Source organism: Nocardia gipuzkoensis (assembly GCF_021183645.1).
GTDB lineage: Bacteria > Actinomycetota > Actinomycetes > Mycobacteriales > Mycobacteriaceae > Nocardia > Nocardia abscessus.
Window position 1 is genome coordinate 6,059,569 of the sequence record NZ_CP089225.1, and the last position, 56,324, is coordinate 6,115,892.

General features: G+C 69.3%; 55 protein-coding genes (2 of these 55 only partly in view). 25 read left to right on the top strand and 30 right to left on the bottom strand.

The genetic code is table 11. The features are described 5' to 3' along the window. The 8 genes from LTT66_RS27695 to LTT66_RS27730 form a co-directional block, all read right to left on the bottom strand. Positions 1 to 453, bottom strand: partial view of a hypothetical protein gene (locus LTT66_RS27695; protein WP_233061432.1) — the beginning only. Its footprint begins 879 nt before the window's first position; 453 of the gene's 1,332 nt are visible here — the first part of the coding sequence; the start codon lies at positions 451 to 453; its stop codon lies off the left edge, out of view. A 143-nt stretch (positions 454 to 596) separates the two neighbouring features. Beyond that, the gene (locus LTT66_RS27700; protein ID WP_233061433.1) at positions 597 to 920 is read right to left on the bottom strand and encodes a WXG100 family type VII secretion target; all 324 of its coding nucleotides are present in this window, start codon (positions 918 to 920) and stop codon (positions 597 to 599) included. A gap of 15 nt (positions 921 to 935) precedes the next feature. Continuing rightward, positions 936 to 1,157, bottom strand: coding sequence for a WXG100 family type VII secretion target (locus tag LTT66_RS27705; protein WP_233061434.1), 222 nt, complete (start codon positions 1,155 to 1,157; stop codon positions 936 to 938). Between the two features lie 1,349 nt (positions 1,158 to 2,506). Next, on the bottom strand, positions 2,507 to 4,219 hold the full coding sequence (locus tag LTT66_RS27710) for a class I adenylate-forming enzyme family protein (protein WP_233061435.1): 1,713 nt from the start codon (positions 4,217 to 4,219) through the stop codon (positions 2,507 to 2,509). Between the two features lie 6 nt (positions 4,220 to 4,225). Next, the gene (locus tag LTT66_RS27715; protein WP_233061436.1) at positions 4,226 to 5,419 is read right to left on the bottom strand and encodes an FAS1-like dehydratase domain-containing protein; all 1,194 of its coding nucleotides are present in this window, start codon (positions 5,417 to 5,419) and stop codon (positions 4,226 to 4,228) included. 13 nt (positions 5,420 to 5,432) lie between these two features. Continuing rightward, a complete protein-coding gene (gene acuI / locus LTT66_RS27720) occupies positions 5,433 to 6,416 on the bottom strand; it encodes an acrylyl-CoA reductase (NADPH) (protein WP_233061437.1) in 984 nt (327 codons plus the stop codon). A gap of 147 nt (positions 6,417 to 6,563) precedes the next feature. Continuing rightward, positions 6,564 to 7,340, bottom strand: a complete 777-nt coding sequence (locus tag LTT66_RS27725) for an SDR family NAD(P)-dependent oxidoreductase (RefSeq protein ID WP_332909641.1) — start codon at positions 7,338 to 7,340, stop codon at positions 6,564 to 6,566. Further along, positions 7,337 to 8,875 (bottom strand): class I adenylate-forming enzyme family protein, encoded by a 1,539-nt coding sequence (locus tag LTT66_RS27730; RefSeq protein WP_233061438.1) that lies wholly within the window; start codon positions 8,873 to 8,875, stop codon positions 7,337 to 7,339. Before LTT66_RS27730 ends, LTT66_RS27725 begins: the two co-directional genes overlap by 4 nt. Positions 8,876 to 8,979: 104 nt before the next feature. On the opposite strand from LTT66_RS27730, the gene LTT66_RS27735 reads away from it, so the two are divergent. The 4 genes from LTT66_RS27735 (at position 8,980) to LTT66_RS27750 (ending at position 12,678) form a co-directional block, all read left to right on the top strand. Next, positions 8,980 to 10,155, top strand: a complete 1,176-nt coding sequence (locus LTT66_RS27735) for a CaiB/BaiF CoA transferase family protein (RefSeq protein ID WP_233061439.1) — start codon at positions 8,980 to 8,982, stop codon at positions 10,153 to 10,155. Next, the gene (locus tag LTT66_RS27740) at positions 10,152 to 11,423 is read left to right on the top strand and encodes an acetyl-CoA hydrolase/transferase family protein (RefSeq protein WP_233061440.1); all 1,272 of its coding nucleotides are present in this window, start codon (positions 10,152 to 10,154) and stop codon (positions 11,421 to 11,423) included. The genes LTT66_RS27735 and LTT66_RS27740 overlap by 4 nt, the downstream gene beginning before the upstream one ends. After that, on the top strand, positions 11,423 to 12,190 hold the full coding sequence (locus tag LTT66_RS27745; protein WP_233061441.1) for an enoyl-CoA hydratase/isomerase family protein: 768 nt from the start codon (positions 11,423 to 11,425) through the stop codon (positions 12,188 to 12,190). Before LTT66_RS27740 ends, LTT66_RS27745 begins: the two co-directional genes overlap by 1 nt. Positions 12,191 to 12,363: 173 nt before the next feature. Beyond that, on the top strand, positions 12,364 to 12,678 hold the full coding sequence (locus LTT66_RS27750; RefSeq protein WP_181725073.1) for a 2Fe-2S iron-sulfur cluster-binding protein: 315 nt from the start codon (positions 12,364 to 12,366) through the stop codon (positions 12,676 to 12,678). Here LTT66_RS27750 and LTT66_RS37255 read toward each other — a convergent pair. The 5 genes from LTT66_RS37255 to LTT66_RS27775 all read right to left on the bottom strand — a co-directional run bounded on the left by LTT66_RS37255 (position 12,669) and on the right by LTT66_RS27775 (position 17,370). Continuing rightward, a complete protein-coding gene (locus LTT66_RS37255; RefSeq protein ID WP_332909642.1) occupies positions 12,669 to 13,043 on the bottom strand; it encodes a zinc-binding dehydrogenase in 375 nt (124 codons plus the stop codon). The two genes, LTT66_RS27750 and LTT66_RS37255, sit on opposite strands and share 10 nt — an antisense overlap. 121 nt (positions 13,044 to 13,164) lie before the next feature. Next, the gene (locus LTT66_RS27760; protein ID WP_233061442.1) at positions 13,165 to 14,019 is read right to left on the bottom strand and encodes an SDR family NAD(P)-dependent oxidoreductase; all 855 of its coding nucleotides are present in this window, start codon (positions 14,017 to 14,019) and stop codon (positions 13,165 to 13,167) included. Further along, positions 14,016 to 14,930: an LLM class F420-dependent oxidoreductase gene (locus LTT66_RS27765; RefSeq protein WP_233061443.1), complete on the bottom strand. Its 915-nt coding sequence runs from the start codon at positions 14,928 to 14,930 to the stop codon at positions 14,016 to 14,018. The genes LTT66_RS27760 and LTT66_RS27765 overlap by 4 nt, the downstream gene beginning before the upstream one ends. A 24-nt stretch (positions 14,931 to 14,954) precedes the next feature. Next, positions 14,955 to 16,184 carry an acyl-CoA dehydrogenase family protein gene (locus LTT66_RS27770; protein WP_233061444.1) on the bottom strand — a complete coding sequence of 410 codons (1,230 nt, stop codon included), beginning with the start codon at positions 16,182 to 16,184 and terminating at the stop codon, positions 14,955 to 14,957. Positions 16,185 to 16,218: 34 nt separating this feature from the next. Next, positions 16,219 to 17,370 carry an acyl-CoA dehydrogenase family protein gene (locus LTT66_RS27775; protein ID WP_233061445.1) on the bottom strand — a complete coding sequence of 384 codons (1,152 nt, stop codon included), beginning with the start codon at positions 17,368 to 17,370 and terminating at the stop codon, positions 16,219 to 16,221. Between the two features lie 142 nt (positions 17,371 to 17,512). Between LTT66_RS27775 and LTT66_RS27780 the strand changes: the two genes are divergently transcribed. Together LTT66_RS27780 and LTT66_RS27785 are read left to right on the top strand one after the other, a co-directional pair. Next, on the top strand, positions 17,513 to 18,814 hold the full coding sequence (locus tag LTT66_RS27780; protein WP_233061447.1) for a cytochrome P450: 1,302 nt from the start codon (positions 17,513 to 17,515) through the stop codon (positions 18,812 to 18,814). Beyond that, positions 18,811 to 18,999: a ferredoxin gene (locus LTT66_RS27785; protein WP_233061449.1), complete on the top strand. Its 189-nt coding sequence runs from the start codon at positions 18,811 to 18,813 to the stop codon at positions 18,997 to 18,999. The genes LTT66_RS27780 and LTT66_RS27785 overlap by 4 nt, the downstream gene beginning before the upstream one ends. A 33-nt stretch (positions 19,000 to 19,032) precedes the next feature. Here the strand turns inward: LTT66_RS27785 and LTT66_RS27790 are convergent, their stop codons facing one another. From LTT66_RS27790 to LTT66_RS27830, 9 genes are all read right to left on the bottom strand, one after another. Beyond that, positions 19,033 to 19,836, bottom strand: a complete 804-nt coding sequence (locus LTT66_RS27790; RefSeq protein WP_233061451.1) for an NAD(P)-dependent oxidoreductase — start codon at positions 19,834 to 19,836, stop codon at positions 19,033 to 19,035. A gap of 14 nt (positions 19,837 to 19,850) precedes the next feature. Then, positions 19,851 to 20,669, bottom strand: a complete 819-nt coding sequence (locus tag LTT66_RS27795) for an NAD(P)-dependent oxidoreductase (protein WP_233061453.1) — start codon at positions 20,667 to 20,669, stop codon at positions 19,851 to 19,853. Next, positions 20,669 to 21,190 carry a DoxX family protein gene (locus tag LTT66_RS27800; RefSeq protein WP_181725058.1) on the bottom strand — a complete coding sequence of 174 codons (522 nt, stop codon included), beginning with the start codon at positions 21,188 to 21,190 and terminating at the stop codon, positions 20,669 to 20,671. Before LTT66_RS27800 ends, LTT66_RS27795 begins: the two co-directional genes overlap by 1 nt. 4 nt (positions 21,191 to 21,194) lie before the next feature. After that, positions 21,195 to 22,154: an alpha/beta hydrolase gene (locus LTT66_RS27805; RefSeq protein ID WP_233061454.1), complete on the bottom strand. Its 960-nt coding sequence runs from the start codon at positions 22,152 to 22,154 to the stop codon at positions 21,195 to 21,197. A gap of 25 nt (positions 22,155 to 22,179) precedes the next feature. Then, positions 22,180 to 23,871 (bottom strand): thiolase C-terminal domain-containing protein, encoded by a 1,692-nt coding sequence (locus LTT66_RS27810; protein WP_233061456.1) that lies wholly within the window; start codon positions 23,869 to 23,871, stop codon positions 22,180 to 22,182. A gap of 98 nt (positions 23,872 to 23,969) precedes the next feature. Continuing rightward, a complete protein-coding gene (locus LTT66_RS27815) occupies positions 23,970 to 25,322 on the bottom strand; it encodes a cytochrome P450 (RefSeq protein ID WP_233061458.1) in 1,353 nt (450 codons plus the stop codon). Positions 25,323 to 25,332: 10 nt separating this feature from the next. Next, positions 25,333 to 25,527: a ferredoxin gene (locus LTT66_RS27820; protein WP_181725050.1), complete on the bottom strand. Its 195-nt coding sequence runs from the start codon at positions 25,525 to 25,527 to the stop codon at positions 25,333 to 25,335. Between the two features lie 14 nt (positions 25,528 to 25,541). Beyond that, the gene (locus tag LTT66_RS27825; protein ID WP_233061460.1) at positions 25,542 to 26,402 is read right to left on the bottom strand and encodes a mycofactocin-coupled SDR family oxidoreductase; all 861 of its coding nucleotides are present in this window, start codon (positions 26,400 to 26,402) and stop codon (positions 25,542 to 25,544) included. Positions 26,403 to 26,469: 67 nt separating this feature from the next. Continuing rightward, positions 26,470 to 27,177, bottom strand: coding sequence for an SDR family NAD(P)-dependent oxidoreductase (locus LTT66_RS27830; RefSeq protein ID WP_233061462.1), 708 nt, complete (start codon positions 27,175 to 27,177; stop codon positions 26,470 to 26,472). A 298-nt stretch (positions 27,178 to 27,475) separates the two neighbouring features. On the opposite strand from LTT66_RS27830, the gene LTT66_RS27835 reads away from it, so the two are divergent. The 4 genes from LTT66_RS27835 (at position 27,476) to LTT66_RS27850 (ending at position 32,580) form a co-directional block, all read left to right on the top strand. Then, positions 27,476 to 28,942, top strand: coding sequence for an aldehyde dehydrogenase family protein (locus LTT66_RS27835; protein ID WP_233061464.1), 1,467 nt, complete (start codon positions 27,476 to 27,478; stop codon positions 28,940 to 28,942). A 118-nt stretch (positions 28,943 to 29,060) separates the two neighbouring features. Next, a complete protein-coding gene (locus LTT66_RS27840; RefSeq protein WP_233069420.1) occupies positions 29,061 to 30,227 on the top strand; it encodes a CaiB/BaiF CoA transferase family protein in 1,167 nt (388 codons plus the stop codon). A 20-nt stretch (positions 30,228 to 30,247) separates the two neighbouring features. Continuing rightward, positions 30,248 to 31,426, top strand: coding sequence for an OB-fold domain-containing protein (locus LTT66_RS27845; protein WP_233061465.1), 1,179 nt, complete (start codon positions 30,248 to 30,250; stop codon positions 31,424 to 31,426). Next, the gene (locus LTT66_RS27850; RefSeq protein ID WP_233061467.1) at positions 31,423 to 32,580 is read left to right on the top strand and encodes a thiolase C-terminal domain-containing protein; all 1,158 of its coding nucleotides are present in this window, start codon (positions 31,423 to 31,425) and stop codon (positions 32,578 to 32,580) included. Before LTT66_RS27845 ends, LTT66_RS27850 begins: the two co-directional genes overlap by 4 nt. 70 nt (positions 32,581 to 32,650) lie before the next feature. On the opposite strand, the gene LTT66_RS27855 is transcribed toward LTT66_RS27850, so the two are convergent. Continuing rightward, on the bottom strand, positions 32,651 to 32,947 hold the full coding sequence (locus LTT66_RS27855) for a DUF4286 family protein (RefSeq protein ID WP_233061469.1): 297 nt from the start codon (positions 32,945 to 32,947) through the stop codon (positions 32,651 to 32,653). Positions 32,948 to 32,956: 9 nt separating this feature from the next. Further along, a complete protein-coding gene (locus tag LTT66_RS27860) occupies positions 32,957 to 34,213 on the bottom strand; it encodes an amidohydrolase family protein (protein WP_233061471.1) in 1,257 nt (418 codons plus the stop codon). A gap of 361 nt (positions 34,214 to 34,574) precedes the next feature. Here LTT66_RS27860 and LTT66_RS27865 point away from each other — a divergent pair, with 361 nt between their 5' ends. Further along, positions 34,575 to 35,450 (top strand): radical SAM protein, encoded by an 876-nt coding sequence (locus LTT66_RS27865; RefSeq protein WP_233061472.1) that lies wholly within the window; start codon positions 34,575 to 34,577, stop codon positions 35,448 to 35,450. A gap of 302 nt (positions 35,451 to 35,752) precedes the next feature. Continuing rightward, the gene (locus tag LTT66_RS27870; RefSeq protein WP_233061474.1) at positions 35,753 to 36,004 is read left to right on the top strand and encodes a hypothetical protein; all 252 of its coding nucleotides are present in this window, start codon (positions 35,753 to 35,755) and stop codon (positions 36,002 to 36,004) included. Here the strand turns inward: LTT66_RS27870 and LTT66_RS27875 are convergent. The 5 genes from LTT66_RS27875 to LTT66_RS27895 all read right to left on the bottom strand — a co-directional run bounded on the left by LTT66_RS27875 (position 36,001) and on the right by LTT66_RS27895 (position 42,128). After that, positions 36,001 to 37,377 (bottom strand): amidohydrolase family protein, encoded by a 1,377-nt coding sequence (locus LTT66_RS27875; protein WP_233061475.1) that lies wholly within the window; start codon positions 37,375 to 37,377, stop codon positions 36,001 to 36,003. The genes LTT66_RS27870 and LTT66_RS27875 overlap by 4 nt on opposite strands. Before the next feature lie 7 nt (positions 37,378 to 37,384). Further along, a complete protein-coding gene (locus LTT66_RS27880) occupies positions 37,385 to 37,837 on the bottom strand; it encodes a MaoC family dehydratase (protein WP_233061477.1) in 453 nt (150 codons plus the stop codon). Positions 37,838 to 37,903: 66 nt separating this feature from the next. Further along, positions 37,904 to 39,331, bottom strand: coding sequence for a FadD3 family acyl-CoA ligase (locus LTT66_RS27885; RefSeq protein ID WP_233061479.1), 1,428 nt, complete (start codon positions 39,329 to 39,331; stop codon positions 37,904 to 37,906). After that, a complete protein-coding gene (locus LTT66_RS27890; protein WP_233061480.1) occupies positions 39,328 to 40,524 on the bottom strand; it encodes an amidohydrolase family protein in 1,197 nt (398 codons plus the stop codon). Before LTT66_RS27890 ends, LTT66_RS27885 begins: the two co-directional genes overlap by 4 nt. A gap of 38 nt (positions 40,525 to 40,562) precedes the next feature. After that, entirely contained in the window at positions 40,563 to 42,128 is a 1,566-nt protein-coding gene (locus tag LTT66_RS27895; RefSeq protein ID WP_233061482.1) for an AMP-binding protein, read from the bottom strand. A gap of 93 nt (positions 42,129 to 42,221) precedes the next feature. On the opposite strand from LTT66_RS27895, the gene LTT66_RS27900 reads away from it, so the two are divergent. Together LTT66_RS27900 and LTT66_RS27905 are read left to right on the top strand one after the other, a co-directional pair. Continuing rightward, positions 42,222 to 42,938 (top strand): enoyl-CoA hydratase/isomerase family protein, encoded by a 717-nt coding sequence (locus LTT66_RS27900; protein ID WP_233069421.1) that lies wholly within the window; start codon positions 42,222 to 42,224, stop codon positions 42,936 to 42,938. A 428-nt stretch (positions 42,939 to 43,366) separates the two neighbouring features. Continuing rightward, a complete protein-coding gene (locus tag LTT66_RS27905) occupies positions 43,367 to 43,876 on the top strand; it encodes a hypothetical protein (protein WP_233069422.1) in 510 nt (169 codons plus the stop codon). A gap of 21 nt (positions 43,877 to 43,897) precedes the next feature. Here the strand turns inward: LTT66_RS27905 and LTT66_RS27910 are convergent, their stop codons facing one another. After that, positions 43,898 to 44,506 (bottom strand): TetR/AcrR family transcriptional regulator, encoded by a 609-nt coding sequence (locus LTT66_RS27910; protein WP_043691356.1) that lies wholly within the window; start codon positions 44,504 to 44,506, stop codon positions 43,898 to 43,900. A gap of 735 nt (positions 44,507 to 45,241) precedes the next feature. Here LTT66_RS27910 and LTT66_RS27915 point away from each other — a divergent pair. From LTT66_RS27915 to LTT66_RS27965, 11 genes are all read left to right on the top strand, one after another. Further along, positions 45,242 to 46,138, top strand: a complete 897-nt coding sequence (locus LTT66_RS27915; protein ID WP_233061484.1) for an MlaE family ABC transporter permease — start codon at positions 45,242 to 45,244, stop codon at positions 46,136 to 46,138. After that, on the top strand, positions 46,138 to 46,992 hold the full coding sequence (locus LTT66_RS27920; RefSeq protein ID WP_233061485.1) for an ABC transporter permease: 855 nt from the start codon (positions 46,138 to 46,140) through the stop codon (positions 46,990 to 46,992). Before LTT66_RS27915 ends, LTT66_RS27920 begins: the two co-directional genes overlap by 1 nt. Then, positions 46,989 to 48,257, top strand: a complete 1,269-nt coding sequence (locus tag LTT66_RS27925; protein ID WP_233061487.1) for an MlaD family protein — start codon at positions 46,989 to 46,991, stop codon at positions 48,255 to 48,257. Before LTT66_RS27920 ends, LTT66_RS27925 begins: the two co-directional genes overlap by 4 nt. Further along, positions 48,254 to 49,291, top strand: a complete 1,038-nt coding sequence (locus tag LTT66_RS27930; RefSeq protein WP_233061489.1) for an MlaD family protein — start codon at positions 48,254 to 48,256, stop codon at positions 49,289 to 49,291. Before LTT66_RS27925 ends, LTT66_RS27930 begins: the two co-directional genes overlap by 4 nt. Positions 49,292 to 49,326: 35 nt before the next feature. Further along, positions 49,327 to 50,349, top strand: a complete 1,023-nt coding sequence (locus LTT66_RS27935; protein ID WP_233061491.1) for an MCE family protein — start codon at positions 49,327 to 49,329, stop codon at positions 50,347 to 50,349. Beyond that, complete coding sequence (locus LTT66_RS27940) at positions 50,346 to 51,452, top strand: MCE family protein (RefSeq protein ID WP_233061493.1); 1,107 nt, start codon at positions 50,346 to 50,348, stop codon at positions 51,450 to 51,452. Before LTT66_RS27935 ends, LTT66_RS27940 begins: the two co-directional genes overlap by 4 nt. After that, positions 51,449 to 52,558, top strand: coding sequence for an MlaD family protein (locus LTT66_RS27945; RefSeq protein ID WP_233061494.1), 1,110 nt, complete (start codon positions 51,449 to 51,451; stop codon positions 52,556 to 52,558). The genes LTT66_RS27940 and LTT66_RS27945 overlap by 4 nt, the downstream gene beginning before the upstream one ends. After that, complete coding sequence (locus LTT66_RS27950) at positions 52,555 to 53,862, top strand: MlaD family protein (RefSeq protein ID WP_233061496.1); 1,308 nt, start codon at positions 52,555 to 52,557, stop codon at positions 53,860 to 53,862. The genes LTT66_RS27945 and LTT66_RS27950 overlap by 4 nt, the downstream gene beginning before the upstream one ends. A gap of 22 nt (positions 53,863 to 53,884) precedes the next feature. After that, positions 53,885 to 54,547, top strand: a complete 663-nt coding sequence (locus tag LTT66_RS27955; protein WP_233061498.1) for a hypothetical protein — start codon at positions 53,885 to 53,887, stop codon at positions 54,545 to 54,547. A gap of 109 nt (positions 54,548 to 54,656) precedes the next feature. After that, positions 54,657 to 55,934, top strand: a complete 1,278-nt coding sequence (locus tag LTT66_RS27960; RefSeq protein ID WP_233061500.1) for a cytochrome P450 — start codon at positions 54,657 to 54,659, stop codon at positions 55,932 to 55,934. Between the two features lie 79 nt (positions 55,935 to 56,013). Beyond that, on the top strand, positions 56,014 to 56,324 hold the start of the coding sequence (locus tag LTT66_RS27965; protein WP_233061502.1) for a mycofactocin-coupled SDR family oxidoreductase. Its footprint extends 526 nt past the window's final position; the window shows 311 of its 837 coding nt (coding positions 1-311); its start codon is at positions 56,014 to 56,016; the stop codon falls past the right edge of the window.

Sequence of the window (56,324 nt, forward strand, 5' to 3'; positions counted from 1 at the left end):
GCGCAGGTCCTCGTCCACATGATCGAGTTCAGGGGCGGTGATCGGCGCGAACAGGCCTGCGATGCGCTCCAGTTCAGCGACGAACCCCGTGACCTCCGGGGCTGCGGCCAACTGCGTCCACGCATCCGCGGCCGTTTTCAGCTTGCTGGTGTCGCCGTCGGGGATGACGATGCCGACCTTTTCCACCAGCCCGATTGCGCCGTCGACCAGCCCCTGCCCCGGCCCGCCCGCCGCCGGAAGGGGTGCTTTGCACACGAATATCGCCGGGTCAGGCATGGTCGGGGCTGTCGGCGGTTGCCCACCGGCGCCTATCGTGGCGAAATAGTCGCCGATCGCGTGATTGTGCCCCAGTTCGATCAGGATGCGGGCGTAGTTGTCGGCGGCCTCGGCGACCTGCCGGGTGCCTCTGATCAGCTCATCGGCGCGGGTGTCGTAGGACTGCGCCCAGGACACCGCCTCCGAATACGACCCGCACATCTGCCCGCACCCAGCCAGAGTGGACCATTTCGCGTCCACGGCGCGGAACCAGGCCTCGGCGGCCGTGACGAGCGCACGCCCGGAGTTGGTGTAGACGTCGGTATCGACATCGATTACGGTCACCGCGCCGGCCCTCCCTGATGCCCAGGCGAGCCACCACGCCCCAGCACCGACAGATTCGCGGCCACGGTCGCGCTGTAGGCGTCATGCGCGGCCTGTGCGGCGGCTCTCATCTTCTCGATGCCGCAGGCCGCCTTCTGCGCTCCGGCGACCCAGTCGGCGTGCGCTTCGGCGTAGGCGTCGGCCGCCGCACCGTTCCAGGTCTGCTGCACCGTCACGATCCGCTCGTCGATCTCGATCAAGCTTTGTTCCAGAAATCCCCGCAATGCATCGATCCGCACCGTGGTCGCGTCCAACTGCCCCAAATTCACCTTGTACTCCACAGTGTCCCCTTCTCGTCAGACGGCGGGCAAATCGAGCGAGAAGCCTTCGGCGCGCACCTGATCGACCGCGTCGAGCCGGGTGCTCACCATCCCGAGCGCCTCGGCCATCTCCGACAGCGCCTCGAGCACCTCCACCACGCCTTGCCGGGCCTCGCTCCAGCCCGCCGCGTACGCATCCGACGCAGGGCCACGCCAGGTCACCAGCAGAGTTTCGACTTCGACGTCGGTCGACCGCACCCCACTGATCAGCGTTTGCGCCGTGTCGTAGACATACCGGCCCGCGTCCGATCGACGGCCGGACAGCGCGGCGAAGCCATGGGCGACACGGGAGTTCCCGCTCGATGTGGCACCACCGAAAAGTGATGGAACCGATCGCGACCGCGCTGCGTCAATACGAGTGACAGAACAAGTCTCGGATCGGAGATACGCGGATTACCGACACGCCTCAACACACCTACATCGAGGCTCTGACGTGGGACAAGCAGGCCAATGCCGCCTACCTCGCCATCCGAGCCGAGGAAGCCGGACAACGGCACGCCGCTCTGACGCTCCGGGTCGAGACCGAGGATGGCGCGGTTGTGGCCGCACTCGATTTCGGAGCTGACGGCACACTGATGGGAGTGGAACTCCTCGACGCCGACACCCAATTGACCGCCGCCATGAAGGCGGACGCGACCGACATCACCTGAAAACCGCCAAGGTTGCGGTTCGACCGATCCCGTTCGGCACGCGAAAGGCGCGGATGCTTCCGGAGCGCTGGGAGCGATCGGACGAGAATCCATCAAGCACGTAGTGGCAGAACGACATTTTCAGACGGCGATCTCGTCCTGACGGGGTCCGTCCTCGCACGTGGCCCCTCGGGGCGTTTGGTTCGTGCTCCCCGCGCCCGCGGGGATGATCCGCCGCCGACCATGTCCGCAACGCTTCTCGGTCAGTTGGTTCGGTGGTTAGCGGCCAGAAAATCATCGAGACTCACTGAGCCCGGATCTACACGTCGCCACCCTCGTCGAACAAGTCCTGCGGCTGCCAACTTGGTGAGGGCCTTGTAGCCGGCGGCAGTTCCGATTCCAACCACGGCGAAGATTTCGACAGGTGCTGTCCTCCCGTGCTCAACGATCTCCTCGTACACGCGCCAGCAGTTTCGTCCGAGTATTCGCCATGCTTCATGAACTGGCTCAAACGGATCGGTTCGCCCGCCAGTTCTCTCAGCAAAATCATCGAGACTGAGAGGTCCCAGTTCCACGTGACAATGTGATCGGTTGATCAAACCGCGGCGGTCAACCGTGCGAGGGCTTCATAACCGCGGCTGCTTGACATCCCCGCCGCTTCGATGACATCGAGGGGGATGGTCAACCCGTTCTCGGCGATCTGCTCGTAAGCGGCCTCGCAACGGGGCCCTAGGGTCTTCCATGCCTCATGCGTTCCCGCGGCGGGCAAGCGCATCGGGCGTCCCTGAGTGAAGTAGCGCGGAAGCGGCCAAGTGACCCCGATCCGGAGTGACAACCCCCCTGTTTTGGCTGGTCGCCATCACTGCAGTTCTGTTGCCCTTGCCGTCGGAAGCGGGCAGGTAGGAGCCTGCCCCAGCGCTAGCCGTGGGCCAGGCGTTTCGCGGCGAGCTGCCGCAGGTCACTGGATTTGATCTTGGCGCTGCCGGTGAGCGCGATGTCCTCCTCGGCGAACAACAGCACGTGCCGCGGCACCTTGTAGCTGGCCAGCCGCTCGCGCAGGAACGCGCGCAGCTGCGCGCCGTCGACCGTCGCACCGGTGTGGGGCACCACGCAGGCCACCACGACCTCGCCGAGCGTCTCGTGCGGAACGCCGACGGTGCGCGCGACCTTGACGCCCGGGAACCGGATCAACGCTTCGTCGACCTCCAGCGGGGAGACATTCGCGCCGCCGGTCTTGATGATGTCGGTCAGCCGGCCTTCCCAGTACAGCCGGTCCGCGTCGTCGAGGTAGCCCCCGTCGCCGGTGTGGAAGTAGCCGTCGGCGTCGAGCGTCTCGTCCAGCGCGGTGCCGAGGTAGCCGAGCATGAGCGTCGGTCCTTTGACACAGATCTCGCCGCGTTCGCCGCGGGCCAGGACGCCGCCGGTGAGCGGGTCGACGATCTTGACGGTATTTCCCGGCAGCGGTCGGCCGCTGCTGCCCGCGATCTCGTCCTCGGGTGTGCAGGCCGGAAAACACGTGGTGATGGTGAACGTCTCGGTGTTGCCGTATGCGTGCCCCGGCTCGGTCCAGGTGGTCGACACACTTGGGTGGCGTGCCGCGGGCGTCTGCACGTCCACGAATCGCAGGCTGCTCAGGTCCGTGGTGGGCCAGTTGGGCGCGCCTTCGAGCTGGGCCCACTGATGTGGCCACGCGACCGGGAAGTTCACCCGCTCGGCCCGCATCAAGTCCACAGCGGCGGCGGCATCGAAGGTCGACTGCAGCACCAGGCTGCCGCCCGCGGCCAGGGTGGCGCCGAGCGCCTGGCCGAAGTTGCCGGACCAGAAGAAGCCGTTGGCGGTCCAGCAGCGCACGTCGTCGTCCGGGCCGAACCCGAACATGCGGCGCAACCGCCACATCTGGATGGCGACGCCGCGGTGGGCGCTGCGGATGCCTTTCGGCTTGCTGGTGGTTCCCGACGAGAAGAACAGCACCGCGGTGTCGCTGGGCTGCACCGTGGCCGCTGTCGCCTCGACCAGCGCCGGTGGCTCGGCGTGCCCACGTGCCAGGAAGGCGGGCCAGGAATCGATCGCTCCGCCCGGCACCGGGTCGCCCACCACCGCCAGGTGACGCAGGAACGGGTAGGCCGCCGAGCGCACGGCGCCCGGCGAGGCGGTGCCGATCGCCGGTTCCAGTCCGGTCAGCACGGCGGCGAAATCCTTGTTCGCCACGGTCCGTTCGAACAGCAGCACCGAAACACCGGACAGCCGCAGCAGGTGGTCGAGCTCCGCGGGGCTGGAGAAGGTGCTGAACGCGACGGCCACCGCGCCGGACAGCGAGGCGCCGAAGACGGCCGAGAGCCACTCCGGCCGATTCGTCATCAGCACGCCGACCCGGCTGTCCTTGCCCACCCCGCATGCGCGCAGGGCGCGCGCCACTTCGGTGGCGCGCTCCCACAGCTCGGCATAGGTCCAGCGGATGACGCCGGTGTCGGTGTGCGCGACGAGCGCTTCCCGGCCGCCGTACCGCTCGGTGACCTCGCGCAGGAAGCCGGGCAGGGTGAGCGGTCCGAGCCCGGGCTCGTCGGACAGCGGCGGGCCGGTGGCGATCGCCACGGCTCGTGCGCGGGCGTCGTTGGTGTCGGTGGTCATCATCGAACCTCAGTACGGGAGTTCGACCTCGGCGGTGCAGTCCACCAGCACGCCGAAGTCCTGATTGGTCAGCCGCAGTTTCACCTGGACCAGCGGCACGCCCCACGCCGATTCCGTTTCCTTGCCGATGATCTCGGCATCGAAATAGGTCACGTCGCCCTCGAAGGCGGGCAGGCGGAAGTCCGCCTTGCTGTGCCGGACCATGCCGTCGTGCCCGGCCCAGTACGAGAGGTAGTCGGTGCACCAAGCGCCCATGGTGGCGCCGTAACCGTAGGCGCGCGCCATCCCGACCTCGCCCGCCTTGTCGGCGTCGATGTGCCCGCGGGACGGGCCGACGTACAGACCGTCGCGTTTGCGCGGATCGATGCGCGCACCCTCTTCGTCGAAAGCGAATCCTTCGGTCCAGCCCGGATCCTGGTAGACCCAGGGGTCCTCGACGCCCTCCGGCGCGGTCCAGTGGAAGGTGCCCCAGATGTTGAACAGGAAAGCGCGGTATTCGGTGGTGAAGCTGGCGATGGTGTGCGGTCCGATCACCCGGCGCGGCAGCCGGTCGCCGACCTTCACCTCGTCGAAATGCGGCGAGACGCCGGCCCGATTGGACAGGATCCACTCATGGCGCAACGACTCGATCTCGGCCAGTTCCGCGGTGGTCCAGGTCCGCACCGCGCCGAGCTGGTTGTCGTACATGCCGCGCTCGGTGGCCTCCGAGGCCAGATAACGGATGGCGGTGGACCTTTCGCGAGCGACCAGCACACCGTTCTGATTGCGGTGGGCGGTGTCGCCGCGGGAGAACATCGTCGGCCCGGCGAACTTCGTCTCCACCACCTTGTAGTCGTGGAATCGCCGGTCCTGGAACAACTTGTCGCCCGGACGCACCGGGCAGCCGTAGAACCACCATTCCTCACCGCCGAAGATGAGGTGGCTGCCCGGGATGTATCCGACACAGGCCGGCTGCGCGCCGTGCCCGTAATCCAGCGCGACCGCGATCGATTGCGGCGCCACGATGCCGCCGTAGCGGGATTCCCGGGCGAATTCCTGGTCCCAGTGCAGCGGATTGGGATAGTCCATCGCCATCACCCAGCGGCGGATGTCGGAAGAACTGCACGGGTCCCACAGCTGTCCGCCGCCCACCGGCTTGCCGACCCGGTGGTCGACGTCGGACAGGTCGAGTTGCACGGTGGATTTCGTCGATTTCCTGGTCACCGGATGCTCCTGATCAACGATTCACGTCGACGACGATCCGGCCGCGCACGGTGCCGTCGATGAGCCGGCCGGCCGCGGTGATCGCCTCGCCGAGGGGGATCTCCTGGGCGATGCTGTCCAGGGCGGCCGGGTCCAGGTCACGGGCGAGCCGTGCCCAGGCGTCCAGCCGCCGCTGCTTGGGCGCCATCACGCTGTCGATGCCCGACAGCGTGACCCCGCGCAGGATGAACGGGGCGACCGTGGCCGGGAAGTCCATCCCCTGGGCCAGGCCGCAGGCGGCGACCGCGCCGCCGTACCGGGTCTGGGCGCACGCGTTGGCCAGCGTGTGGCTGCCGACGGTGTCGACCACGCCTGCCCAGCGCTCCTTCTGCAGCGGTTTGCCGCGCTCGGCCAGTTCGGCGCGATCCACCACGGTGCCCGCGCCCAGGTGCTGGAGGTAGGCGGTCTCGCTGGTCTTGCCGGTGGCGGCGGCCACGGTGAACCCGGCCTTGCTCAGCAGCGCGATCGCGATGCTGCCCACGCCGCCGGTCGCGCCGGTCACCAGGATCTCGCCCTGGTCGGGGCGCAGCCCGTGGCGCAACAGCGCTTCGACGCACAGGCTCGCGGTGTAGCCCGCGGTGCCGACCGCCATCGCCTGACGTGCGGTGAACTCGGTGGGCAGGGGTATCAACCAGTCCCCGTTCACGCGGGCTCGCCGACCGAGGCCACCCCAGTGCGTTTCCCCCACGCCCCAGCCGTTGAGGATCACTTCGTCGCCCACCGACCACTCCGCGTGGCTGCTCTCGGTGACGACACCGGCGAGGTCGATGCCGGGGACCATCGGGAACGCGCGCACGACCGGGGACTTACCGGTGATGGCCAAGGCGTCTTTGTAGTTGAGCGTGGAGTAGGCGACCTCGATGGTGACGTTCCCCTCGGGCAGCGTCGCTTCGTCCACGTCCGTCAGCGTGACCTTCGGTCCCGCCTCGCCCTTCTCGATCAGAACTGCGGCAAACATGCGGCGAGAATTCCCTTCCTAGAACGGGTGAATATCAAGATCTGTCAATACATTTTCATAATCGAGAATCTAATTCTCCTAGTGAAAAAGCATGCTCCCACCGTCCGATTCGGGTGTCAACCGGCGGTTACCGGCGGAGACCTCCGCTCACCGGGCAGTCCAGCCGCCGTCGACGACGATGGTCTGGCCGGTGACGTACCGGGCGGCGTCACCGGCCAGCCAGGTGACGGCGCCGACGATGTCCGCGGCATCCGCCTCGATCGGCAGCGGGGTGTTGCGGCGCAGGTAGGCGGCGCCGCGCTCGTCGTCGTAGAGGCTGTCGGTGATCTCGCTGCGAAAGAAGCCGGGCGCCACCGTATTCACCCGGATCGAATGTCGCGCCCATTGCACGGCCAGTTCGGCGGTGAGGCCCGACAGCCCCGCTTTGCTCGCCGCGTAGGACGCCTGCGGTATGCCGGGCACGCCGACCCGGCCGCTGATGGAGGAGACGTGGACGATCGAGCCGCGGCCCACCGCCCGCATGTGCGGGAACACCGCTCGAGCGAGCAGGAACGGAGCCACCAGATTGAGTTCCAGGGTCCGGTGCACGGCGTCGAGCGGCTCGGATTCGGCGCGTTCGGTGGTGAATCGGCTTCCGGCCGCGTTGATCAGGATCTCCGGCGGTCCCAGGCCGTCGACCACTGCGGCGACCACGGCGCCGATGTCCTGGGGCCGGCTCAGGTCGCACATCACGGGGAGCCCGCCGATGCGCCCGGCGAGTTCGGTCAGCCGGTCCGCGCGACGGGCCACGACAGCGACTCGGGCGCCGAGCGAGGCCAGCGCTTCCGCGACCGCGGCGCCCAAGCCGGACGACGCCCCCGTCACGATCGCCACCCGGCCGTCGAGATCGAACATGTGCGGGGCGCGATCGGGCCGGGAGGTCACGGCTGCTCCTGCGTCGTGGATCGCGCGGAGGTCACCAGTTCGGTCAGGCGTGTGCGCTCGATCTTGCCCATGGCGTTCACCGGCAGCGTATCCACCCGGGTCCAGATCTCCGGCACCTTGTATCCCGCCAGCTCGCGTCGGCACAATCGCGCCACGGCGTCGAGATCCACTGTCGGCCCGGCGCTTTCGATCACCGCCGCGACTTTCTGGCCGAGCCGCTCGTCCGGTACCGGGCACACGGCGACCTTCGCCACGTCGGGGTGTGTCGCGATGACCCGCTCCACCTCGAGCGGGTAGACGTTCGCCCCGCCTCGGATGATGACCATCTTCTTGCGGTCCAGCACCGAAAGCGTGCCCTCGGCGTCGACGGTGCCGACGTCGCCGGTGGGGATCGGGCCCGGCTCCGGCGGCCGCACGCCACCACGCTCCCAGTAGCCCAGCATCGGCGTCCACAATCCGGCCCACGGGCCGGTGGTGGCCGACTGCAGCCGTAACTCGCCGAGCGAGCCGGGCGGCAGCCGATGGCCCTCGTCGTCGTAGGCGGCGACGTCGTAGTGCGGCAGCACCCGGCCGCTGGCGCCGGGGATCCACCCGTCGCCGGGTGGGTCGATCGAGACCACCGTCGGCGCCTCGGTGAGGCCGTAGGTGACGCGAGGCACCGGTCCGTGCGCGGCGGCGAAAGCCGCGCGCACCGAGTCCGGGGTGTCGCTGCCGCCGCTCCAGACCTCGCGCAACGAGCCGAGCTCGAGTCCCGGTTTGCGCGCGAGGTCGTAGAGCTGCGCCGGTGCGCCGTTCCAGACCGTGACGCGACGCTCGGCGATCCACTCGGCGACACCGTCGACATCGCGGCGGTCCATGACGACCGCGCAGCCGCGGGCCTGCGCGGTGAGCAGGGTGGACAGCACCATCAGATTGAGGATCGTCAGCGGGAAGCTGTCGCCTTTGCGCAGTTCGGGCCCCCAGCCGCGGGTCGCCGTCAGCGCGGCGCCGGGCAGCAGCAGGTTGCGCTGACTGTGCACCACGGCCTTGGGCTGCCCGGAGGTGCCGCTGGTGAAGGCGATTCCGGCCGGGGCGTCGATGTCCTGCTCGACCCGTGGCGCGGGCGCCGCACGGTCGAGCAGTGCCGCCCACTGCTCGGGGCCGACCGCCCGCGGCGAGTCCACCCCGCACCGCGGGCCTGCGAGCAGGGCGGCCGGTTCGCACAGATCGTGCAGGTACTGCTGTTCGTTGGCGGTCAGCGCCTCGCCGATGCCCGCCCATACCGCGCCGATGCGCTGCGCGCCGTGGAAGGCCGCCACGATGTCGAGGTCGTTGGGCAGGCAGGCGGCCACGCGGTCGCCGGGACGCACGCCCAGCGACCAGAGCGCGCCCGCCGCGCGGTGGGCGTGGTCATCGAGTTCGACGTAGGTCCAGGCGCCGGAGGCGGCTTCCACGGCTACGGCGTCCGGGTGGGAGCCGAGGGCGGTGTCCAGCACCTGGGCGATCGGGCGAAGGGCGGGCGCGCCGGGCGGGGCGCCGCCGTTGAAACTGTCCACAGCCTCCTTGATATCACTATCCTTGCAAAGATTCATCAGATAGGCTCACGGCGCGGCTTGCGGGGGCAGGGCGGCGGCGGAGGGGTTGCGAAAGAGGCATGGTGATGGCACACAGTGGTCCGCTGTCCGGAGTCCGTGTCGTCGATCTGACGGCGATGGTCATGGGTCCTTATTGCACGCAGATCATGGCCGACATGGGCGCGGACGTGATCAAGATCGAGCCACCGGACGGCGACAACACCCGCTACATCTCGGTAGGGCCGGAACGGGGGATGAGCGGCGTCTTCGTCAATGTCAACCGGGGCAAGCGCAGCGTGGTGCTCGACCTGCGGTCCGAGGAGGGCAAGCGGTCGTTGCGCGAACTCATCGGGCAGGCCGACGTATTCATTCATTCCATGCGCGCCTCGGCGATCGCCCGGCTCGGCTTCGGTTACGACGACGTGGCCGCGCTCAATCCTTCGATCGTCTACACCAATTGCTACGGCTACGGCCGCCGCGGCCGCGACGCCGGTCTCACCGCTTACGACGACACCATCCAAGCCGAGTGCGGTCTGCCCTTCGTTCAGGAGCAGCTCACCGGCACCGCCGGGTACGTCGGCACCATCATGGCCGACAAGGTCGCCGGGTTGACCGCGCTGTACGCGACCACGATGGCGCTGTTCCACCGGGAACGCACCGGGGAGGGGCAAGAAGTCGAGGTGGCGATGTTCGAGACGATGGCCGCGTTCATGCTGGTGGAGCACGCCAACGGGGCCATGTTCGATCCGCCGCTGGGGCCCGCGGCCTATCCGCGCGCGGTGACGCCGAACCGCAGGCCCTATCGCACCGCGGACGGCTACCTGTCCGCGCTGGTCTACAACGACAAGCAATGGACGGCGTTCATCGAGGCGGTACGCCCGCCGTGGGCCGGTCCGGAGTTCGCCACCCTGGAACAGCGCGCGGCCCGCATCGACACCGTCTACGCCCGCCTCGGTGAGACGTTCCGCGAGCGAACCACCCGCGAGTGGCTGGATCTGCTGCGCTCGCTGGACATTCCGGCCGCGCCGGTCCGCTCGCTGGACGAGCTCTTCGACAATCCGCATCTCACCGATGCGACTTTCTTCGAGACTGTGAATTCTCCGTATGGAACAGTCCGCTTTCCCGGGCCACCAACGTGGTTCTCCCGCACGCCGGGGCGCGTCGCGGCGGCCGCGCCCCGGCTCGGCGCCGACACCGCAGAGGTGCTCGGCCGACTGCCATCGGCCGCCCACGGTCGCCCGAACGGCCGGGTGCGGCGGTGACCGCGCTGCTCGAGGCCGCCGACCTCGACCTGACGACGATCCTGCGGGCCGGTGACCGCATCGTGGTCGGGCAGGCCTGTGGCGAGCCCACCACCTTGATCGAGGCGCTCATCGCGCAGGGCGGCGCGATCGGTGGCGTGTCCGCGTTCATCGCGACGAGCTTCTCCGGATTGTTCACCCCGGCCGCGACGGAGGCATTCGCCCTGTCCAGCATGGGAGCGATCGGCGCGCTGCGGTCACTGACCAAAGAGCATCGGCTGAGTATCGTCCCCTGCCACGTCAGCCGGGTGGGACCGATGATCGAAGCCGGAATCCTCGGCTGCGATGTCGCTTTTGTGCAGGTGAGTCCGGCCGACGAGCGCGGTGAGCACAGCTTCGGCCTGGTCAGCGACCACGTGCGCGCGGCGGTGGCGGCGGCGCGCGTCGTGGTCGCCGAGATCAACGACCAAGTGCCCTTCACGCTGGGGGAGCGGCTGCCGGGCGCCGAAATCGACTACGCCGTCCGGGTTTCCCGGCCGCCGGTGCAGGTGCCGCCCGCGCGGATCGGCCCGGTGGACGAAGCGATCGCCGGGCACGCGGCCGCCTATATCGAGGACGGCGCGGTGCTGCAGATCGGGGTCGGCGCCGTGCCCGACGCCGTGTTGCGCCTGCTGCACGACCGCACCGATCTCGGCGTGCATTCGGGGATGATCGGCGACGGGTTGGTCGATCTGGTCGAGTCGGGCGCGGTCACCAACGCGCGCAAGGCCATCGATCGCGGGGTGTCGGTCACCGGCGCGCTCATCGGCACCGAGCGCCTGTACCGGTTCGCCGACCGCAACGCGGCGATCCGGATGTGCGCCACCGACTACACCCACGACGCGGGCGTGCTCGCACGGCTGGAGCGGCTGGTCACCATCAATTCCGCCATGGAGGTCGATCTGACCGGGCAGGTGAACGCCGAACAGAGCGGTGCGGCCTACCTCGGCGGCACCGGTGGGCAGGTGGACTTCGTCCGGGCGGGCGCCCGTTCGCGGGGCGGTCACGCGATCGTCGCGCTGCCGTCGACCGCCAAAGGCGGCACGGTCAGCCGGATCACCGCCACGTTGTCCGGGCCGGTCACCACGGCGCGCAGTGATGTCGACGTGATCGTCACCGAGTTCGGCGCCGCCGAGCTCGCCGGGCGGACGCTGGCCGAACGCACCCGCATGCTGATCGCCGTGGCGCACCCCGATTTTCGCGAAGAGCTGGAACGCGCGGCCCACGTCGTCCAGCGGAGAGGTTTCTGATGTCCGACGCCGTTGTCTTCGAGGCCCGCCCCGACGGGATCGCGATCATCACCCTCAATCGGCCGCGACGGCGCAACTGCCTGGCTCGGGACGTGCGGGAAGGCCTGTTCGACGCCTGGGACCGGTTCGAGCGCGATCCCGCGCTGCGCGTCGCGATCCTCACCGGCGCGGGGTCGGAAGCCTTCTGCGCGGGCGGGGATCTCGAGGAGATGGTCGCGACCGGCATGGCGGTGCCGCCACGGGACATGTACCCGCTGCCCTACGACACCCTGGAGTTGTCCAAGCCCACCATCGCGGCGGTCAACGGCGCGGCCTTCGCCGGGGGCTGGATGATCGCCCAGGCATGCGACCTGTGTGTCGCGAGCACCACCGCGACCTTCGCGGTCACCGAGGTGAAAGTGGGCCGCAGCTCGCCGTGGGCCGCGCCGCTGATCCACATGATCCCGCAGCGGGTGATGATGGAAATCCTGCTGACCGGCAAGCCGATCGATGCGCGGCGGGCCTATGAGATCGGGCTGGTGAACCGGTTGGCCGAACCGGACGATCTGATGGACACCGCGCTCGGGCTGGCAGCCGAGATTCTCGCGGGCGCTCCGCTTTCGGTGCGGGCCGCCCGGGAGACGGTCATGCTCGCGACCGAGATGGGACGCTCGGCCGCGCTGCAAGCCGCGCGGCACGCCTCGGTGCGCTGCTACACCAGCGAGGACGCGCAGGAGGGTCCGCGCGCGTTCGCCGAGAAGCGCAACCCGCGCTGGACCGGCCGCTGATCCGGTCCTGCCGTCTGCCGTGCTTCTCCCTATTGACCACTCTGGAAGAACCATGCTAAGCATGTGCACAGCACAGCATGCTGGGCGAGTGCTCAGTCTGCGCCGGAACGGCGACCGCGACGCCGGCGCGACGTCGGGCGCTGTGCGTCCCCACCGATCAGGAGTGTGCCGTCATGGCCGTATCCCCGTTGTCCGAGTCGCCGCAGTCGGTCACCTGCGGGGTGGTGACCGTGCTGTTGGACGGCACGAAATCCACCATCGAGGTGCGCCCCGGCGAGACCGTGCTGGAGGCCGCGAAGCGAGCCGGGCTCAACCCGCCGTTCGCCTGTGAGGAGGGCAACTGCGGCACCTGCATGGCGCGGCTTGTCGAGGGTCGCGTCGAGATGCGGGTGAACGATGCCCTCACCGACGAGGACGTGGCCGAGGGTTATGTGCTCACCTGTCAGTCCGTCCCGCAGACCCCGTCGGTGGGCGTCGATTACGTGTGATCCGATCGCGCGACCTCCACCACAACTTTGCCGATCGCGCGGCCGTCGGCGACGTGCCGCAGCGCGGCGGCCACCTGTTCGAGCGGGTAGTGCGCGCCGATGTGCGGCCGGACGTGCCCGCTCGCCGGCAGCGCCGCGAGTTCGTCCTCGTTGCGCCGGTATTCGGCCGGATCGAGATCCTGGCGCAGGCCAGAGAGCGGACGGCGGCCGCGACGCCGGCTGTCCTGTGGAACGCCGCTGGGCCGGGTCTCGGGCTGGCGGCGGGACCGGGCGGGGTGGACAGCGCGCCGACCGCGCTGCTGCGCGATACGCTCGCGGAATTGGGCAGCGCCGCACCGGATTCCGACGCGGCGCTGATCGCCCATGCCACGATCGGCACGCTGGCCGAGCGGTTGCGGCAGCGCAGAGCCCGCGCCGGACGATGTCGAGCGCATCACCGCCTTCTGCCTGCGCGCCCTGATTCCGGCGGGCCCGGAGTGAGAGCGCTCAGGCGTCGTCGCGCAGCAGCCGCAGTGGCGCGTGGTCGGCCCAGCCCTCCTGTGGCCAGTTGAACCACCCTGCCGACGCCGAGGTCCCGCCGTCGGGATGCAGGGTCGCCCCCGTGAGGTAGGACGAGAGCCGCGACGCCAGGAAGACCACGCAGTGCGATACGTCGGTGACCCGGCCGAGCCTGCCCATCGGGATGGCGACCCGCACGCCGGCCGGATCGTCGAGTGCGCCGTCGGCGCCCGAGATGCGGGCGAGGTTCGGCGTCGGGACGTAGTCCGGCGCGACGTTGTTCACCCGGATGCCGTCCGGGGCTACTTCCACGGCCAGGGTGCGGGCGAACTGTTCGACCGCCGCCTTCGCGGCCGCGTAGACCGCGAAACCCGGTGCGGCGCGGTGCGCTTCGATGGTGGTGATGTTGACGATGCTGCCGCCGTGCCCGCCCGCGCGCATCCTGGGGACGGCGAGCGAGCAGGCGTGCAGTACGTGCGTCAGATTGGTGCGCAGCAGCGCGTCCCAGCCTTTGGCCGTCGTCTCCGTGAACAGGGCGCGGAACGTGCCGCCGACCACGTTGACGAGGATGTCCAACCGGCCCCACAGCGCGTCCACCGTGTCGAACAGCGCGGCGAGGACCTGGGGGTCACGTGCGTCGCCCACCTCCACCAAGGCCTCGTGGCCCTGCTCGTCGAGCGTGCGCCGCAGCGCGCAGGCCGCCTCCGGATCGAGGTCGAGCACCGCTGGGCGCACTCCGTTCGCGGCCAGATCCGCGACGATCGCTTGCCCGAGACCTCCGGCGCCACCGGTGACGACCGCGACGGCGCCGTCCAAGCCAGCCCGTTGCTCGAACCACGTCATCGCGGCGACCGCTCGAGATACGTCTCGCCGAACGCGGCGAGGAAATCGAGCGTGGCCCGGCGGTCGCCCGTGCGGCCGGACACCACGATCCAATCCACTCCGGCCTGGGCCAGTTCCGCCAGCGCGGCCCGATGGCGCTCGGCGTCGACGGCGGGAGCGGTGATGCCAGGCGGGTTGTAGGAGTACACGAGGTCGATGTGCCCCTCTCTCCCGGCCGCCGCGGCGCCGGCCCGGATCTCGGTGATCTTGCGAGCGAGTTCCGCCACCGTCCCCAGTTCGGGGGTCCTGGCGGTGGCGCTCAGTTCCGCGCCACCCGTCATCGGGATCCAGCCCTGCGCGTGTTCGGTGACACGACGGCGGCTGAGACGGGAGTTGCCGCCGACCCAGATCGGGATGGGCCGCTGCACCGGCCGCGGCCTGGCCACCACGTCACGGGCGCTGAAGTGGCGACCGGTGTAACTGAACGGCTCGCCGCTCCAGTGCAGCGGCAGCACCGCCAGCGCTTCGTCGACCAACGCGTTGCGCTCGTCGAAATCGACGCCGAGGGCGTGGAATTCGCTTTTCTGGTAACCGGCGCCGAGCCCGAGGATCATCCGGCCGCCGGAGAGTTTGTCCAGGGTGGCGGCCGATTTCGCGAGCAGCATCGGGTTCCGGTAGGGCGCCACCGTGAGGTGGGTGATCAGCCGCAGCCGCTCGGTCGCGGCGGCGGCGAAGGCGAGCGCGACGAACGGGTCGAGGGTCTGATGCCCGCCCGCCCCCAGCCAGCGGGCGCCGGGCGCCGGGTGCTCGCTGAGCGAGAACCCGTCGAACCCGTGCCGTTCGGCGGCGGCGGCGAGCTCCGGCAGTGGGCCCGCGTCGAGCAGATCACCGTCGTACCCTGCGGTTTCCGGATAGTGGAAGATGAAACGCATTGTCTGCCTGTCGCTTCGCGCCGGTCAGCGGCCGTGCTTGACCTGATTGAACGGGACGTCGCGATCGGCGGCGAACTCGCGGGGCATGCCGAGCACGCGCTCGCTGATGACATTGCGCGCCATCTCGGTGCTGCCACCCGCCAGGCTCCACGCGGACCGGAACAGGTACTCGAGACCCACCTCGGCCGTGTCGGCCGCGTCCCCCGGGCTGTGGGTCGCCGCGGTGGAACCGGCGATGCGCACGGCCATGTCCGTTTGCAGCCACGCGTTCTCCGCGCTGAGCAGCCGGGGGATGGCGCCGGCCGAGGGCGGCAGGTCGCCGTTGACGATCGCCCGCGAGACGTGCGCGATGAGCTGGTCGCGCACCACGTTCATGGCCCGCGCCTCGCCGATGTCCTCCCGGGTGCGCGGGTCGTTCCATTGCCCGGTGGCGCGGGCGAGCGCGATCAATCGGTCGGCCTCGCCGCCCAGGTGCGGGCGGGCGCCACTGGTGTAGGGCGAGGTGCCGCCCAGCGCGGCCCGCTCGTGGTGCAGCAGCCGGGACGCGGCGTCCCACCCGCCGTCCACCTGGCCGAGCACCGCCTCCTCCGGCAACGCGACGTCGTCGAAGAACTCCTGGCAGAACTCGGTGGAGCCGGTCACCTGCTTGATCCGCTGCACGGTGACGCCTTCGGCGTGTACCGGCACCAGGAACATGGTGAGCCCGCGGTGCTTGGGGACCTCCCAGTTGGTGCGAGCCAGGCACAGGCCGTAGTCGGCGGCGTACGCGCCGGAACTCCAGATCTTGGACCCGTTGAGAATCCAGCGATCGCCGTCGCGTTCGGCCCGGGTGGTGAGCCCGGCCAGATCCGATCCGCCGCGCGGCTCGGACAGGAACTGCGCGAGGATCTCCTCGCCGCGCAGCACGGCGGGCAGGTGGGTGCGTTTCTGCTCTTCGGTGCCGAGATCGAGCAGGCTCGCCGCGCAGATGGCCAGCGTGGGCACATTCAGCAGCAACGGCATCTCGTAGGGGAGTGATTCCTCGGTGAACGCACGCTGGTGGGCGGGGGTGAGGCCGAGCCCGCCGTACTCCGCGGGGAAGCAGATCCCGGCGAATCCGCCCCCGTGGAGGGCCCGTTGCAATTGCCGGGCGCGCTCCCATGCCTCCTCGGTGTCGGACTTGTGGTCCGCGGCGGACGCGGGGCCCAGGTTGTCCCGCAACCAGGTCCGCGCGCGGGCGCGGAAGTCCTCGACGGGCTCCAGATCTGTGGTCATTGCGACGGTGCCTTCCGGTGGGGTTCGATCGGGCTCACGCGGCCGCGGTGTCGAGTAGGTCGGTGATGTGGCGCCGGTGTTCTTCGGGCGTGCCGTAGAGGGCGCGGCCCAGGGTGATCCGGCGCAGATACAGGTGCAGGTCGTGTTCCCAGGTGACGCCGATGCCGCCGTGCAACTGCACGCAGTCCTGGGCGATCACCGGGGCTTTCGCTCCCACATAGGATTTCGCGATGCTGATCGCCTCGCCCGCACCGGCCGGGTCGTCGTCCCACGCGGCCGCGGCGGCGGTGGCGGTGGCTCGGCACGCTTCCAGCCAGGTCTTGTTGTCGGCCATCCGGTGCTTGAGCGCCTGGTAGGAGGCCAGCTGCCGCCCGAAGGTGTAGCGGTCGAACAACCAGGTCAGCGTGGCGGCGAGGGCGGTGTCGGCGGCTCCGGCCATTTCCGCGGCGGTGAGTGCGGCCGCCGCCTGCGCCTGCGCGCGTATCGCGGCCGCGGCATCGTCACCGGCGTGCACCACCGCGTCCGCGGACACCGCGACGTCCTCGAACGACACCCGTGCGGTACGGCGGACCAGATCCAGCGTCCACGTGGGGGTGATCGTCACGCCCGGGGCGTCGGCGCGCACCAGCAGCTGCACCGGGCCGTCCGGGCTCTGGGCGGTCACCAGGAACACGTCGGCCTGATCGCCCGCCTCCACGCGGTCTTTCACGCCGTCGACCCGGTAGCCGTCGCCGTCGCGCCGGGCAAGGGTGCTCGGTTCCATGGCGCCGGCGTAGGGGGCGAGTGCCTCGAAGCCGCGGCCCGGTTCGTACACCGCCCACGTCACGATCGTTTCGCCGGTGCATACGGCGGCGACGAGCTCGGCGAGACGGCCCGCTTCCGCGGCGAGCCCGGCGAGAACGGCGTTGGTCGTGACGAACGGGCCGGGCGCGCAGGCGCGACCCAGTTCCTCGGCCACGAGCGCGAGTTCGGTCATCGCGCTCCCGGAGACCGTTCCGCCGCCGAGTTTCTCGGGCACCAGCATGGCCGTCCACCCCAGTTCGGCCGCTCGCCGCCACCAGCTCCGGTCGAATCCGGTCCCGGACTCGGTGAGGGCTCGCACGGTGCCGACCGGGACGGTGCCCGCGAGGAAATCGCGGGTGGTCGACTGGAAAAACCGCTGATCCGCGGTGGTGTCGAGGGGCATGATTCCGGTCCTTCGGTTGACGCACGGCGCGGGATATGGAAATCTCATACTCACAGATGAGAGTCATATTCTCAATCACGGAAGTCAACTGGCACTGCTCGCCGAAAAGCGGGGCAGGCCGGGGCGTCGAAGGGACCGTCGAGTGGTGAACAACTTCCAGGAGCTGGACTTCTTCCTCGGGCAGGAGCTGGTCGCCGATCCGTACCCGTACTTCGACGCGCTGCGCGAGCAGTGCCCGGTGACGCGCGAGAAGCATCACGACGTGATGATGGTGACCGGCTACGACGAGGCGCTCGAGGTCTACAACGACGTCGAACGGTTCTCCTCCTGTATCTCCGTCACCGGTCCGTTCCCCGGTTTCCCGGTTCCGCTGGAGCCGGGATCCGACGTCGACGCGCTGATCGCCGAGCACCGGGACAAACTGCCGATGAGCGACCAGTTGCCGACCCTGGACCCGCCGGTGCACACCGATCACCGCGCCTTGCTGATGCGGCTGATCACCCCGAAACGCCTCAAGGAGAACGAGCAGGCGATGTGGGCGATCGCCGACCGGATGCTCGACCAGTACCTGGCCAAGGGCAAGGGGGACTGCATGGGTGAATTCGCGGGCCCCTTCACGCTGTATGTGATCGCCGATCTGCTGGGTGTCCCCGAGGACGACCAGGAGGAGTTCCTCCAAGCGCTGCAACGCGATCCGCACCGCGAGGGCGCCAGCGTCGGCAGCACCGCGGGGGAGAACATGTCGCACAACCCCATCGAATTCCTCTACGCCAAGTTCTCCGACTACGTCGAGGACCGCAGAACGAACCCGCGTGGCGACGTGCTGACCAGCATGGCCACCGCGACCTTTCCGGACGGCCGCGAGCCCGAGGTGCTCGATGTGGTGCGGGTGGCGGCGAACCTCTTCTCGGCAGGACAGGAGACCACGGTCCGGCTGCTCAGTTCGGCGCTCAAGATCTTGGCCGAGCGCCGGGACATCCAGCAGTACCTGCGCGAGGACCGCAGCCGCATCCAGAACTTCATCGAGGAGTGCCTCCGGATGGAGAGCCCGGTCAAGGGCGACTTCCGGCTGGCCAAGGTATCCACTACGGTCGGCGGGACCGAGGTGCCCGTGGGCACGGTCCTGATGGTGGTCAACGGCGCCGCGAACCGGGACCCGCGCCGCTTCGAGGATCCGACCACCTTCGCGGCGGAACGCTCGAACGCGCGGTCGCACTTGGCCTTCGGTCGCGGTGTGCACACCTGCCCCGGTGCGCCGCTCGCGCGTGCCGAAGCCCGGGTCGCCATCGAGCGGCTGCTCGAGCGCACCACCGACTTCCGCATCGACGAGAGCGTGCACGGCCCCGAGGGCGCGCGCGACTACCGCTATCTGCCGACGTTCATCTTGCGCGGGCTCACCGCGCTGCACCTGGAGTTCGACGTCGCGGAGGGCGGGGCCCGATGAAGGTCACCGTCGACGCGGATCGCTGCCGGGGCCACGGCGTCTGTCTCGGCCTGTGCCCGGACGTGTTCTCCTTGACCGACGACGGTTACGCCGAAGCCACCGTCGCCGAGGTGCCCGCGCACTTCGAGGCACAGGTGCACGAAGCAGTGCAGTCTTGCCCCGAGCGTGCCATCGTCGTCGAGTGAGTAGGGCGGCGAGCACGCCGCCCGGAGCGCTGATCAGCTCCGGTCGGCGGGCCAGTCCGCGGCGATGGCGGCGTCCAGTATCCCCAGGTCGCCGCCCAATTCGGTGACCAACGCGCGCGCTACCGCCACATCTTTGCGGAGGAACTCGCCCACCGAGGCGCGGAACACCTCGACCGCCCCTTTCGCCGCGACGCTGGTGACGGCACGGCCGCTACTGCTCGCGTGCGGCAGTGCGGCGAGCAGGGTGGCTTCGTCCACCTCCAGTTGGCCACCCAGCCGGATCGCGTCGGCGACCAGGCCGATCTGCGCCGCGAACAGCGCGTTGTTGACCAGTTTGACTCGCTGTCCGGCACCCAGCGGACCCACGTGCAGGACCGGATCGGCATACGCCCGCACCACCGCTCGCGCGCGATCCACCGCGTCTTCGGCGCCGCCGAGGAAGACGGTGAGTTCGCCCGCGGCGATGCTGTGCGGTCCGCCGCTCACCGGCGCGTCCACCACAGCGACGCCGGGGGGCGCCGCCGCGGCGATGTCGGCCACCGTCGCGGGGCTTCCCGTGGTGTGCACGATCAGCACGGCATCGTGCGGCAGAGCGCGCAGCAGGGGTCCGTCGAGGCACACCTCGCGCACCTGGTCATCGGTGAACACGCACACCACAACGGCTTCCGCGGCGCGGGCGGCGGCGGTGACGGAGTCGACCGGTTCGGCTCCGGTCTCGGCGAGCGCCGCACGCGCCTCGGCGGAGCGCCCGACCGCTCGGACGCTGTGCCCGGCTTGCACCAGGCGCCGGATCATCGGGCGGCCCATCCGCCCGGCTCCCACGAATCCGATGCGCACGCGAGGTTCTCCCTTCAGCGCTGCCGGTCCATCAGCGCGAGCGTCGCGTCGGCGGCGCCGAGCACGATTCCCGGGGCGATCCCCGCCGCCTCGGCCAAACCGGCCACCAGTCCGACGTCCTTGCGCAGCAGATCGCCCGCGTGCGCGGCCAGCCGGTCCAACGTGCCGCCCGCGGAGACGATCCGGCCCAGCGCGAAACTGTTCGCGGTGCCGTGTGCGATCACTTCGCCGAGCCGGTCCGGGCTGATGCCCAGCTCCTGGCCGAGCGCCAGGGTGCTGGCGGCGGTGGCGAGATTCGCGGTGAACAACAGGTTGTTCAGCAGTTTGGTGGCCTGCCCGGAGCCCACCTCGCCGAGGTGGACGATCGGGTCGGCGTAGGTCTCGAACACCGGCCGGCTGCGCTCGACGGCCTCGCTCGCGCCGCCGGCCATCACCAGCAGCCTGCCTTCCGCGGCGGCGGGCCCGCCGCCGCTGACCGGCGCGTCGATCACCGCGACCTGCTGGGCCGCAGCCGATTCCGCCAGCTCCCGGCAGGTGTCCGGGTGCACGGTGGAGTGCACGGCGATGATCGACCCCGGTGCGAGTCCGGCCAAGACGCCGTTGTCCCCGGTGACCACCTCGCGCACGTCGGCGTCGCCGACCACGCACAGGCAGACCAGATCGCTGCGCGCGGCCAGGGCGGCGGGTGATGCGGCCGTCACCGCCGCGGTGTCGGCGAACGGCTCCAGCGCAGCGGGGCGGCGCGCCCACAAAGTGGTCGGGTAGCCGCCTTCGACGATGCGGCGCGCCATCGGCGCGCCCTGACTGCCCAGCCCGATGAACCCGACGCGCATCAGCGCACCTCCTCGGTAGTGGTTTCCGGCACGGGGGCGGGCCGGTAGAAGACGGCCAGCAGTCCGGCCGTGGCCAGCACGCCCACACCGAGCGCGATGCCGCCACCGGCCCAGCCGGTGATCTCGATGTCCGCCGCGTGGTCCAGCGATAGCCACCCGGGCCCGAGCACACCTAGCGCCAGCGCGACCACGGCCAGCACGAGTACGTACTCGTAGCCTTCCTTGAAGACGAAGAACCCGTTCGCGCGGTGCGCCAGCAATCCGGCGACGAGCATGACCGAGACGACCGCCGCGGCCGCCAGCGGGGTGAGCAGACCGAGCACCAGCAGTGCGCCCGCGCCGATCTCGGTGATCACGCTCAGCCAGGCCTGCAGCACTCCGTTGCGCAGCCCCAGCCCGCTGAACCACCGCGCCGTCCCGGGGATCCGGCCGCCGCCGATCCAGTGATTGACGCCGTGCGCGATCATGGTGACTCCTACGACCAGCCGCAGCAGCAGCAGCGCGACATCGGTGACCTCCATGGCCTCACCTTCCTGGCCGCGCGTGCGCGCCGCCGTCGAATTGCATAGCGGGACCGGTGAATTCGCCGGTCGTCTCGGCGACGACGCACTCTTCCGCGAAGGCGAGCACCTGCAGGTGGTACGCCGCCGCCGTGTGGCCCAAGCTGACGTTGTGCCCCGTGTTGGGTTGCAGATTGAGCACCACCCGCGGCGCGGCGCGGAACAGTTCGCCGATGCGGGTCAGTTCCTCGATATCGTTGCGCCACACCGTCTCATGATCGCCCGCGGTGAACCGCACCGGGATCCGCACCCGCGCGGCCGAGCGCGGGAATTCCTGATCGGCCCAGTTGGCGATGGTGGCGGCTTCCAGCTTCGGGCCGGGTACGGCAATCGACGCACCGCCCACGAGTTCGGGCGGATACAGCCGCCGCGGCCGCCACAGCAGGTCACCGAGCCCGGCGGGCCGGGTGCCCTCCGGGCGCGGGCCCCACAGCACTTCCTGGGCTTCGGGATGGTGCGTTCGGCCGGTGCCCGCCAGCTCCAGGCCGAGCAGTCCGCGTCCGCGCTCGTCGGCGGCCATGCGCAGCGCGAGTTCGCATCCCGCCGAGTGCGCCAGCAGGAAGACGCCCGCGCCACGCGCCCGGTGGCCGAGGTGGGCTTCGACGGCCCCGTACATGAGATCGACCCGCCGCCGTGGTGATACGAGCTGGTCGGCGAACGGACCCGAAGCGCCGTAGCCGGGCCGGTCCAGCGCCAGCACGGTGTAACCGAGACGCTGTCCTGTCCGCAGCAGCGAGAGCTCGGGATGCCCAGGGCAGTCGAAGTACGCCGAGGTGGTGGCGCCGCCGTGCAGGGCGACCAGCACCGCGCGGGGCGCGGGCGCCTCGGCCAGCAGCCCCGACACGGGGATGCCGTCGACCTCGGCCTCCACGGGCAGCGGTCCGGCGTCGGCGAGGGGGGTGAGGTCGGATTCGGTGAGAGTCATGGCGTGCCTGTCTATGTCGCCGCGATCAAGAATCGGCGCGCAGCAGCATCGCCCCGCCGGGTGTGAGCCCGCCGCTGGAGACGACCGCGACCCGGGCGCCGGCGACCTGCCGCTCCCCGCCCGCGCCGCGCAGCTGCACCACCGCCTCGTGCAGCAGGCCCATGCCGTGTGTGCGGCCGTGGGAGAGCTGGCCGCCGTGCGTGTTGACCGGGATCGTGCCGTCGCGGGCGATGTTCTTGCCTCCGTCGAGGAAATCCTTGCCCTCGCCGATTCCGCAGAAGCCGAGCGCCTCGATCCAGGACAGGCAGTTGAAGCTGAACCCGTCGTAGAGTTCGGCGACGTCGACGTCCTCGGGGCGCAGCGTGGTGCGCGTCCACAGGTGCGCGGCCGGGCCGAGCACCTGTGGTTCGTGGGTGAGCGTGCTCTGGTCCCACTCGACGCGTTCGATGATCTGCGTGCCGACCGCCTCCACCAGCACCGGCGCGGTGGGCAGATCGCGTGCGGCGTCGATCGCCGAGACGATCACCGCCACCGCGCCGTCGCAGGGGACGTCGCAGTCGTAGAGCCCGAACGGGGTGGTGATCGGCCGCGCCGAGAGGTAGTCGTCCATGGTCATCGGGTCGCGGTAGACCGCGGTCGGCTCCAGTTCGGCGTTGGCGCGCTGGTTGAGCGCGATCCAGCCCAGCGTCTCGCGCGTGGTGCCGTAGCGGTGGAAGTGACGCTGCGCGTTCTGGGCGAGCGTGTGCGCGGCGGAGATCGCGCCGAAGGGCGTGAGCCAGCTCGTGGTGCGGCCACCGGAGGACGGGATCCGTCCCGCCTTCGCCAGCTCGTTGAAGGTCGATTCCCAGACGGTGCGGAAGCACAGCACGTGCCGGGCCAGCCCGGCCGCCACCGCGGTCATCGCCGCGACCACCGACCCGCCCGGCCCGAAGGTCTCGATACCGCCGTTGTGCCAGCTGGGGCGCAGACCGAGCGCGGCTTCCAGCGCGGTCACCCCGCCCTCGCCGAAGCCGCCGAGATTGCCGCCGCCGGGATAGGACGCCAGGCCGTCGATGTCGTCGAGCGCCAGGCCCGCGTCGGCTACGGCGCGCTCGCACGCCTCGATCGTCAGCTCCAGCGGCGGCACCATGAGCCTGCGCCCGATCCGGGACATCCCGATTCCGGTGAGCGCGACCTTCTCCTCGAACTTTTCCTGCCGCAGCATCGGCCGCACATATTCGGCGAACCGCTCCGGCTCGATCTCGTCCACCGGCAGCGGTGCGGGCTCGGTGTGCTCGGCGGCGGGCCGGAACAGCGGCAGCCAGACGTCGGCGTCCTGCTGGAAGACCACCTCGACCCGCATGCCCAGGGCGAGGTCGCCGGGATCGGCGTCGATGATGTTGGTGGTCAACCGGACTCGGGGATCCTCCACCAGCGCCACCTGCGCCACCACGTACGGCGGTCGCAGGCCGGGCACGGCGAACCGGTGGTTCACCGTGAAGCTCGCCAGAGTGGCCGCGCCGGAGACCTCCCGCACACCGAGATCGTGCCCGCGGCAGTACCGGCACACCGGCTGCGGCGGATGGATGAGCGCCGTGCAGGATCGGCACTCCTGGATGCGCAGCGTGCCGTCGGCCCCCGAGGTCCAGAAGAACTCGGTGTCCAGGCCGAGCAGCGGCAGCGGCCGGCCCGACGGCTCGGCCGTCGTCGCAGGCGTCTTCTCCTCCGCGTCTGCCACAGCGCCTCCTCGTAGTCGTCGCAGCCGACCGCCGCGTGTGTCCGGCGTCGGCCACACGCGGCGGGTCGTCCGGTTCGGTTGTTGCCGACCGCTTCCGGTCAGATCTGAGCCGTGCCCTTGTGCACGGTCACCGGCTCGGCGAGCCGCTGCTCGTCGCAGACTTTCTGCAGCTTCTCCAGCGTCTCGTCGAGCCCGGGACCGAGCCGGGGACCCGGGGTGAACTCGGTGGGCAGGTGCCGCATGCCCTGGATGACCGCGATCGTGTCGTAGTGCACGGTCTCCTCCGGGATGCAACGGAAGTCCGGCATCCGGTCCAGCACGGCCACCAGCATCCGCTTGAACACCGTGCGGGCCACATTGGAACCGATGCAGCGGTGGATGCCGAGACCAAAGCTGTAGTGCCGGTTGCCTTTCCGATCCAGGATCAGTTCCTCCGGATTGTCGAACACCGCCGGGTCGCGATTGGCCATCGCCCAGGACAACCAGACCCGATCACCTTCTTTGAAGGAGGTTCCCGCCACCTCGCAGTCCTGGGCGATGGTGCGCGCGTCGCCCGGAGCCGGGGTGTAGTAGCGCAGGAATTCCTCGGTGGCCGAGTCCAGCAGCAGATCTCGTTCCCGGCCGAGGGCTTCGCGCTCGCCAGGATGCTCGGACAACCATTCGAGGGCGTGCGCGGTGAGCGCGGTGGTGGTGTCGAAACCGCCGCCGATGAGCAGGCTGAGCATGCCCAGGATCTCCATGTCCGGCAGCGGCTCCCCGTTGACCGGCGCGGAGGCGACCGCGTGGATGAGGCCGGGACGGGGATTCTCCCGGATCTCGGCGAGGTTGGTCAGCAGGTCCAGGCCCATCGTGCGGTGCATCTCCGCGATGCGCGGGTAGTCCGGTGAATCCGGCGGCGTGTACACCGCGGCGTGCACCGGCTCGTTGTAGATGGTCCACTTCCGCAACGGGACGCCCAGCATCCCCAGGGTCAGCACGGCGGGAACGACATTGGCCAGATCGTCGACGAAATCGATACGGCCGCTCTCGATCTTCTCGTCCAGGGCCGCGCGCACCACCTCGTCCACGAACGGAATCCAGCGTTTGACGGCGGCGGGGGAGAGATACGGGTTGAGCGCGGAGCGCAGTTCCCGATGCTCGGGCTCGTCCATCTCCAGGATGCCGCCCCGGATGCCACGCGCCCGGGGCGGCGGCGGAATGGAGATGCCCTTGTAGCCCTTCCGAACTCCCTGCGGGTCGTTGTCGTTGGAAACGTGCGGGCAGCGCGCGAGTTCGAACACCTCCTTGTTGCCCGCCGCCACCCAGTGACCCTCGTAGGTGTCGGTCCAAGCGAGCGGGCACTCGCTCTGCATCTCCTCGGTGATCGACTGGAAGTTCTCCCGGTACTCCGGTGCGTAACGGTCGAAATGGAACCGAGGCTGCTTGCGATCGGTGACGTTTTGCACGGTCATGGCGCTGCCCCTACTCGGCGATCGAGATCGCGCGTTCCGGGCAGGAGTGGACGGCCTCGCGTACCCGATCCTGCTGATCCGCCGGAATCGATTCGCCGACCGGGGAGGAGTGGCCGTCGATCTCGCTGAGTTCGAACGATTGCGGGGCGATCATCGCGCACAGCGTGTGCCCTTGGCAGCGCTGCTGATCGACTCGGACCTTCACGGTGTTTCTTCCTCTCAGATGTGGTAGTCGTACCACTTCAGGTAGCCGCCCGCGTCGACGCGCAACTGCGTGCCGGTGATGTAGCGCGCCTCGTCGGAGGCCAGGAACAACACCGCGTCGCTGATGTCCTCGGGCTCGACGTAGGGGGTCGGCATGGCCTGCTGCACATGGAAGGCGGGTTCGGCGTCCGCGCGGGTGGGATGTTCCAGATCCGGGCGGAAGGATCGGTACATCGGCTCGCTCTGCAGCATCGGGGTGTTGCAGTTGGTGGGATGGATGACGTTGGCCCGGATGTTCTGCGGCGCGATGTGCAGGGCGAGCGCGTGCACGTATTGCGCCAGGCCGCGTTTGGCGACCACGTAGGCGATGCCGCCGGGATCCTTGCCCGGCTGGTCCACTTTCGAGACGTCCATCAACGCCGCCACCGACCCGGTGGCGATGATCGAGCCGCCCGCGCTCAGATGCGGCAGCGCGACCTGGATGGTGTTGATCACGCCGACCAGGTTGGTATCGATGACGTCGGACCAGGCCTGCCACTGCGGCGTGCCCTTCATGCCCGCGATGCCGGCCTGGGCGATCACGATGTCCAGCCGCCCGAACTCCGCGACGCCGCGTTCCAGCACGGCGCGCAATTGCCCGCCCTCGCGCACGTCGGCCGGTTCGGCGACGATGCGGCGACCGGTTTTCTCGACCAGCCGCGCGGTCTCGTCCAGGTCTTCCTGGCGCGACAGCGCGTACCCGATCGTGTCGATGTCGCGGCAGATGTCCACCGCGATGATGTCGGCACCTTCCTGCGCCAGCCGTACCGCATGGCTGCGGCCTTGGCCACGAGCGGCTCCGGTGACGAAGGCGACCTTGCCCTCTACACGTCCCACGGGCCTTCCTTTCGATCTTGCTCTATTCGGGCTGCATCCGTCCCGCACGCTCGGTGCGCGACGGGTCTCAGGTGTTGCGTCCGCCGTTGACGCCGAGGATCTGGCCGGTGATGTAGCCGGCCTCCTCGGAGATGAGGAACGCGCAGGCGGCGGCGATGTCCTCGGGTGTGCCGACCCGGCGGACCGGAGTCCGCTGGATGTGGTCCTCCACGGTGCCGCCGAGGCGGCGAGCCTCCTCGTTCTTGCGCAGCATCGGGGTGTCGATGAACCCGGGCGGCACCGCGTTCACGGTGATGCCGGACGGGCCCAGTTCCAGCGCCAGCGCTTTGGTCAGGCCGTTGACCGCCGACTTGGCCGAGACGTAGTGCGTCATGAACGGCTGGCCCGAATGCGTGCTGGAGGAGGAGATGTTGACGATGCGCCCCCAGCCGGCCGCCAGCATGTCCGGCAGCACCGCTTGGACGCAGTGGAAGACGCCGTTGAGGTTGACATCGATCACTCGCTGCCATTCCTCGAACGCGATGTTCTGGAAGCGTTTGAAACCGTCGACGCCCGCGGCGTTCACCAGCACGGTGACCGGGCCGAGCTTGCCGCGGATGGCGGTCAGCGCCTCGGCGATCTGCTCCGGTTCGGTGACGTCGGCGCGGTAGGCGAAGTCGTCGTCGGCGGGCGGATTGAGGTCCAGCGAGGCGACATGGAAACCGTTGCTGCGCAACCGCCGTGCGATCCCCAGCCCGATTCCGGACGCCCCTCCGGTGACCACTGCCGTCTTCACGCGTGCGACCCCTCTCCGATACTCGAGCCGACCGGCGCCCGGCGCTGGCTCGGCTCGGTCGAGGCCGGGTGGCGTGTTGTGTCGACCACAAGAATCTCCCTTCCGAATGCGAGAACCGTACTCTCGTTCAGATCGGGTGCGCAAGAGCCGCACTCCGAACGGTGGAGTCCGGGCTGGCATGCCCGCGGCGAGGGACGGCACGGGGCGCAGGTTGGCGATAGTGGCTGCATTTCGGTAGGGCGAGTGTTAAATTCTCGAATATAGAGAATGTTATTTCCACATCCGGCGAGGAGACAGGATGTCAACGCAGGAACAAGCGGTAGCGGTGGCGCGGCGGCTGCTGATCGACGGACAGCTGGTCGAGACCGGGCGCACGCTCGCATCGCTCGATCCCGCCACCGGTGCGGTGTACGGCCACGCGCCGGAAGCCGGTGTGGCGGAGGTGGACGCGGCCGTCGCGGCGGCGCGGCGGGCATTCGACACCACCGATTGGGCGACCGATCACGAGTTCCGGGCGCACTGCCTGAACCAGCTGTACCAGGCGCTGCGCGACAACGTGGAGGAACTGCGCGAGCTGACCATCGCGGAGGTCGGCGCGACGCGCACGCTCACCCACGGCAACCAGCTCGAGGTCCCGTTCGAGATCGTGCGCTACTACGCCGGGCTGCTGGCGGACTACGCCTGGAGCGAGGACCTCGGTGTGGTCGAGATCCGTGGTCAGCGGCACCGGCGCTGGGTGGAGCTGGAAGCCGCGGGCGTGGTGGCCGCTATCGCCGCCTACAACTACCCGCATCAGCTGGCGCTGGCCAAACTCGCGCCCTCGCTCGCCGCCGGATGCACCATCGTGCTCAAAGGCGCGCCCGACACTCCGCTGGCCACCTTGGCGCTGGGGGAGATCATCGCGCGGCACACCGACATCCCGGCCGGCGTGGTGAACGTCCTGGCTTCCTCCGATGTCGAGGTCGGCAAGCGGATGACCACCCACCCCGGCGTCGACGTCGTGACCTTCACCGGGTCCACCCCGGTGGGCCGCCAGATCATGGCCGCCGCCAGCGGCACGCTCAAACGGGTGTTCCTGGAGCTGGGCGGCAAGTCCGCGATGATCCTGCTCGACGACGCCGACTACACCAAAGCCGCTCTGTTCGCGGCGTTCAGCGTGGTCACCCATGCCGGGCAGGGTTGCGCGCTGACCACCCGGGTGCTGGTGCCGCGGCAGGACCACGACAAGGTCGCCGAGCTGATCGCGGGCAATTTCGCCCACGTCACCCACGGCGACCCGAGCGATCCCAAGACGTATATGGGCCCGCTGATCAGTGCACGTCAGCGCGAGAAGGTGCACGGCATGGTGCAGCGCGCGGTGGCGGCGGGCGCCACCCTCGTCACCGGCGGCGAGAAGCTGGACCCGGGCTACTTCTACCAGCCCACCCTGCTGGCGAATGTCGACCCGGACAGCGAGATCGCGCAGGAGGAGGTGTTCGGGCCGGTGCTGGCGCTCATTCCCTACACCGATGAGGAAGAGGCGGTCCGCATCGCGAACAACTCCATCTACGGCCTGTCCGGAGCGGTGTTCAGCGCCGACTCGGACCGGGCGAAGGCGGTCGCGCGACGCGTCCGCACCGGCACCCTCAGCATCAACGGCGGCAACTACTTCCATCCCGACGCGCCGTTCGGCGGATACAAGCAGTCGGGCATCGGCCGGGAGATGGGCCGCGTCGGGCTGGAGGAATTCCTGGAGCGCAAGACCCTCGCGGAGGTGGTCGCGTGAGCCGGCACCGGCGAGTGCACCGAGGACACAGCGCGCCCTCGTGCGCGACGGGACCGAGCACGGGCGAGGTGGAGTGGTGAGCAAGCCGCTGGAAGGCATCCGCGTGCTGGAAGTCGCGATGTACGGGTTCGTCCCGTCGGCGGGCGCCGTGCTCTCCGACTGGGGCGCCGACGTCGTCAAGGTCGAGCACGCCGTCACCGGTGACCCGCAGCGCGGCCTGCGGCAGGTCGGGGTGTTCAAGATCGAAGGCGACCCGAATCCCAATGTCGAGCACGCCAATCGGGGCAAGCGCAGCATCGGCGTCGACATGTCGGTGGCCGAGGGTCGTGAGGTGATCTACGACCTGGCCCGCCGTGCCGACGTGTTCCTGACCAGCTTCCTGCCGCAGGCGCGCGCCAAATTCGGCATCGATGTGGACGATATCCGCGCGGTGAACCCGGACATCGTCTACGCGCGGGGTAGCGCGCTGGGACCGCGCGGTGTCGAGTCCGACCGGGGCGGCTACGACATGACCGCGTTCTGGTGCCGCGGCGGCATCGCGGCCACCATTACCCCGCCCGGCACCGAGGGCATGATCCAGCCGCCCGGCCCGGCGTTCGGCGACACCATCTCCGGCACGAATCTCGCCGGGGGGATCGCCGCCGCGCTGCTGAAACGGGAACGGACAGGGCAACCTTCGGTGGTCGATGTCTCGCTGCTCGGCAGCGGGCTGTGGGCGCTGGGCCACACCGTCGCGTTGTCGGCCAGTCAGGACAAACCGCTGGTGGCGCCGGTGCCGGGCGCCCACGGCGCGCCGACCAACCCGCTCTCGGGCCTCTACGCCACCGCCGACGACCGCTATCTGTCGTTCGTCATGCTGCAGCCCGCCAAGTTCTGGGCGGACGTCTGCCGCCACATCGACCGGCCGGAGCTGGCCGACGATCCGCGTTTCGCCGACGCCGGGCAGATCGCCGCGCACACCGCCGATGCGGTGCAGATCCTGCGCGAGGTGATCAAGGGACGCACCCTGGCGGAGTGGACCGAGCGCTTCGCCACCCTGGCCGGACCGTGGGCTCCGGTGCAGGACTCGTGGCAGGTGACGCAGGACGCGCAGATCAGGGCGAACGAATATCTGTTGCCCGCAGGCGAATTGGAGCTGGTGTCGAGCCCGGTGCAGTTCGACGTCGGCGCACCGGAGCTGCGGCCCGGGCCCGAATTCGCCGCCCAGACCGAGGAAGTCCTGCTCGAACTCGGCCTGGATTGGGATCGCATCATCGCGCTGAAGGCCGCGGGCGCGGTCGCCTGAGCGTGGGAAAAGAGGGACCGATGCCGTACGTCGCATCGCTGGGCACGTATCTGCCTTGCTGGGGTAGCCAGCGCAGCCGGATCCCCGGTGACGACGAAGACGCCGTCACCTTGGCGGTGGAGGCGGGGCGTTCGGCTGTCGCCTTCGGCGAGCCGGTGGAACGGGTGGTGCTGGTCAGCCGGGACCTGCCGCTGGTGGAGGGCAGCAACGCCGCGGTGCTGCTGGCCGGTCTCGGCCTGGATCCCGAACTCGAGGTCATCGAGCGGCTCGGCGGCGCACCGGCAGCGCTGGACGCCCTGAGCTCGGCCCGCCCGCGCACCTTGGTGATCGGTGTCGACCTCGAACCGGCGGGTGCGGCGGCGGCCTGGGTCTCCGACCGCGACGGCCTGCAGGTGCGCACCGCGGCGCGGGTCACGCGCAGCCTGCCGGTGCGCACCCGCAACGCGCTCGGCGCGGTACACGACTACGGCGATCCCCGGCTGCTGCACGAACGGGGCCTGGTCGCCTCGCTCTCGGCGGCTTGGCTGGACACCCCGGTCGCGGTGGCCGGCGTCGACTACAAGCAGGCCGCGGCGCTGTGCCTGGCCGCGCCGCCGCAACTGCCGACGCTGGGCGCCAGCGCCGGGCTTTTCGCACTCGCGGCGATGGCCGACTGGGGCGGGGCCGGGTTGCTGGTGGGAGTGGAACAGGCCAACCTGTCCGGGATCATGGTGGTCCCGGGCGCGGCACGGGTGCGGCGCAACGAACCGCCCGCGCGAGCGCTTCCGGAAGTCGTGTCCCTGCCCGGCGCGGACCTGCCGATCTCCCTGGCGGCGTACGAGCGCGCGTTCGAGGCCAAGGTCCGCTGGGAGGCGGGCAGGCACGGCGACAGCGCGGAGCTGGACTTCCCGCCCCGCTACCGGGTGGGCCCGGACGGCACCCTGAGCACCGCTTACACGCTGGTGCCGCTGCCGCGGACCGGCAGCGTCTACGCCGAGACCACCGTGCGGATCCCGGTGCCGGGTCTGAAGAGCCCGTACTCGCTGGTGATCGTGGAACTCGACGACGTCGGGGTCCGCGCGCTGGCCAAGGTCACCGGCGCCGACCCGGGCACGGTGACCATCGGCGACCGCGGGCGCATGGTGCTGCGCCGGGTGGCGGTGCGCTCCGGCGTGCCCGACTACGGATACGCGTTCGAACCGGAACCGGAGGCGGCATGAGGAAAGTGGCCATTGTCGGCGCGGGGATGACGCCCTTCGCCGAACACTTCGCACTCGGCATCCAGGACCTGCTGCTCATGGCGTTCGCCGACTGCGCGGCCTCGGTCGACAAGGGCCTGCGCACGGCCGACCTGCAGGCCGCCTGGTTCGGCGCCATGGGCACCACCGGCGGTTTCCCGGCCGGCGTGCTGGCCGACGCGCTCGATCTACCGGACCTGCCCGTGACGCACATCGACAACTCCTGCGCCACCGGCAACGACGCGGTCCGCAACGCGCTGTTCGCCATCTCCTCCGGCGCGGTCGACGTCGCGCTCGTGATCGGTGCGGACAAGCTGCGCGAGACGGCGCAGAAGGATCTGCTCCGCGCGTGGGAGACGCTGACCAGGGACAACGCCTGGGACTACCAGCTCGGCCTGTTCGCGCCCGCCGGTTTCGCGTTGCACGTCAACCGGTATCTGTACGAGTCGTCGGCGACGCGGGAGCACCTGGCGATGGTGGCGGTGAAGAACCATCGGCACGGCGCGCGCAACCCCAAGGCGCGGTTGCGGTTCGAGATCACGATGGAGCAGGCGCTGGCCGCGCCGATCGTGGCCGACCCGTTCGGTGTGTACGACTGCGTCCCGCAGAGCGACGGCGCGGCGGCCCTTATCCTCGCCGCCGAGGACATGGTGGACCGCTACACCGACAGCCCGGTGTGGATCCGCGGCGTCGGTCTCGGCTTGGATTCGGTGATGCACCAGCACAAGCGGGACCTGACCACCTTCCCCGCGACGGTGCGCGCGGCGCGCGCGGCGTTCGCGATGGCGGGGCTGGGCCCGGCCGACGTCGACGTCGCCGAGGTGCACGATTTCTTCACCGGCATCGAGCTGATCAGTTATGAGGACCTCGGTTTCGCCGAGCGCTTCGAGGCGCACAAGCTGGTCGAGGCCGCGGCCACCGCGGTCGGGGGCGTGTTGCCGGTCAATCCCAGTGGCGGGCTGAAGACCAAGGGGCATCCACCGGGCGCGACCGGCGTCGCGCAGTGCGTGGAGCTGTTCGAGCAGCTGCGCGGTCACGCCGTCAACCAGGTGGACGGCGCGCGAATCGGGTTGGCGCACAACCTCGGCGGGCCCACCGCGGTGTCGGCGGTGACGATTCTCGAAGGGCCGCGCTGAGGCGCGCCCCGGCAGCGGACAGCCCCGCTGCGTAACGGTCTCGGCCGTCGCGCACCGGGGCTGTCGTCGCTCAGATCGGTTCCCAGACGGTGATCCTGGTCCGGGCCGGGTCGGCGGCCGGGGTGACCGCCATGCGTCCGTCGGCGGCCCGGGCGCCGAGTTCCGCGAGCACGGTGCGGACGTCGTCGTCGATGTCGTACACCGCGAGGTAGCGCGCCTCTCCTTCGCCGCCACGGACCAATCGGTGGCGGGCGCACGACAGGACGCCGGGAACGGCGAGCATCTCGGGGATGTGCGTCCCGGCGTACCACTCGTTGTATTCGGCGTCCATTCCGTCACGCGGAGTGGAGAAGATCAGCAGCCGCACTCCGCCGCCTCAGCTCGCGCGCAGGGCGTAGGCCGCCGCGTAGTCCTTGCGCGACCTGGTCGAGGTGTCGACGTCGGTCGCGTTCGCCCGCAGCGCTCCCACGGTCGCCTGCTCCTTCGGGATGTGCGCGAACGGGTCCCAATTGAAGTGGCGGGTGGCGTTCTCCCAGGTGATCTTGTGGATGTCGGTGTCGTCGGCCCCGGCGGCCTGCAGTTCCCCGAGCACGAACTCGGGGGCATCGGGCCAGATCGAGTCCGAGTGCGGGTAGTCGCATTCCCACGCGATGTTGTCGATGCCGATGTCGTGGCGGAACTTCAGCGCGGTCTTGTCGGTGACGTAGCAGGCGAGCACGTGCTCGCGGAAGACCTCGCTGGGCAGCTTGCCGCCGAAGTCGCGGCGCAGCCAGCGCTGATTGGTGTAGTGCCGGTCGGAGCGGTCCAGGAAGAACGGGATCCAGCCGACGCCGCCCTCCGACAGCGCGACCTTCAGTTTCGGGTACCTGCGGAACGCGGGACCCCACAACAGATCCTGGGCCGCGATCAGCGAGATGCTCGGTGCCAGCACCATCAGGTTGTCGATCGGCGCGTCCGGCGCCAGCCGCAGCACACCGAAGCCTTGGCCGATATGCAGGTTCATCACCGTCTCGTTGTCCGAGAGGGCCTGGAAGACCGGCGCCCAGTAGTCGAGATCGTGGTAGCTGGGCAGGCCGTCGATGTGCGGCAGTTCCGGCATCGTCACCGAGTGGCAGCCCCTGGCCGCCAGTCGCTCGATCTCGGCGACCGCCAGCGCCGGATCCCACATCGGCAGGATTCCGATCGGAATGAACCGGCCCGGGTAGGCGCCTGCCCAGTCCTCGATGTGCCAGTCGTTGTACGCCGAGATCATCGCGACGGTGATCTCGTCTCGGCCGCCGCGGCTGAGGTGGCCCGCGCTGAAGCCGGTGAACGTGGGGAAGCACATGGAGGCGAGCACGCCGTTGGCGTCCATGTCGCGGACGCGGTCGTGCACGTCGTAGACCGCGGGCCGCATCTCGGCGTATCCGGCCGGGTCCCTGCCCCATTCCTCGGCGGGCCAGGTGACGACGGCGTTGAGACCGGCCACACCGGTGGGCCGGTCCCGGTACACCCACTGGTCGACGCCCTTGTCGTCCGCGACGACCTTCGGTGCGAGATCGGCCCACTTCTTCGGAACGTGGCCGTCGAACATGTCGAGCGGCTCGACCACATGGTCGTCGATGCTCACCAGGATCATGTCGTCGATGTTCACGTGACTCCTCGCTGTTCGTGCGCTGCGCCGGGTCTGCGCCCGTGCGGTCTGAGACGGCAAATCTTCATTGAAGAGAATGTCACTCTCATAGCTGCAATAGACGATACACCTACGGCGGGGACGGGTCGACACTCGATCGGTGCGGCAGCGCGCGGTCTCCGCGGCCCGTGAGCCTTGTTGCGGTGCAAAAATGGAACTATTCTAAAAGGAGAATGACATTTCCGAATGTGAACGGCCCATGGACCCGCAATATCAGGAGGTCCTGAATGAACGACCACCATCGCACAGCAGCGGCACCACGGGAGCCGCTTGCGCCAGCCGGGCGGGCAGCATCCGGGAACCGTCGGCACGGGATGTCGGCATGAGCGCGCCGCAACCCCTGGTCGAGGACGCGCGGCGCGGACCTGCGCCTGGCATCCGCTTCGCCTGGGAGCTGACCGGTGGCCGCGATCTGCCCGGCGAGCGCGGCCGGACCGGCGGGTTCCCGCGCGACCCGCGCGAACTCGGCGCGTCGGAGTGCCTTGCGCTGATCGACGAGTTCGAGTCGATACGCGTATCGGCCGTCGAGATCGGCGGCGGCGAACCCACCGCACGGGACGACTTCTGGGAGATCGCCGCCTACGCGAGCGCGCGGGGAATCGGTGTCGACTTCACCACGGACGGAATCCGCATCACCCCGGACGCGGCGCGGCGGATCGCACGCGACGGCTCGATCCGGGTGAGGATCCGTTTGGACGGCGCCACCGCGGCGGCCGACGACGCGGTGCGCGGCGCGGGGTCCTACCGCGCGGCGGTGCGCGCCATGGAACTGCTGTCCTCCAGCGGTGTCTACGACTTCGAGCTCTCGGTCACCGTGACCAGGCACACTGTGGCGCGCCTGGACGCCTTCGAGACCATCGCGGCGATCTTCGGTGCGCGACTGCGACTGACCCGCCCGTGGCACGCAAGGTGGGATCCGGACTCGAACCCGACGGCCGAGCAACAGCGCGGGCTCCAGGAATGGTTGCGTGAGCGTGCCGAGCAGGTGCGTGCCGAGCCTTCGGTCTGCCCTGGCGGCGTCGCAACGGTGGTGGGCCGCATCGACGCGATCGGCGAGGTCTACGCGTGCACCGGCCACGCCGAGCTTCCGGCCGGGAACGTCCGCGCTCCGGGCGGATTCGGCGCCATCTGGCGCGACCGGCTGACCTCGGCGGCCGAGCGCGTCACGCCGGTGCCCACCGAGCGCCCACCGGCGTGACGCGCTCGCCGGAATCCCGGCCCCCGCGTTCGCCTTCGGCGCTGGGGTTCGGAGAGACCCGCTGCTTCACCGCGGACGAGGCGGCGAACGCCGCGGGGGCGGGCGCGGCGCTACTGGCGCGCGCTCGGCTACTCGACCGCGGAGGAAGGGGCCGTGGACTTCAGCGCCTCCGACGCAGACCTCGTGCGCCTGCTCACCGGCTATGTGGACGTGAGGATGGTGAACGAGGCCGAGGCGCTGCACCTGAGCGGCGTGCTGGCCCGTGCCATCGGCCGGCTGGCCCGGCTGCAGGTGGAGATATCGTGGCCGGGCAGATGCACCGGGCGCCCGAGACGATCGTCACCGCCTCCGCGCTCGCACGACGGCTACCGGAGGCGCAATGGCTCCTGGCCGGCCGCCGCACCGCCCTGGCGCGGCCGGACACCGCTCTGATCGCGCCGGCAATGGCCGCGGAGCTGGACGGGCATCCCGAATTCCGGCTCACCCCCTCGGGATCGGCGGACATCCGCGGGATCGGCACGTTGACCCCGGTACTGCTGAGCCGTGCGGACTAGCCGATCGCCACATGCACAGGGGCGCCGTCCACGATCGTGGCCGCGACGAGGTCCCGGTCCGGGACGGTGACCTCCTGCGGCGGCACGCGGAGCAGGGTCAGGTCGGCGGCCTCCCCGGCGGCGATGCCGCGTGGCACGGTCGGCCGGGCGGGGTGTCCGGCGAACAAGGCGAGTGCGGCAGCCAGCGATAACCGCTCCGGGCCCGGCTCGCGCTCGATGGCCGCGCGCACCACCCGCCACGGGTCCGGGTCGCCGAACGGAGCGTCGGTTCCCGCCGCGACACCGACTCCGGCGGCCTGCAGGGAGCCGAGCCGCCACAGGTCGCACCGGTCTTCGGCCGCCACCTCGCGGGCGTACTGCTCGGCCCGCTCCACCGGGAAATGCGGTTGGGTGATCACCGGAATACCGTTGCGGCGCAACCATTCCATGCTGTCGGCCGGCACCATCGCGCCGTGCTCGATCCGGTCACCGGCCAGCACACCGGCCTCTTCGATGGCCGCGATGGTCAGGATCAGCTGCACCCGGGTCACGCAGTGCACCGCGACGGGTCTGGCCGCCAGATGTGCTGCCCGGACGAGTGCGACGAATTCCGGCAGCGGGGGAAGCGTGGTGTCGTCGAGCAGGATTTTGGTCGGCCCCAGCGAGAATCGCGGCTGCCCTGGATCGGTTACGCCGGGCGGCGCCATGCAGTGCACCCGCTGCCGGATCGTCCCGGCTGCCACCGCCTCGCCGAGGGCGTGGACGTCGTCCTGGGACAATCCCGGCGTGGCGTCGGTGTATCCGGTGACGCCTGCCGCCGCGGCCCGAGCGCTGATCAGCGCCGGATCCGCCGTGGTGGCCCGCACTCGGGTGCCGAGCCAGGAGTCCAACCGCCACAAGCGCCCGTTCGCCGCACCGTGCGTATCGCGCTCCACGCCTGCAAGCGCGCAGGCATTCGCCCCCGTCTCCTGGCAGCCGCGGGAGTTCAGCACCCACAGCGCACCGGACCGGTGCTGGATCCGCACCGGACGATCCGGGACCAGGTGGTCGAGCACAGTGCGGTCGAGTGGACCCGCGACACTTTCGTGGTAGCCGACGCCGCGAATCCACTGTCCTGCCGGCAGTTCGGCGTCCGCCCGGCGCAGCGCCGCGGCGAACTCGGTGGCGTCCCGCACTCCGGGCGGCCCGACCGGCACCGACCCGGCCTGGGCGGCGAGCGCCCGCAGATGCACGTGGTGGTCGTGCAGTCCGGGCAGCAGCCATCCGCCGCGGGCATCCAGGTCGTCCTCGCCGGGCAGCGGACGCAACCCCGTGGCGCACTCGACGATGCGCCCGCCGCGCCAGCGCACATCGGTGTGCGGGCTACCGGGCAACGAGGCGTTGCGAATCAGCATGCGCCGCTCAGGCCAGGTACCTGACCACGTGCTCGGCGACGCAGGCCGGCTTGTCCGCGCCCTCGGCGGTGATCGTCACGGTGCGTTCGGCCTGGATTCCGCCGGGCACATCGGTGACGGCGGTGAGGGTGACGGTGCCGCGTACCCGGCTGCCGACCAGGACGGGACTGATGAAGCGCACCTTGTTCAGCCCGTAGTTGATCGCCATCCGGGCCGACCGCACGGTCATCAGCTGCTGACTGATCGGGGCGAGCAGCGCGAGGGTGAGGAACCCGTGCGCGATGGTGGCCCCGTACGGGCCGTCGGCGGCGCGGTCCGGATCGACGTGAATCCATTGGTGGTCGCCAGTCGCCTCGGCGAACAGATCGATGCGCCGCTGGTCGATCTCGATCCACTCGCCGGGCCCGAGCACGGTGCCCACCGCGGCGCGCAAAGCGTCGAAATCATGGAACTCGGTCATGCGGCATCCCTTCGAAGATCGACGTGAGCACGATATCCGGCGTGTGAATCCTCGGCCCCGCCGCCGCTACCGCAGGTGGTCCTTCATCACCTTGCCGGTCGCGTTCAGCGGCAGTGCCCGCAGAAAGCACACCGAGCGCGGAACCTTATAGCCCGCCATCCGTTCCCGGCTCCAGGCGATCAGCTCGTCCTCGGTGACCGGGCTCTTGGTCACCACGAAGGCCCGGCCGACCTGTCCGAGCCGTTCGTCCGGGACACCGATGACGGCGGCCTGCGCGATCGCGGGATGTTCCAGCAGAAACCCCTCGATCTCGGCCGGATAGGCGTTGAACCCACCGACGATGAACATGTCCTTCTTGCGGCCGATGATGCGCAGCCTGCCGTCGGAATCGAGACTGCCGAGATCGCCGGTGTGCAGCCAGCCGTCGGCGTCGATCGCCTCGGCCGTCGCCCGCGGGTCGTCCAGGTAGCCCTGCATCACGCTGTAGCCGCGGACGAGAACCTCACCGTCCTCGGCGATGCGGATCTCGACACCGTCGCAAGCCTGTCCGACGGTCGTCGCGATCTGCTCGAAGGTGTCCCCGGGCCGCGACGCGGTGGCGGTGCCCGCCTCGGTCAATCCGTATCCGGTCATGATCGACTGGAACGGAAGTTCCTCGCGCACCCGGCGGATGAGTTCGACGGGGATGTCGGCGGCTCCGGTGACCGCGGCTCGCAACGACGACAGATCGTGCTCGCCCGCGGCCTCCAGCAGCGAGTGATAAAGGGTGGGCGGGCCGGGCAGCATCGTGATCCGCTCCCGCGCCACCAGTTCCAGCACCCGATCGACCTCGAACACCGGCACCGGGAGGATCGTCGCGCCACGGATGAGCGACGCGACGAGACCCGCTTTGTATCCGAAGGTGTGGAAGAACGGGTTGACGATCAGGTAGCGGTCGCCCTCCCGCAGATCCGCCAGATCGCACCACTCCGCGTAGAGCCGCAGCGTCTGCGCGTGGTTCATCATCACGCCCTTGGGACGCCCGGTGGTGCCGGAGGTGTAGACGATGTCGGCGATGTCGGTGCCCGCCACGCTCCGCTCGAACGGCGCGCCGCTGTCCAGGAAATCCGACTTCAGATCGATCACGGGCACCTCGGCGGCGCCGGTGTAGTCGACGCCGAGGAAGCCCTGCTGGACGAGCACCGCTTTGGCGCCGCTGCGGCGGATGACGTCGCCGGCTTCCTCCGCCTTGAACCGGGTGTTCACCGGCACCAGCACGCCGCCCGCGGTGAGCAGGCCGAATGCCGCGACGATCCATTCGGCCGAATTCGGCGCCCAGATCGCCGCCCGGTCACCCCGCTCGATTCCCGCCGCGGCGAACGCCCCCGCGGCCCGGCGGACCCGGTCCGCGAGTTCAGCGAAGCTCCACCGCAGGTCCCCGTCGACGACCGCTTCGGCATCACCGAAGCGGTCTGCCGTCGTCAGGACCATCTCCGGGATGGTCTGCCACGTCATACTTTCAGCAGCCGCGCCAGGTTTCCGCCCATGATCTTGGCCTGGTTCTCCAGCGGCATGTCCTTGATCTCGTGGATGTAGCGCGCCGGCTCGGCCAGGCCCTCCGGATGCGGCCAGTCGGAGCCGAACAGCACGTGATCGGCGCCGATGACGCTGGACAGCCGTGCCAGATCCTCTTCCCAGAACGGGCTGACGTACAGGCTCTGCTTGATGGCCTCGATCGGGTCGCGGAAGCCGAAGCCCTCCGGCGCCTTCTTGTAGACGTCGGACAGCTGCTGCAGCAGCGGCTCCAGCCAGGCGGAGCCGTTCTCGATGACGGCGATCTTCAGCTCCGGGAAGCGGTTGAGCGCGCCGTGGCAGACCCAGGACGCCACCGCGTCGGTGACCGGACGCCACTGGTTGGTCATCGCGAAGGTGTTTGTCTTGAACGGCAGCATCTCGAGCGAGCTGCCCTCCCATTCGGCGTCGAAGCGCGAGTAGCCGCTGTCCGAGGAGTGCATGGTGACCAGCACGTCGAGCTCGACGACCCGCTGCCAGAACGGATCGAACTCCGGCAGTGCGAACGAGCGCATGCCCTTGAAGCCGGGCACCGGAGCCGGGCGCACCAGGATCGCCTTGGCGCCGTGCTCGACGACGCACCAGTTCAGCTCTTCGATCGCCTTCTCGACGATCGGCAGGGTGACCACCGGGACGGTGAAGATCCGGTCGGAGTGCACGAAATTGCCGTCCTGGCCCCAGGTCTCGAGCATCCACTGGTTCAGCGAGTGGATCACCGCGTGGATCAGCTCGGGATGGTTGCGCATGCGCTCCTCGACCAGGCTGGCCAGGGTCGGGAACATCAGCGCGCGCTGCAGCTGCAGCTCGTCCATGACCTTCAGGCGTTCCACCGGGTCGCGGAAGGCCTGGATGGCGCGCATCGGCTCACCGAAGATCTCGCGCCTGCTCTTGCCCTCGGGATTGCCGTGCTTGAAGTACTCCTCCATGGCGCCGGGCCGGGCCACGACGTCGAAGGTGGGGTTGGGGATGTACTCGCTGATCTGGCCGAGCACCGCGATCTTGGTACGCCCGTTGATCTCGACGTACTGGATGGTCCCCGCGTACTCCTTGGGCAGGTACTTGGTGAGCGCGTCCTTGGTCTCGTACAGGTGGTTGTCGGCGTCGAAGAGCTGATAGGGCAGCTCGACTTTGGTCATGGAATCCTCCTTGGCGAATAATGAGAATGTTATTCTCTTCAGGGTTGTACCGCAACGCTCTGGGCGACGGCGCGCGTGGCCGCGAGCTCCTCGCGGACCACGAACTTGCGGATCTTGCCGCTGGCTGTCCGGGGGAAGTCCGCGACGACGTGCACTTCCTCCGGCCATTTCTGCTTGGCCAGTCCGGCGGTGGCGAAGTGTGCGCGTAACTCGTCCAGGCTCGGCGCGGCTCGGCCCTGCTGCAGCCGCAGCACCGCGGCGGTGCGCTCGCCGAGCCGGGCATCGGGCACTGCGACGGCCACCGCCTCGGTCACGCCGGGCAGGGTCAGCAGCACCTCCTCGACTTCCAGCGCGCTGATGTTCTCGCCGCCGCGGATGATCATGTCGGACTTGCGGTCGGTGATCGTCAGGTAACCGTCCGCGTCCACCACGCCGATGTCGCCGGTGTGGTACCAGCCGTCGTCGTCGAAGGCGGCCGCGGTGAGTTCGGGATCGGTGTAGCCGAGACACAGATCCGGTCCGCGGCTGAGGATTTCGCCGTCCTCGCCCAATCGCAATTCCACGCCGGGGAGCGCGGCGCCGTCGGTGAACAGCCGCTTGGCCTCCGGTGCGGTGTGGTGCGATCCGGTGATCGAGGGGTGCTCGGTACTGCCGTAGGAGCGGTACACGGTGATGCCGACCCCGGCCAGCCGGGTGGTGACCACGGCGGGCACGGCCGCGCCACCCAGACCCGCGTAGCGCAGGTGAGGCAGGTGCTCGGGGGTGTAGTCCGGATGGTCGAGCAGGCTGGTGACGTAATAGGGCACGCCGCCGCCCACGGTGAGCCGTTCGGAGAGCATCAACTCGAGCACCTTGCCCGGATCCCAGACGTCGAGGAGGTTGATCGGCATCCGGTCGAGCACCGGGATCAGGAAGGCGTTCACCATGCCGATGAAGTGACCGATCGGCGCGCCGGTCAGCTGGTCTCCTCGATCGGCCGGGTACATGCCGGCGAGTTGCCGGGTCTCGTGGCCGAGCGTCTGGTGGCTGTGCACCACGCCTTTCGGGGCACGGGTGGTGCCGGAGGTGAACGCGATCAGCGCGGGGCCGGTGGGATCGACGGCAAGGGTCCCCGGCATGGGTTCCCGATCGAGCAGGTCCTCGAAATCGTTGCCGACGACGCCGACGATCGGGACGGCTTCGCGCAGGTCGGGGGCGAACTCGGCGTTGCCGAACCGATCGGTCGTCACGAACACCTTCGGGCGGACCGCCGCCAGGATGTGGGCGACCTCCCTGCGGCCGTAGAAGTGCACGATCGGCACCACCGTCGTCCCGAGGAAGGCCGACGCCCAGAACACCGCCGCGGCCTCCATCCAGTTCGGCAGCTGCAAGGCGACCGCGTCGCCCGGGCCCACCCCGCGTCGGCGCAATCCGGCGGCCAACCTGCGGGCGACGTTCTCGACCTCACCGAAAGTGCCCGACCACGGGCGCGCCGCGGAGTGCACGCGGAAGGCGGTATCCGGCGCTGCGGCCAGTCCGCCGGCCAGGAGGTCGCCGATCGTCTCCGAGGTCCACCAACCCTCCTCCTGGTAGCGGTGGACCAGGTCGAGGGGGATCTTGCGCATCGTCGAACTCCCATCCCGTGGCGGTGCGCCGCGCGAGATACGTATACTGTTCTCTTAAACAGAGAATCACATTTCCTCATGGGAGAACAAGACATGGTCGAGCTCGAGCTGGACGCGGGATTGGCGGTCGTCACGATCAATCGCCCGCACGCCCGCAACGCCATCGCCCCGGGCACGATGGACGAACTGGAGAAGGCGATCGATGCCGCCTCCGGAGCCAGGGCCCTGGTCATCACCGGGGCGGGGGACCGTGCCTTCGTTTCCGGCGGGGACCTGAAGGAACTCGCCGCGCTGCGGACCGAGGAGCAGGCGGCGGCCATGGCCCGGCGGATGCGCGGCATCTGCGACCAGCTCGCCGCGTTCCCCGGCCCGGTGGTCGCCGCGCTCAACGGGCACGCCCTCGGCGGTGGCGCGGAGGTGGCGGTGGCCGCGGACATCCGGATCGCGGCCGACGACATCAAGATCGGGTTCAATCAGGTGTCGCTGGCGATCATGCCGGCATGGGGTGGCGCCGAGCGGCTCGCCCGGCTGGTCGGCCCGGGCCGGGCGCTGATGCTGGCGGGCTCGGGGGTCGTCCTCGACGCCGCGTCCGCCGAGCGGGTCGGGTTGGTCGACCAGGTGCTGCCGCGCGCCGAATTCGACAAGGGCTGGCGGGCCGTGGCGCGGTCGCTGGCGAACTCGTCTGCCGCCGCCATCAAGCGGGTGGTCGGCGGTGTGCCTCCGGAAGAGGCCGTCGCGGCGTTCGCCCGGCTCTGGGTGGCCGACGAGCACTGGCGCGCGGCGGATCGAGTGATGAACCGGGCCAAGTGATTTGGTGCAGTCGCAGCCGTTGAGTGGCACGGCTGGACGGAGTGCGGGCTGCATGAAGGGTGATGTAGATCACATACTGCATATTTGTAAGGTAGGTATCACAATTGCGAGAACCAACTTACGGTGTGATCGGTAGGTTCCCGGTGGGGCGAAGCGATGGTCCGTCATCAGCCCTGGCGCACCGTTCGCTCCCCGGATCGACCTCTCGGCTCGGCGTGCGGCCGCCGTCGAGGCGATGGTTTCGCCGATTCCAGTGTCGGCGCGGCCAGCGGCGCCCGGTGCCGGGCCCGCGGTCGGGCCTGCCCGGAACTGCACGTTCGATAGCGGGATGAGTAACCATGGCCAGACGATCCGTCGATTCCGTTGACCGAGGTTTTCGGGAACTCCACTCCGTGTCGCGCTGGCGAGCCCACGCGCGACGGCACCCCCTGCGCTACCGCTTGGCGGTGGTGGCGCCGAGTGCGACCGAGGTGATCCGCCACGCAGGCGGCTGGCTGTTCGACCGGACCACCGCGGGGTGGGAGGTGACAGTGCTGGTCTCCGACCACGCCGATGTGCGTCCGCTGCGGATCCTCGGCGCCACGGTGCTCGACCTGGAGCAGTCGCTGGCCACCCCGCTGCACGACACCTGGCCGATGGCCGTCGCCGTGGCCGCGCAGACCTACCGGTCCGACGCCCGGGTGCGCGACGGCGTGCTCGAGTGCCTAGACCGCGGCCTGACCGAGGTCGCCGTGTGGGGTGCGGACCTGCCCGCCGAACTGGAGCAGCGCGTCGGCCCTGCGCGGCATCGAATGAGCGTGGCGGCACGGGCTTTCAAGTCGTGTGCCCTCACCGCGGCGGGGCTGCCCGCCGAGGTGGTGGGATCGAGCGAGGTGTTCCGGACCGGAGAACGTCGGCCGTCGACCTACCGGTGCGAGGTGGATCTCGTTCCGGCCTGACGGCGGCCGATCGCGCCGCCGTCAGGCCGGGGCCGGTCCGGCGTCGCCGCGTTCGCCTTCGAGCTTCTCGATCTCTCGCTCGACCAACTCGAAGGCTTCGGCGTGCCCGCCGGACATGCCCAGCGCCCGCTCCAGCACGACCACTCGGGAGACGCTGGTCATCAGCACCGCCATCGCGGCGGGTGGAAATCGCGTGGTGTCGAATTCGTATTCGTTCAGAATTCTCTGCAGTACGTCCGTCTGGATGGTGCGGAATCGCTCCGCGTAGTCGGCCACCGCCTCCCGTATGGCTGGCCGATGATTGGACAGTCCGACGAATTCCATGGTGAAGCGCACTGCCGCCGGATCGGTACTGAAATCCCAGAGGGCGCGCAGTGGCTTGTTGGTTTTCATCATCTCGGCCTGGAGTTCGAGCCCTTGCTCGGCGCGGCGCTGGAAGATTTCCAGCAGCAGTTCGTCCATGGAGCGGAAGTAGTAATGCACGAGCTGCGGTTTGAGTCCGGCGCGGTCGGCCACGCGGCGGGAAGTCACCGCTGCCCAGCCCTCCTCCAGCAAAAGCTGTTCAGCGGCGTCGAGCAGGACGCCGCGATTTCTGGCGTCAGGGGCTCCGATCCTGCGGGGCGATGGCATCCGCCGTCCTCCTTCGAGAAAACTGGTCGTGGGATCAATTCGTATCGTAGTACCGGACACCGGTTCTATTGACGCGTTGTCCCGGCACATGCTATGCATGTGCACAGCATCTTGCTGAGCATCCGCTCGGCATCTGGTGCCCGGCCGGTCGATCCGGTCGCTGTGCACCGATGCCGCGCGGTATCCGACACGTGAACATCAGGTAGTCAGGAGGCCTGTGCGGGCTCACGGTGATACGGCGCGCAATCCGCGGCACCTGTTTCGTGGTGCGCGCGCTATTTTTCGCACGGCGGCTCGGTCGCCGAAATAACGACTCCTCGGTTCGGGGTAACGAGTCGTTCGGTCGACGCTGACGTCGGCTGTTCGAGTGGCAGGAAATTGCCTGCCACTCCATTTGTGCTTTCATGTTGTTGTCGAATACTATTCACTTCTGTCCGGCGAAATCACGCGCAGCTTTTTCCGTGAACGCTATTGACTCGTGATGTGCCTGCCCGCAGAATAGCGATGTGACGCTTCGTTGCCGGGGCGAGCACTCGGGGCGAGATTCGAGTCGGGCAGGTGGGCCGACGTCTCGGGCGCGAATTTCCTACCCTCCGGAAGCGCGGCAGTCACTGGACCGTTCGAATGTCCGGCTAATTCCTTGTACAACAGTGCGGCCGTCGCATGGAACAAGACTGTTTCAAATTGTTTCCGTGTGCGGGCGATGGAAGCCGGACCTGGAGAGTTTCGAGAGCGATGATTATTCCCCGAGAAGCCGACGCGCGTGCGGACACGCGCGGCTCCGGCGGTGACGCGCCGCCGGAGAGGTGGGCGACTCGGGCGATCACGGCGTGGTTTCGCGGCTATCTGCGCAGGCATCCGATCACCGCCCTGGAAACCGTTGGCGGCCAGTTCGTTCTGGGCGTGCGCGCACTGCAGTACTTGTGCGTGGACGTCCTGACCGGGCGTTTCGCGTTCGCGGAGTTCGTCAGGCAGGCCGCCTTCATGGCCTCGGCGGCCGTGTTGCCGACGATCTTCGTGTCGTTGCCGATCGGGGTGACGCTGTCCATCCAGTTCGGCCTGCTGGCCGGGCAGGTCGGCGCCACCTCGCTGGCGGGCGCCGCGAGCGGGTTGGCGGTCATCCGGCAGGGAGCGCCGATGGTGGCCGCGCTCCTCATGGCCGCGGCCGTCGGTTCGGCCATCTGCGCGGACCTCGGCTCCAGGAAGATCCGGGACGAGCTGGACGCGATGGAGGTCATGGGGGTTTCGGTGGTGCGGCGACTGGTCGTACCGCGCCTGGCCGCCGCGGTGGTGGTGGGCGTCTCGCTGACCGGTGTCGTCTGCTTCGTCGGCTTCCTGGCCGGCTACCTGTTCAACGTCTTCGTCCAGAGCGGTGCGCCCGGAAGTTTCGTCACCACCTTCGCGTCGTTCGCGACGGTGAGCGACCTGGTGCTGACCCTGTTCAAGGCCGTCGTGTACGGCGCCGTCGTGGCCGTCGTGGCGTGCGAGAAGGGATTGTCGACCAAAGGCGGTCCCGCGGGCGTGGCGAACTCGGTCAACTCGACCGTCGTCGCGTCGATCCTGCTGTTGATGACCGTGAACGTGGCGGTCACGCAACTGTCGATGATCCTGTTCCCCAGGCAGGGGTTGTGATGGCCGCGCCCTACCGCCCGCCGGGGACGCGCCTGGCACTACAGAGCGTCACCCTGCTGGGGACGGCGATCATGCGCCTCGGGCACATGATGACGTTCTTCCTGCGCGCCCTGTTCTCGATACCGGTGATGCTGCGCCACTACCGAAACGAGTTCGTGCGCATCCTGTCCGACGTCACGTGGGGCAACGGGTCGATCGTCGTCGGCGGCGGGACCGCGGGCGTCATCATCGTGCTGGGCGCCGCGGGCGGGGCGATCGTGGGCCTGGAAGGCTACAACGCCTTGCATCTGCTCGGAATGGAGCCGACGGTCGGGTTGATCGCCTCGACCGCCTCCACCCGCGAGCTCGCTCCGATCATGGCCTCGCTGGCGTTCGCGGCGCAGGCGGGCTGCCGTTTCACCGCACAGCTGGGCGCCATGGGCATCGCCGAGGAGATCGAGGCGATGGAGTCGATGGGTATCCGCTCCATCCCGTACCTGGTCAGCACCCGGATCCTGGCCTCGGTGCTGGCGATGATTCCGCTCTACGTGGTGTGCCTGGCGGTGAACTATCTCGCGGTGCGGGTGGTGGTCGGGCTGTCCGGCGGGCTGTCGGCGGGAACCTACGAGCACTACTTCCAACTGGTGCTCAACGGGCCGGACATCGTCTACTCGCTGATCAAAGCGGTCGTCTTCGTCGTCCTCACCTCGACCGTCCAGTGCTACTACGGCTTCTACGCCGCCGGTGGCCCGCAAGGGGTCGGTATCGCCGCCGGACGGGCGATGCGAGCGGCGATTTCGTTGATGATCGTCGTCAATCTGCTGCTCACCGTTGCGCTCTGGGGCATCGGCGCCAGCGCGAGGCTCGGAGGATGACCATGTCGATCCTGTTCGAGAAAGACGGGCGTGGCCCCTCGGCGGTCGCGCTGCTCTTACGCGGACTGGTTCTCGTCGTTGTCACCGTGGCGGTCGTGTCGGTGCTGCTGATGAAGTCCACCGGCCGCTTCGACGACAAGGTGGAGGTGACCGCCCTGCTGGAGCAGCTCGGCGACGGACTGCCCGCCCGGTCGGACGTGAAGTTCCGCGGGATGCTGGTCGGCACCGTGGCCGAGGTCGCACCGGCCGCCGGCAGCGGCCCCAACCGGGTGCGGCTGCTGCTGGATCCGTCGTCGGCGGCGCGGATTCCGCGGACGGTGACCGCGCGGGTCGTCCCGAGCAACGTCTTCGCCGTGTCGTCGGTGCAATTGGTGGACAACGGTCCCGGCGCCGCGCTGCCCGCGCACGCCGAGATCCGCCAGGACCGCAGTCTTTCGACCGTGCAACTGCAGACCGCCCTCACCAAACTGCGCGAGATCATCGCCGGCGCGGCACGGATCGGCGCGAGCAACACGGTGGGTGTGCTCGCCGCGGTCGCGACGGCGACCGACCGTCGTGGCGCCGACATCGTCGCGGCGGGCGCCCGGCTCGAGCGCATCACCAAGGAGTTCGACGCGCTGCTCACCCCGGATGGCGGGCCGCCCACACTGACCCTGATGGCCGACGCCGTGCGCGGACTGAACGCCTCCGCACCCGACCTGCTCGACGCGCTGCACCACGCGGTCACACCCATGCGGACCTTCGCCGAGCACAACCAGCAACTCGTCGGCCTCCTGTCGGCCGGTGGTACGACCCTGTCCACCGTCGGCGACACGCTGGACCGGCGCACGGACCAGATCGTCACCGTGGCGAACCAGATGGGCCCGGTCCTCGACGTGTTCGCCGAGGGCTCACCGGCGTTCGGTCCGATCGTCGTCCGGATCAAGAAACTGTCCGACCAGTGGTTCACCGAGTTCTGGAACCAGGACAGCCCGCGCGGGCGCGGCAAGTTCCAGTTCCGCTTCACCCCGCACACGCTGTACACCAGGGCGGATTGCGTACGTTACGGCGAGCTGGCCGCGCCCAACTGCAGCACGGCGCCGACCGCCGTCCCCACCCAGGAACTGCCGCCCACGATGGACCCGCGGACCTATCCACCGGCGCCCGTCCTGCCCGCGGATCTGCAAGAGCTGATCCGCCGCGTACTGAGCGGAGAGGCCAACGGCGCGGAGTCGACTCTCGCGCCCCTGCTGGGCGACGGTCCCTTCCCTGGAGGCGCTCGATGAGTTATCGCCGTTCCCTGATCGGGGTGAGCCTGTTCGTCGCCGTCGCTGTCGGCCTGCTCTGGGTCACCTTCGTGACACTGGACCGCGGGGTCAACGGCGGAACCCACCCCTATTCGGCGGTGTTCAGCGATGTCAGCGGATTGCGGGTCGGCGACGACGTGCGCATGGCCGGAGTCCGGGTGGGCCGCGTCGACAAGATCGAGCTGGACGGCACGCGCGCCCGGGTGCGGTTCCGGGTCGAGGACGCCCAGAAGTTATCCGGCAACACGAAGGCGTCGATCACCTATCAGAACGTCATCGGCCAGCGGTACCTCGGTCTGTCACCGGCCGATTTCGGTGATCCGTCTCCGCTGCGTCCGGGCGGGGAGATCCGGCTCGAGCGCACCGAGCCCTCGTTCGACATCTCCGCGCTGCTCAACGGATTCGAGCCGCTGTTCGGCGGGCTCGACCCGAAACAGGTCGACAACGTGACCGGTGCCCTGATCAAGGCGTTGCAGGGAGACAACACCTCGGTGGTGCTGCTGATCCAGCAGGTGTCGACCCTGGCCCAATCGCTGGCCGGACCGGATCAGGTGCTCGGCTCGGTCATCACCAACCTGAATCGGGTCGTGGGCGATCTGGCGGTGCACAGCGGTGAAGTCAGCTCGCTCATCACGCGGTCCCGCTCGATCATCGACGGGCTCGCACAGCACCGCGACGAGCTGCTCGGCACGCTGTCCACCGCCGCGACGGTGACCGACCGGATGGCGGCCACGGTCGCGGGCGTGCAACCCGAACTCGACGAAATGCTGACCCGCGAACCGGGTTTCACCCGGCACTTCATGGCGAACAAGGAGAACTTCGCCTACCTCGGATTCAACCTGCCCGCCCTGATGAAGGGCCTGGCCAGGGTGAGTCAGGAAGGCGCCTACCTCGGCACCTACCTGTGCAATTTCGGCGTCGACCTGTTTCCCAGCCTGACGACGCTCGTGCCCACCGTGGTGGGGCTGGCGTCGGCCACCGGGAAGCCCCAGCAATCACCGATCTGCAGGTGAGTATGAGACTGAAAAATACTGCGAAACAGGCTGTTGTGACGGTGCGGCAGCCGATCGAGACGCACCCGCGCGGCACGCTGGGCGTGGTCGCGTTGGTGGCCCTGCTGGCCGCCCTGGGCGCCGCCCTGGGATTCAACGCGGTCGGCGTCGGAAAGGTGACCTACGAGGCGGAATTCGCCCAAGCCGCCGGGATCCGCCCGGGTGACTCGGTGACCGTCGCCGGCGTGCCGGTCGGGACCGTCGAGGCGCAGCGGCTGGCCGGCGACCACGTGGTGGTCACCCTCGAAGTCGACAAGAATGTCGCCCTCGGCTCGGAGACCGGCGCCGCCATCAAGCTGACCACCTTGCTCGGCGCTCGGTACGTGGAACTGCGTCCGGCGGGTCAGGGTTCGCTGCCCGGCAGGCGGATCGGGTTGAGCCACACCGCCGTTCCCTACGATCTGCAGCGGGCGCTGGAGAACGCCACGGTCACCTTCGATCAGATCGACGCTCGGCAGATCGGCAAGTCGCTCGACAGCTTGGCCACCCAACTGGACGGGGTGCCCACGGTGCTGCCCGGCCTGCTGGAGAACATGCGCGCGCTGTCGGAGATCATCGGCGACCGCCGCGGCGAGCTGGGTGCGCTGCTGGCCGGCACCGAGCGGTTGACCACGGTGGTCACCGAGCAGCGTGCGGATCTGGCCGCGATCACGACCCGGGGCCGCGACCTGCTCACCGAGATCGTCGCGCGCCGCGACGCCATCCAGCGACTGATGAACGGCACCCGGCGTCTCGCCGACCAGCTCCGCGTGCTCGTGGTGGACGACCGGCCCAAGCTCGAAGAGTTGATCACCGGCTTGAACGGATTGCTCGGCAGCCTCGCGCGTAACGACCAATTGCTGCGGAACACGCTGGAGATCCTGCCCGTCCCGGTGCGCAATTTCGCCAACGCCTCCGGCACCGCGAACGAGGTCGATTTCACCGCGCCGGCCGGGCCCCTGGTCGACTCCTGGATGTGCGCCATCAGCAGCCGCGCCCTGCAGGCCGATCTGCCCCCGTACTTCAAGGACTGCCGATGAGAACGATAGGTCTGCTGATCCGGTTCGGCGCGGTGCTGATGGTCGGCGCGCTGGCCGGATGCGCCGGTGACGCGGTGGGCCTGCGGGACAGCGGCAGGACCGTGACCGCCTGGTTCGACAACGGCGCGGGTCTCTACGTCGGCAACGCGGTGGCCGTGCTCGGCATGCCGGTCGGCGAGGTCACCGCGGTCGTGGCGCGCGGCTCGCACGTCGAGGTGACGATGGAGATCGACGCCGAGGTGGACATCCCCGCCGACGCGACAGCCGTCACGTTGTCGACGTCGGTGCTGACCGACCGTCACGTCGAGTTCACCCCGGCCTACCGCGGCGGCCCCACGCTGGCCGACGGCGCCCGGATCGGTCTCGACCGCACCAGGACGCCGGTGGAATTCGATCGCCTACTGGGCGCTGCCGATCGGATGGCGGGCGAGCTGAAAGGCGCGCAGCCCGGCGACGGTCCGATCGCGAGGCTACTCGGCGTCTCCGCGGCGATCACCACCGGAAGCGGTCCCCAGCTGCGTGCGACCATGGACGAACTGGCCGCCGCGCTACGCCTGGGCGACGACGGCGGCGCCGAGGTCCGCGACGCGATCACCCGGATCATCGACCAGCTGGCCACCCTGGTGCGCGCGGTCGCGGGCAACGAAGGCGTGATCCGCGAATTCGGCGTCGCCACCGGGCAATTGGGCGAGACGCTGGCGGACCTCGATATCGGCACCGGTGACACGGGTGCGCAGATCAACCAGATCCTGCTGCAGGCGAGCGATCTGCTCGCGCACAACGCCGAGAGCATCTCGGCCACGGTCTCCGACGCGAACACGGTCACGCGGGCGCTCGCCGACTACCGGCGCGAGCTGGCCGAATTCATCGACGTGACGCCGCTGCTGCTGAACAACGCGTACAGAGCGGTCGATTTCGAGCATCGCGGTGTGCGGGTGCACGCGCTGCTGGACAAGGTGTTCTTCGACAGCCAGCTCGTCAAAGAGGTGTGCAACATCCTGGGCTTGCGCCAACTCGGCTGTGCGACCGGTACTTTGCAGGACTTCGGACCGGATTTCGGGATCACCGACATGCTCGAAGCGATGTCGAGGTTGCCGCGATGAGGCCCTGGCGAGAAGGATTCCGTGCGGCGGCACTCGGCGCGGCGGTGCTGGCGACGACCACGGCGTGTTCGGTCGGGCTGGAGGACCTGCCGCTGCCCGCGCCCGGCGTAGGCGGCGCGAACTACACCATTCATGCCGACTTCGCCAACGCGCTCAACCTGCCTGCCAAGGCGAAGGTCCGGCTCGCCGGGGCGGACGTCGGCGAGGTGACCGGTATGGCGGTGCGCGACTTCACCGCGGTCGTCACGATGAGCATCGGGCAAGACGTGGTGCTGCCGCTCGGGACGCGCGCGGAACTGCGCACCGCCACCCCGCTCGGCGATGTCTTCGTCTCGCTCACGGCACCGGCGGACGCCACGCCCGACACTCCGGTCCTGCGCGACGGCGACAGCATCGCTCGTGCTGCCACGGCGGCCGCCGCCACCATCGAGGAGCTGCTGACGACGGCCTCCCTGCTGGTGAACGGTGGCGCGATCCGCAATCTCACCACCCTCGTCAACGGTCTCGGGCATGCGGTCGGTGACCGCGGCGATCGGGTCGGCGCCTTGATCGACCAGTCGACCCGAGTGGTCCAGGCGCTGTCCGCGCGCTCGGAGGACATCCGAACCACCCTCGCGCAGATCGACCAGCTGGCCGGACAACTCGACGCGCAACGCCGCACGATCGATGACGTGGTCTTCGCGGCCGGGCCCGCGCTGACCACCCTTCAGGACAACGCGAGGCAAGCGCTGGACCTGGTTCGCAGAGTGGACCAGATCAGCGGGCAGCTCGCGAAGTTCCCGGGACTGAACGGCGCCGCCACCACCGGCATGGTCGCCGACATCAACCGGATCGCGGCCGAACTGAATGCCGCCGCGACAGATCCGAACGCGAGCGTGGCGGCGATGAACGCGATGCTCGGACCCGTCATCGCCATCACCACGAGCACGTCGGCCAGCGTGGACGCCGACATGCGCGATCTGGCGATCGGCGTCTTGCCCGACCCGAACCATACCGGTGATCCGGAGAGCCGGGTGCCCGACTCCGGCGACTGGGCGGCATTCGTGGGCAGCCTCACCTACACGCTGCTGAAGCTGCAGCAGCGGCTGACCGGAGGTGGCCGATGAGCAGGTCGATCCGGTTGCGCGCGGCGGGCGCGACGGCGCTGGAGATGCCCGCGCGCGTGCTGGTGACGACCGTGCGCGCGGGACGAGCCAGGCGCTCGGTCCTTTCCGCGAGCGCACTCGTGCTCACCTTGGTGCTGGGAGTGGGTTATCTGGTCTTCGGCGCGCTGGGCGTCGATCCGGTGGCCTCGACGATCACCGTGCGGGTGCACCTCGCCGACTCCGGCGGCCTGCTGGCCGGTCGGCAGGTCGCCCTGCGCGGCGTGCCGATCGGCCGGGTCGAGGCGGTGGAGCTGACCAGCACCGGTCTGGTCGCGGTCGCCGCCGTCGACGCGGATGCGCGGGTGCCCGCTGAGGGAGAGGTCCGCGTGGCGAGCCTTTCGATGGCAGGCGAGCAGTACCTGGACTTCCGCCCCACCCGCGACGACGGACCGTATCTCGCCGACGGCGCCGAGATCGGGGTGGAACGCACCACGACACCGACCCCGCTGTGGAAGACGCTCACCGAACTGGATTCGGCGCTGGCGCAGGTGAATCCCGCCGAGCTGGCGGCCGTCGTGGACGAGCTCGGCGTCGGTCCCGAGGGGCCGGGCAAACTCGCCGACATCATCGACGGCGGCCTGTTCCTGATCTCGACCCTGGATTCGGTGCTTCCGCAGACCGTGAGCCTGCTGCGCGACAGCCGGTCGGTGCTGGCGACGGTCGGTGATTTCGGTCCCGGCTTGGGCAGATTCGCCGCCGATGCGAATGTCTTGCTCAGTGGCGTCGAGCGCAAGTCCGGTGGGTATGTCGAGTTGCTCGCCGCCGCACCCGGTACCTTGCGCGCTCTCGACGCCGTGTTCGCGGAGAACTCCGCCGCGGGCGCGAGCCTGCTGGCGAACCTGGCGGTGGTGGCCGACACGACGTCGAAGCGAGTGCCCGCCCTGCAGGAGTTCTTCTTCCCGACCGAGCGTTCCGGCTCGACGCTGGATGCGATCGGCGTGGCGTTCCACGACGGTGGCGTATGGGGGTTGGTGAATCTGTACCCCCGGTACACCTGCGACTACGACCTTCCCCGGCGCCCGCCGTCATTGCCGGACTTCCCCGAGCCCTACCTGTACACGTCGTGCCCCAACCACGATCCCTCGGTGCTCATTCGCGGCGCGCGCAACGCGCCCCGCCCGCCGGGAGAGGAGATTCCGGACGGGCCGCCGCCGGGCGTCCGTGCGGACCAGCAGGCCACACCCACCCCGATCGGGCCGCTGTCGCTTCCGCTCACGTTCGCGGGACCGCCACTGCCGCCCCCGCCGCCCGCGCCGCGGCGATGACCGACCGGAGAAAGGAAGCGCTATGAGCGACAGTGACATCGAGACATCGGTAGCGACGAAGCAGAAGCCGTCGGCGGAGCAGGACGAACCCGAGGAGGCGGCCGCCGCCACGGACTCCGCCCGGGCCGAGCAGCCCGCCGACAGCGCCGCGGCGCAACCGCGGCAGAGCGAGGGTGCGGGGCGGGGCCGGATGTCCCGGGTGCTCGCGTCGGTCCGCCGGGGGCTGCTGCCCGTCGGCGCGGTGGTCGCGGTAGCGGCGATCGTCGCCGCGGCCGTGCTGGGATGGCAGCTGAAGAAGGAGCGTGACGTGGACGCCGCGGCCGAGGCCGGGCTCGCCGCGGCGCGCTCGTACGCCGTCACGCTCACGAGCGTGGACTCGGGCACGCTCGACCGTGATTTCGCCGCCGTGCTCGACGGGTCGACGGGTGAGTTCCACGACATGTACACCCGCTCCAGCGGACAGTTGCGGCAGCTGCTGCTGGACAACAAGGCGACCGGTAAGGGCACGGTGCTCGACGCCGCGGTCAAGTCGGCGACGGAGACGAAAGTCGAAGTGCTGCTGTTCATCGATCAGACGGTGACCAACACTGCCTCGGCCGACCCGCGGGTCGATCGCAGCCGGGTCCTGATGACCATGGAACTCGTCGACGGCCGCTGGCTGGCGAGCCGCGTCTACCTGCCCTGATAGCTGACCCGCTCATTACCCTCGCAGCCGTATGAGAATGGTATTCGCATGAATGAAGAGTACTGTTACCATCGAGAAGGTTGCTTCTATCCATCCAGGAGTGCTCCCCATGACTGACTTCGATTCGGTCGACTACTTCACCGATCCAGCGCTCGTTCCGGACCCGCACCCGTATTTCGACCATCTACGGGCGAAGTGCCCGGTGACGCAGGAATCCCGGTACGGCGTGTACGCGGTGACGGGATACGAAGAGTCGACAGCGGTGTTGAAGAACGCCGATGTGTTCTCCTCGGCTATCGCGGTCGGCGGGCCGTTTCCCCCCTTACCTTTCGAGGTCGAGGGTGAGGACATCACCGAATTGATCGAGCGGCACCGTGATCAGTTGCCGATGTTCGAGCACATGGTGACGATGGATCCGCCGCAGCACACCTATGCGCGCTCACTGCTCAATCGTTTGCTGACGCCGGCGCGATTGAAGGAGAACGAGGACTTCATGTGGCGGCTGGCCGATCGCCAGCTCGACGAGTTCCTCGAGCGCGGCCGGTGTGAGTTCCTCGCCGAGTACGCCAAGCCGTTCTCCTTGCTGGTGGTGGCCGACATGCTGGGTGTTCCGGAGGAGGACCACGAGGCGTTCCGCATCGCGCTCGGCGCCGAACGTCCCGGGTCGAGGGTCGGTGCGATCGACAACGAAATCGTGTCGAGCAATCCGCTGGAGTGGCTGGACGAGAAATTCAGTTCGTATATCAGTGATCGGCGGCGTGAGCCCCGTGACGATGTGCTGACGTCGCTGGCGCTGGCGAAGTACCCGGACGGGTCGACGCCCGAGGTCATCGACGTCGTGCGCTCGGCCACCTTCTTGTTCGCGGCCGGGCAGGAGACCACGGCGAAGTTGCTGAGCGCCTCGTTGCGGATTCTGGGTGACCATCCCGAGGTGCAGGCGCGGTTGCGGGCCGACCGCAGCCTCATTCCGGTGTTCATCGAAGAGACGCTGCGGATGGATTCGCCGGTGAAGAGCGGGTTCCGGTTGGCGAAGCGGGCGACGACGATCGGTGACACCGATATTCCGGTGGGCTCGACGGTGATGTTCTGCCCGGGTGCGGCCAATCGTGATCCGCGTCGTTTCGAGGATCCGCACGAATTCCGTTTGGATCGTCCGAACTTCCGCGAGCACATGGCCTTCGGCCGTGGCGTGCATTCCTGCCCCGGCGGCCCGCTGGCGCGCGTCGAAGGCCGGGTCTCGATCGAACGAATCCTGGACCGGATGCTCGACATCTCGATCGATGCGGACCGGCACGGCCCGGCCGGGCAGCGTGACTACACCTACGAACCCACCTTCATCCTGCGTGGGCTCACCGAACTGCACATCACCTTCACTCCCAATCCCTGAGTGACCGGGCGCGAATTCCCTTCGCTCCGAATCCATTCACGAGCAAGCCGTTTCGGCGAGACAACGAATAGAGGTAACCATGACCGGACGGGTCGAAGGAAAGGTCGCGTTCATCACCGGCGCGGCGCGCGGCCAAGGCCGCAGCCACGCGGTGCGGCTGGCGCAGGAGGGCGCCGACATCATCGCCGTCGACGTCTGCAAGCAGCTGGACGATGTGCCCTTCCCGATGTCCACGCCCGAGGATCTGGCCACCACCGCCGATCTGGTCAAAGCCGAAGGCAGGCGGGTAGTCACGGCCGAGGTGGACGTGCGCGACTACGCCGCGCTGAAGACCGCCGTGGACAGCGGCGTCGAGCAGCTCGGGCGGCTGGACGTCATCGTCGCGAACGC

What these genes read in the sequence shown, in the direction of transcription:
- LTT66_RS27945 (WP_233061494.1), top strand. Translation starts at nt 51,449, where the DNA reads ATGAGGCCCTGGCGAGAAGGATTCCGTGCGGCGGCACTCGGCGCGGCG.
- LTT66_RS27875 (WP_233061475.1), bottom strand. Translation starts at nt 37,377, where the DNA reads ATGCTGATTCGCAACGCCTCGTTGCCCGGTAGCCCGCACACCGATGTG.
- LTT66_RS27735 (WP_233061439.1), top strand. Translation starts at nt 8,980, where the DNA reads ATGGCACACAGTGGTCCGCTGTCCGGAGTCCGTGTCGTCGATCTGACG.
- LTT66_RS27800 (WP_181725058.1), bottom strand. Translation starts at nt 21,190, where the DNA reads ATGGAGGTCACCGATGTCGCGCTGCTGCTGCTGCGGCTGGTCGTAGGA.
- LTT66_RS27805 (WP_233061454.1), bottom strand. Translation starts at nt 22,154, where the DNA reads ATGACTCTCACCGAATCCGACCTCACCCCCCTCGCCGACGCCGGACCG.
- LTT66_RS27850 (WP_233061467.1), top strand. Translation starts at nt 31,423, where the DNA reads ATGAGGAAAGTGGCCATTGTCGGCGCGGGGATGACGCCCTTCGCCGAA.
- LTT66_RS27920 (WP_233061485.1), top strand. Translation starts at nt 46,138, where the DNA reads ATGGCCGCGCCCTACCGCCCGCCGGGGACGCGCCTGGCACTACAGAGC.
- LTT66_RS27835 (WP_233061464.1), top strand. Translation starts at nt 27,476, where the DNA reads ATGTCAACGCAGGAACAAGCGGTAGCGGTGGCGCGGCGGCTGCTGATC.
- LTT66_RS27960 (WP_233061500.1), top strand. Translation starts at nt 54,657, where the DNA reads ATGACTGACTTCGATTCGGTCGACTACTTCACCGATCCAGCGCTCGTT.
- LTT66_RS27775 (WP_233061445.1), bottom strand. Translation starts at nt 17,370, where the DNA reads ATGCCCCTCGACACCACCGCGGATCAGCGGTTTTTCCAGTCGACCACC.
- LTT66_RS27880 (WP_233061477.1), bottom strand. Translation starts at nt 37,837, where the DNA reads ATGACCGAGTTCCATGATTTCGACGCTTTGCGCGCCGCGGTGGGCACC.
- LTT66_RS27890 (WP_233061480.1), bottom strand. Translation starts at nt 40,524, where the DNA reads ATGACCAAAGTCGAGCTGCCCTATCAGCTCTTCGACGCCGACAACCAC.
- LTT66_RS27770 (WP_233061444.1), bottom strand. Translation starts at nt 16,184, where the DNA reads ATGACCACAGATCTGGAGCCCGTCGAGGACTTCCGCGCCCGCGCGCGG.
- LTT66_RS27895 (WP_233061482.1), bottom strand. Translation starts at nt 42,128, where the DNA reads ATGCGCAAGATCCCCCTCGACCTGGTCCACCGCTACCAGGAGGAGGGT.
- LTT66_RS27760 (WP_233061442.1), bottom strand. Translation starts at nt 14,019, where the DNA reads ATGACGTGGTTCGAGCAACGGGCTGGCTTGGACGGCGCCGTCGCGGTC.
- LTT66_RS27940 (WP_233061493.1), top strand. Translation starts at nt 50,346, where the DNA reads ATGAGAACGATAGGTCTGCTGATCCGGTTCGGCGCGGTGCTGATGGTC.
- LTT66_RS27845 (WP_233061465.1), top strand. Translation starts at nt 30,248, where the DNA reads ATGCCGTACGTCGCATCGCTGGGCACGTATCTGCCTTGCTGGGGTAGC.
- LTT66_RS27750 (WP_181725073.1), top strand. Translation starts at nt 12,364, where the DNA reads ATGGCCGTATCCCCGTTGTCCGAGTCGCCGCAGTCGGTCACCTGCGGG.
- LTT66_RS27745 (WP_233061441.1), top strand. Translation starts at nt 11,423, where the DNA reads ATGTCCGACGCCGTTGTCTTCGAGGCCCGCCCCGACGGGATCGCGATC.
- LTT66_RS27900 (WP_233069421.1), top strand. Translation starts at nt 42,222, where the DNA reads ATGGTCGAGCTCGAGCTGGACGCGGGATTGGCGGTCGTCACGATCAAT.
- LTT66_RS27795 (WP_233061453.1), bottom strand. Translation starts at nt 20,669, where the DNA reads ATGCGCGTCGGGTTCATCGGGCTGGGCAGTCAGGGCGCGCCGATGGCG.
- LTT66_RS27865 (WP_233061472.1), top strand. Translation starts at nt 34,575, where the DNA reads ATGAGCGCGCCGCAACCCCTGGTCGAGGACGCGCGGCGCGGACCTGCG.
- LTT66_RS27785 (WP_233061449.1), top strand. Translation starts at nt 18,811, where the DNA reads ATGAAGGTCACCGTCGACGCGGATCGCTGCCGGGGCCACGGCGTCTGT.
- LTT66_RS27840 (WP_233069420.1), top strand. Translation starts at nt 29,061, where the DNA reads ATGTACGGGTTCGTCCCGTCGGCGGGCGCCGTGCTCTCCGACTGGGGC.
- LTT66_RS27885 (WP_233061479.1), bottom strand. Translation starts at nt 39,331, where the DNA reads ATGACGTGGCAGACCATCCCGGAGATGGTCCTGACGACGGCAGACCGC.
- LTT66_RS27765 (WP_233061443.1), bottom strand. Translation starts at nt 14,930, where the DNA reads ATGCGTTTCATCTTCCACTATCCGGAAACCGCAGGGTACGACGGTGAT.
- LTT66_RS27950 (WP_233061496.1), top strand. Translation starts at nt 52,555, where the DNA reads ATGAGCAGGTCGATCCGGTTGCGCGCGGCGGGCGCGACGGCGCTGGAG.
- LTT66_RS27955 (WP_233061498.1), top strand. Translation starts at nt 53,885, where the DNA reads ATGAGCGACAGTGACATCGAGACATCGGTAGCGACGAAGCAGAAGCCG.
- LTT66_RS27910 (WP_043691356.1), bottom strand. Translation starts at nt 44,506, where the DNA reads ATGCCATCGCCCCGCAGGATCGGAGCCCCTGACGCCAGAAATCGCGGC.
- LTT66_RS27710 (WP_233061435.1), bottom strand. Translation starts at nt 4,219, where the DNA reads ATGATGACCACCGACACCAACGACGCCCGCGCACGAGCCGTGGCGATC.
- LTT66_RS37255 (WP_332909642.1), bottom strand. Translation starts at nt 13,043, where the DNA reads ATGGGCGATCAGCGCCGCGTCGGAATCCGGTGCGGCGCTGCCCAATTC.
- LTT66_RS27915 (WP_233061484.1), top strand. Translation starts at nt 45,242, where the DNA reads ATGATTATTCCCCGAGAAGCCGACGCGCGTGCGGACACGCGCGGCTCC.
- LTT66_RS27930 (WP_233061489.1), top strand. Translation starts at nt 48,254, where the DNA reads ATGAGTTATCGCCGTTCCCTGATCGGGGTGAGCCTGTTCGTCGCCGTC.
- acuI (WP_233061437.1), bottom strand. Translation starts at nt 6,416, where the DNA reads ATGTTTGCCGCAGTTCTGATCGAGAAGGGCGAGGCGGGACCGAAGGTC.
- LTT66_RS27815 (WP_233061458.1), bottom strand. Translation starts at nt 25,322, where the DNA reads ATGACCGTGCAAAACGTCACCGATCGCAAGCAGCCTCGGTTCCATTTC.
- LTT66_RS27925 (WP_233061487.1), top strand. Translation starts at nt 46,989, where the DNA reads ATGACCATGTCGATCCTGTTCGAGAAAGACGGGCGTGGCCCCTCGGCG.